At 68.8% G+C, this 57,671-nt stretch carries 44 protein-coding genes and 2 pseudogenes (2 of these 46 running past the window's edge); 22 read left to right on the top strand and 24 right to left on the bottom strand.

All coding sequences use genetic code 11. The features are described 5' to 3' along the window. Together MRB47_RS02895 and MRB47_RS02890 are read right to left on the bottom strand one after the other, a co-directional pair. Positions 1 to 732 carry the 5' portion of a M20 aminoacylase family protein gene (locus MRB47_RS02895; RefSeq protein ID WP_012655485.1) on the bottom strand. Its footprint begins 474 nt before the window's first position, so only the first 732 of its 1,206 coding nucleotides appear in the window; its start codon is at positions 730 to 732; its stop codon lies beyond the left edge, outside the window. 115 nt (positions 733 to 847) lie between these two features. Beyond that, positions 848 to 1,996, bottom strand: coding sequence for an ABC transporter substrate-binding protein (locus tag MRB47_RS02890; RefSeq protein ID WP_011803912.1), 1,149 nt, complete (start codon positions 1,994 to 1,996; stop codon positions 848 to 850). Between the two features lie 121 nt (positions 1,997 to 2,117). Between MRB47_RS02890 and MRB47_RS02885 the strand changes: the two genes are divergently transcribed. Continuing rightward, complete coding sequence (locus MRB47_RS02885) at positions 2,118 to 4,184, top strand: molybdopterin-dependent oxidoreductase (protein WP_252101853.1); 2,067 nt, start codon at positions 2,118 to 2,120, stop codon at positions 4,182 to 4,184. Positions 4,185 to 4,248: 64 nt separating this feature from the next. Here the strand turns inward: MRB47_RS02885 and MRB47_RS02880 are convergent, their stop codons facing one another. Next, positions 4,249 to 5,217, bottom strand: coding sequence for a Bug family tripartite tricarboxylate transporter substrate binding protein (locus MRB47_RS02880; RefSeq protein WP_252101852.1), 969 nt, complete (start codon positions 5,215 to 5,217; stop codon positions 4,249 to 4,251). 76 nt (positions 5,218 to 5,293) lie between these two features. Then, a complete protein-coding gene (locus tag MRB47_RS02875) occupies positions 5,294 to 6,277 on the bottom strand; it encodes a fumarylacetoacetate hydrolase family protein (RefSeq protein WP_011803909.1) in 984 nt (327 codons plus the stop codon). 115 nt (positions 6,278 to 6,392) lie between these two features. On the opposite strand from MRB47_RS02875, the gene MRB47_RS02870 reads away from it, so the two are divergent. The 3 genes from MRB47_RS02870 to MRB47_RS02860 all read left to right on the top strand — a co-directional run bounded on the left by MRB47_RS02870 (position 6,393) and on the right by MRB47_RS02860 (position 8,882). Further along, positions 6,393 to 7,181, top strand: a complete 789-nt coding sequence (locus tag MRB47_RS02870; protein ID WP_252101851.1) for an IclR family transcriptional regulator — start codon at positions 6,393 to 6,395, stop codon at positions 7,179 to 7,181. Positions 7,182 to 7,185: 4 nt separating this feature from the next. Beyond that, positions 7,186 to 8,415, top strand: a complete 1,230-nt coding sequence (locus MRB47_RS02865) for a DUF3108 domain-containing protein (RefSeq protein WP_252101850.1) — start codon at positions 7,186 to 7,188, stop codon at positions 8,413 to 8,415. Between the two features lie 176 nt (positions 8,416 to 8,591). Then, positions 8,592 to 8,882 carry a DUF3567 domain-containing protein gene (locus tag MRB47_RS02860; protein ID WP_252101849.1) on the top strand — a complete coding sequence of 97 codons (291 nt, stop codon included), beginning with the start codon at positions 8,592 to 8,594 and terminating at the stop codon, positions 8,880 to 8,882. 219 nt (positions 8,883 to 9,101) lie between these two features. Here the strand turns inward: MRB47_RS02860 and MRB47_RS02855 are convergent, their stop codons facing one another. From MRB47_RS02855 to MRB47_RS02785, 15 genes are all read right to left on the bottom strand, one after another. Then, a complete protein-coding gene (locus tag MRB47_RS02855) occupies positions 9,102 to 9,647 on the bottom strand; it encodes a hemerythrin domain-containing protein (RefSeq protein WP_252101848.1) in 546 nt (181 codons plus the stop codon). Between the two features lie 4 nt (positions 9,648 to 9,651). Then, entirely contained in the window at positions 9,652 to 10,077 is a 426-nt protein-coding gene (locus MRB47_RS02850) for a hypothetical protein (protein WP_011803904.1), read from the bottom strand. Further along, positions 10,078 to 10,740 carry a nitroreductase family protein gene (locus MRB47_RS02845; protein ID WP_088887762.1) on the bottom strand — a complete coding sequence of 221 codons (663 nt, stop codon included), beginning with the start codon at positions 10,738 to 10,740 and terminating at the stop codon, positions 10,078 to 10,080. It lies immediately after the preceding gene. Between the two features lie 5 nt (positions 10,741 to 10,745). Then, on the bottom strand, positions 10,746 to 12,080 hold the full coding sequence (locus MRB47_RS02840) for an NnrS family protein (protein ID WP_252101847.1): 1,335 nt from the start codon (positions 12,078 to 12,080) through the stop codon (positions 10,746 to 10,748). A gap of 36 nt (positions 12,081 to 12,116) precedes the next feature. Next, on the bottom strand, positions 12,117 to 12,794 hold the full coding sequence (locus MRB47_RS02835) for a carbonic anhydrase (RefSeq protein WP_011803901.1): 678 nt from the start codon (positions 12,792 to 12,794) through the stop codon (positions 12,117 to 12,119). Between the two features lie 21 nt (positions 12,795 to 12,815). After that, positions 12,816 to 13,652, bottom strand: a complete 837-nt coding sequence (locus MRB47_RS02830) for a peptidylprolyl isomerase (protein ID WP_172205677.1) — start codon at positions 13,650 to 13,652, stop codon at positions 12,816 to 12,818. A 91-nt stretch (positions 13,653 to 13,743) separates the two neighbouring features. Further along, entirely contained in the window at positions 13,744 to 14,478 is a 735-nt protein-coding gene (gene narI / locus MRB47_RS02825) for a respiratory nitrate reductase subunit gamma (protein ID WP_012655473.1), read from the bottom strand. Next, positions 14,475 to 15,173 (bottom strand): nitrate reductase molybdenum cofactor assembly chaperone, encoded by a 699-nt coding sequence (gene narJ, locus MRB47_RS02820; RefSeq protein ID WP_011803898.1) that lies wholly within the window; start codon positions 15,171 to 15,173, stop codon positions 14,475 to 14,477. Before narJ ends, narI begins: the two co-directional genes overlap by 4 nt. Before the next feature lie 19 nt (positions 15,174 to 15,192). After that, the gene (gene narH / locus MRB47_RS02815; protein WP_012655471.1) at positions 15,193 to 16,716 is read right to left on the bottom strand and encodes a nitrate reductase subunit beta; all 1,524 of its coding nucleotides are present in this window, start codon (positions 16,714 to 16,716) and stop codon (positions 15,193 to 15,195) included. 18 nt (positions 16,717 to 16,734) lie between these two features. After that, a complete protein-coding gene (locus tag MRB47_RS02810) occupies positions 16,735 to 20,523 on the bottom strand; it encodes a nitrate reductase subunit alpha (RefSeq protein WP_012655470.1) in 3,789 nt (1,262 codons plus the stop codon). A 36-nt stretch (positions 20,524 to 20,559) separates the two neighbouring features. After that, positions 20,560 to 22,005, bottom strand: a complete 1,446-nt coding sequence (locus tag MRB47_RS02805; RefSeq protein WP_252101846.1) for a NarK family nitrate/nitrite MFS transporter — start codon at positions 22,003 to 22,005, stop codon at positions 20,560 to 20,562. 19 nt (positions 22,006 to 22,024) lie between these two features. Continuing rightward, positions 22,025 to 23,332: an MFS transporter gene (locus MRB47_RS02800; RefSeq protein WP_252101845.1), complete on the bottom strand. Its 1,308-nt coding sequence runs from the start codon at positions 23,330 to 23,332 to the stop codon at positions 22,025 to 22,027. 145 nt (positions 23,333 to 23,477) lie between these two features. Beyond that, a complete protein-coding gene (locus tag MRB47_RS02795) occupies positions 23,478 to 24,149 on the bottom strand; it encodes a response regulator (RefSeq protein WP_252101844.1) in 672 nt (223 codons plus the stop codon). Further along, positions 24,146 to 26,062: a type IV pili methyl-accepting chemotaxis transducer N-terminal domain-containing protein gene (locus MRB47_RS02790; protein WP_252101843.1), complete on the bottom strand. Its 1,917-nt coding sequence runs from the start codon at positions 26,060 to 26,062 to the stop codon at positions 24,146 to 24,148. The genes MRB47_RS02795 and MRB47_RS02790 overlap by 4 nt, the downstream gene beginning before the upstream one ends. Before the next feature lie 170 nt (positions 26,063 to 26,232). Then, positions 26,233 to 28,674: an adenosylcobalamin-dependent ribonucleoside-diphosphate reductase gene (locus MRB47_RS02785; RefSeq protein ID WP_252101842.1), complete on the bottom strand. Its 2,442-nt coding sequence runs from the start codon at positions 28,672 to 28,674 to the stop codon at positions 26,233 to 26,235. A gap of 289 nt (positions 28,675 to 28,963) precedes the next feature. Between MRB47_RS02785 and MRB47_RS02780 the strand changes: the two genes are divergently transcribed. Continuing rightward, on the top strand, positions 28,964 to 29,818 hold the full coding sequence (locus MRB47_RS02780; RefSeq protein WP_252101841.1) for a ChaN family lipoprotein: 855 nt from the start codon (positions 28,964 to 28,966) through the stop codon (positions 29,816 to 29,818). Between the two features lie 27 nt (positions 29,819 to 29,845). On the opposite strand, the gene MRB47_RS02775 is transcribed toward MRB47_RS02780, so the two are convergent. After that, positions 29,846 to 32,218, bottom strand: a complete 2,373-nt coding sequence (locus MRB47_RS02775) for a putative bifunctional diguanylate cyclase/phosphodiesterase (protein WP_411275726.1) — start codon at positions 32,216 to 32,218, stop codon at positions 29,846 to 29,848. Here MRB47_RS02775 and purU point away from each other — a divergent pair, their 5' ends adjacent. From purU to MRB47_RS02755, 4 genes are all read left to right on the top strand, one after another. Next, positions 32,219 to 33,067: a formyltetrahydrofolate deformylase gene (purU, locus tag MRB47_RS02770; protein WP_011803889.1), complete on the top strand. Its 849-nt coding sequence runs from the start codon at positions 32,219 to 32,221 to the stop codon at positions 33,065 to 33,067. Positions 33,068 to 33,092: 25 nt separating this feature from the next. Next, positions 33,093 to 34,013: a LysR substrate-binding domain-containing protein gene (locus MRB47_RS02765; protein WP_012655462.1), complete on the top strand. Its 921-nt coding sequence runs from the start codon at positions 33,093 to 33,095 to the stop codon at positions 34,011 to 34,013. Positions 34,014 to 34,188: 175 nt separating this feature from the next. Next, the gene (locus tag MRB47_RS02760) at positions 34,189 to 35,673 is read left to right on the top strand and encodes an FAD-linked oxidase C-terminal domain-containing protein (protein ID WP_234305534.1); all 1,485 of its coding nucleotides are present in this window, start codon (positions 34,189 to 34,191) and stop codon (positions 35,671 to 35,673) included. Between the two features lie 92 nt (positions 35,674 to 35,765). Beyond that, on the top strand, positions 35,766 to 36,221 hold the full coding sequence (locus MRB47_RS02755) for a hypothetical protein (protein ID WP_012655460.1): 456 nt from the start codon (positions 35,766 to 35,768) through the stop codon (positions 36,219 to 36,221). Positions 36,222 to 36,280: 59 nt separating this feature from the next. Here MRB47_RS02755 and MRB47_RS02750 read toward each other — a convergent pair whose 3' ends face one another. Together MRB47_RS02750 and MRB47_RS02745 are read right to left on the bottom strand one after the other, a co-directional pair. After that, a complete protein-coding gene (locus MRB47_RS02750) occupies positions 36,281 to 37,627 on the bottom strand; it encodes a DUF445 domain-containing protein (protein WP_411275725.1) in 1,347 nt (448 codons plus the stop codon). Positions 37,628 to 37,706: 79 nt separating this feature from the next. After that, positions 37,707 to 38,846 carry an aminotransferase class V-fold PLP-dependent enzyme gene (locus MRB47_RS02745; RefSeq protein WP_252101839.1) on the bottom strand — a complete coding sequence of 380 codons (1,140 nt, stop codon included), beginning with the start codon at positions 38,844 to 38,846 and terminating at the stop codon, positions 37,707 to 37,709. A gap of 97 nt (positions 38,847 to 38,943) precedes the next feature. Here MRB47_RS02745 and MRB47_RS02740 point away from each other — a divergent pair, with 97 nt between their 5' ends. The 11 genes and pseudogenes from MRB47_RS02740 to MRB47_RS02690 form a co-directional block, all read left to right on the top strand. After that, positions 38,944 to 41,010, top strand: coding sequence for a hypothetical protein (locus MRB47_RS02740; protein WP_252101838.1), 2,067 nt, complete (start codon positions 38,944 to 38,946; stop codon positions 41,008 to 41,010). Between the two features lie 41 nt (positions 41,011 to 41,051). After that, complete coding sequence (locus MRB47_RS02735; protein WP_252100595.1) at positions 41,052 to 42,959, top strand: hypothetical protein; 1,908 nt, start codon at positions 41,052 to 41,054, stop codon at positions 42,957 to 42,959. A gap of 575 nt (positions 42,960 to 43,534) precedes the next feature. Beyond that, positions 43,535 to 44,107 carry a response regulator transcription factor gene (locus MRB47_RS02730; RefSeq protein WP_411275745.1) on the top strand — a complete coding sequence of 191 codons (573 nt, stop codon included), beginning with the start codon at positions 43,535 to 43,537 and terminating at the stop codon, positions 44,105 to 44,107. A 137-nt stretch (positions 44,108 to 44,244) separates the two neighbouring features. Then, a complete protein-coding gene (locus MRB47_RS02725; protein WP_411275724.1) occupies positions 44,245 to 47,742 on the top strand; it encodes an indolepyruvate ferredoxin oxidoreductase family protein in 3,498 nt (1,165 codons plus the stop codon). Between the two features lie 134 nt (positions 47,743 to 47,876). After that, positions 47,877 to 49,106 (top strand): ABC transporter substrate-binding protein, encoded by a 1,230-nt coding sequence (locus MRB47_RS02720; protein WP_252101835.1) that lies wholly within the window; start codon positions 47,877 to 47,879, stop codon positions 49,104 to 49,106. A 13-nt stretch (positions 49,107 to 49,119) separates the two neighbouring features. Further along, the gene (locus MRB47_RS02715) at positions 49,120 to 49,974 is read left to right on the top strand and encodes a branched-chain amino acid ABC transporter permease (RefSeq protein WP_252101834.1); all 855 of its coding nucleotides are present in this window, start codon (positions 49,120 to 49,122) and stop codon (positions 49,972 to 49,974) included. 10 nt (positions 49,975 to 49,984) lie between these two features. Beyond that, the gene (locus MRB47_RS02710) at positions 49,985 to 50,911 is read left to right on the top strand and encodes a branched-chain amino acid ABC transporter permease (protein WP_252101833.1); all 927 of its coding nucleotides are present in this window, start codon (positions 49,985 to 49,987) and stop codon (positions 50,909 to 50,911) included. Beyond that, positions 50,908 to 51,654, top strand: a complete 747-nt coding sequence (locus MRB47_RS02705; RefSeq protein ID WP_252101832.1) for an ABC transporter ATP-binding protein — start codon at positions 50,908 to 50,910, stop codon at positions 51,652 to 51,654. The genes MRB47_RS02710 and MRB47_RS02705 overlap by 4 nt, the downstream gene beginning before the upstream one ends. Further along, the gene (locus MRB47_RS02700; protein ID WP_235103467.1) at positions 51,641 to 52,348 is read left to right on the top strand and encodes an ABC transporter ATP-binding protein; all 708 of its coding nucleotides are present in this window, start codon (positions 51,641 to 51,643) and stop codon (positions 52,346 to 52,348) included. Before MRB47_RS02705 ends, MRB47_RS02700 begins: the two co-directional genes overlap by 14 nt. Continuing rightward, positions 52,349 to 53,734 carry an FAD-binding oxidoreductase gene (locus MRB47_RS02695; protein WP_252101831.1) on the top strand — a complete coding sequence of 462 codons (1,386 nt, stop codon included), beginning with the start codon at positions 52,349 to 52,351 and terminating at the stop codon, positions 53,732 to 53,734. 32 nt (positions 53,735 to 53,766) lie between these two features. Then, positions 53,767 to 54,339 (top strand): annotated as a pseudogene (locus tag MRB47_RS02690) (type IV pili methyl-accepting chemotaxis transducer N-terminal domain-containing protein); the annotation flags it as partial. Here the strand turns inward: MRB47_RS02690 and MRB47_RS02685 are convergent. Both MRB47_RS02685 and MRB47_RS02680 read right to left on the bottom strand, forming a co-directional pair. Further along, positions 54,335 to 55,330 (bottom strand): annotated as a pseudogene (locus tag MRB47_RS02685) (aminotransferase class V-fold PLP-dependent enzyme); the annotation flags it as partial. The pseudogenes MRB47_RS02690 and MRB47_RS02685 sit on opposite strands and share 5 nt — an antisense overlap. A 38-nt stretch (positions 55,331 to 55,368) precedes the next feature. After that, complete coding sequence (locus MRB47_RS02680) at positions 55,369 to 56,085, bottom strand: YggS family pyridoxal phosphate-dependent enzyme (protein WP_252101829.1); 717 nt, start codon at positions 56,083 to 56,085, stop codon at positions 55,369 to 55,371. 39 nt (positions 56,086 to 56,124) lie between these two features. Here MRB47_RS02680 and MRB47_RS02675 point away from each other — a divergent pair, with 39 nt between their 5' ends. Both MRB47_RS02675 and MRB47_RS02670 read left to right on the top strand, forming a co-directional pair. Next, positions 56,125 to 57,168, top strand: a complete 1,044-nt coding sequence (locus MRB47_RS02675; RefSeq protein WP_011803881.1) for a type IV pilus twitching motility protein PilT — start codon at positions 56,125 to 56,127, stop codon at positions 57,166 to 57,168. A gap of 76 nt (positions 57,169 to 57,244) precedes the next feature. Next, positions 57,245 to 57,671, top strand: the 5' portion of a protein-coding gene (locus tag MRB47_RS02670; protein ID WP_047350275.1) for a Crp/Fnr family transcriptional regulator. 203 nt of this gene lie beyond the right edge of the window; only the first 427 of its 630 coding nucleotides appear in the window; it begins with the start codon at positions 57,245 to 57,247; the stop codon falls past the right edge of the window.

The raw sequence follows: 57,671 nt of genomic DNA, 5'->3' as shown, positions 1-57,671 counted from the left end.
GCCGGCGTGGATCATCGTCACCGAGATCACGCCCGCCTCGATGGGCTTCTTGTTGCGGCTGATGATGTTCTGGAACGCCTGCACCATCTGGCAGGCCACGGGCACGGGGTCAATGCCCATGTGCGGCATGGCGCCGTGGCTGCCCTTGCCGCGGATGGTGATCTTGAACTCATTGCTTGACGCCATCACCGGGCCGGGGCTCACGGCAAAGCTGCCGGCCGGCATACCCGGCCAGTTGTGCATGCCGAACACCGCCTGCATGGGGAACCGCTCAAACAGGCCGTCCTTGATCATCTCGCGTGCGCCGCCGCCACCCTCTTCCGCCGGCTGGAAGATCAAATACACGGTGCCGTCGAAGTCGCGGTGCTTGGAGAAATACTGCGCCGCCGCCAACAGCATGGCCGTGTGGCCGTCGTGGCCGCAGGCGTGCATCCGGCCCTGGTGCTTGCTCGCATGGGCGAAGGTGTTGAACTCCTGCATGGGCAGGGCGTCGATGTCTGCGCGCAGGCCCACGGCGCGGCCGCAGGCACCGCCGTCACGGCCGTGCACGATGCCCACCACACCGGTGGTGCCCAGCCCGCGGTGGATGGGGATGCCCCATTCGGTGAGCTTGGCCGCGATCACGTCGGCCGTGCGCACCTCCTGAAAGCACAGTTCGGGATGGGCATGGATGTCGCGCCGCACCTCGGCGATGGCGGCCGCTTCGCGGGCGATGGAGTCGATGATGTTCATGGGGATCGGGCCTGTCGTCCTGGGAATGCCACAGTCTAGCCGTGCTCCCCGATCCGCGCCGAAGCGGGCCCGAAGCCCCTGCGACCCGCCGATGGCGCCGGCGGGCGCGGGGCGCTCAGGTGCGCACGCGGCCGTCGCCGGTGAGCATGGACATCTCCACGAAGCGCGAGCCCTCATGGTCGGACGGGCTGAAGTTGACCGTAAAACCGCCCACCGAACCGCGCAGGGATTCCAGCCCCGCCACCAGGCTCTCGCGCGTGAGCTTGCCGCTGGCGTGCGCCTGCGCGTTGCGCAGCCCCTCGATGAAGACGCGCGCGGCCAGGTAGCCCTCCATGCTGGAGTAGTTGGCCTGCACGTTGCCACCCTTCTTGATGGCCTCTTGGAATTCACGCGTGATCTGGCGCGACTGTTGGTAGGGCGAAGGCACCACCTGCGACACCACCACGCCCGCGCCGTTGGCGCCCAGCGCATCCGCCAGGGCCTGCGTGCCCACGAAGGACACGTTGTAGAACTTGCCGCCGTACCCCGCCTTGCGCGCGGCCAGCACGAACGCCGCACTGGCGGCATAGGCACCGATCTGCACGATGGCCACGGGCTGCGCCGCCACCAGCGGCGCCACGGCAGCCGTCACGTTGGCGGAGTTGCGCGCCACCGTGCCGGTCGCCACGGGCGCCAGCTTGCGCGTGGCCAGTGCACGGGTCACGGCGTCCAGGCCAGCCTTGCCGTAGGCGTCGTCCTGGTAGAAGACGCCGATACGGTCCAGCCCCAGGTTGGTGAGCTGGCGCACGATGAGCTCGGCCTCGTCCGCGTAGGAGGCGCGCACGTGGAAGGCCAGGCGGTTGAACGGCTGGCGCAGGGATTCCGCGCCCGTGACGGGCGCGAAGAATGGCACCTTGGCCTGCGTGAACAGTGGTTGCGCGGCCAGGCTGGTGGGCGTGCCCACGTAGCCAAAGAGGGCCAGCACGTCCTCATTGATCAAGCGGCGCGTGTTCTCGGCGCAGCGGTCGGGCTCGTAGCCGTCGTCCAGCGAGCGCAGCTCGATGGTGCGCCGCCCGATGCCGCCCTGGGCATTGACCTGGTCGAACGCCAGCTTGGCACCCGCCTGGAACTGCAGGCCCAATTGGCTGGCAGGCCCGGTCAGGGCCGCGGATTGGCCCAGCACAATGCGCGTGTCGCTCTGCGCGCGCGTCAGGGATGCGCCGGTCAGCAGGGCCGCGCCCATCCCTGCCGAGAATTGCCGGCGGCTCAACCGCGTTGAATGCATAGAAAACCCTCAGAGTAAACCATTATTGAAATAAATAAGACACTGCGTTAAACGGAGTGCCCGGCGCGGAGTTTACCGAAGCCCGTTTTCCCCGGTCCACCCCTCACCAAAGTCCCCACACATGCTCCCGACTCCCGTCCACGACGCTTCGGCCACCCACCAGGTGCGCGGCGCCTGCCCCCACGACTGCCCCGACACCTGCGCCCTGATCACCACCGTGGAGAACGGCCGCGCCGTGCGCGTACAGGGCAACCCGGCGCATGCGCAGACCGGCGGCGTGCTGTGCGCCAAGGTGTCGAAGTACGCCGAGCGCACCCACCATGCCGAGCGCATCCTCACGCCACTCAAACGCACGGGCCCCAAGGGCAGCGGGCAGTTCACCCCGGTGAGCTGGGACGAAGCGCTGGGGGACATCGCGGCGCGCCTGGCGCACATCGCCGCGCGCGACCCCCAGGCCATCCAGCCTTACAGCTACGCGGGCACCATGGGGCTGGTGCAGGGCGAGAGCATGGACCGGCGCTTCTTCCACCGCCTGGGCGCGTCGCTGCTGGCGCGCACCATTTGCGCCACGGCCGGCGGCGAAGGCCTGGTGCACACGCTGGGTGCCAAGGTGGGAATGAAGGTGGAGTTCTTCGCCGAGGCCCAGCTCATCCTGATCTGGGGCAGCAACTCCATCGGCAGCAACCTGCATTTCTGGCGCATCGCGCAGCAGGCCAAACGCGACGGCGCGCGCCTGGTCTGCATCGACCCGCGCAAGAGCGAGACGGCCGAGAAATGCCATGAGCACCTGCAGCTGCGCCCGGGGACCGACGCCGCGCTGGCCCTGGCGCTGATGCACGAACTGATCGTGCACGACTGGCTGGACCACGACTACCTCGCCCGGCACACGCTGGGCTGGGAGCAACTGCGCGAGCGCGCCCTGCAGTGGCCGCCCGAGCGCGCGGCCGAGGTCTGCGGCCTGCCCGTGGAGCAGATCCGCCGGCTGGCGCACGACTACGGCACCACGCGGCCCGCCGCCATCCGCCTGAACTACGGCGTGCAGCGCGCGCACGGCGGCGCCAACGCGGTGCGCGCCATCGCCAGCCTGCCAGCACTCACGGGCGCCTGGCGCCACCGCGCGGGCGGCGTGCTGCTGTCCAGCTCCGGCAGCTTCCCCGTGGACCGGGCCGCGCTGCAGCGCCCCGACCTGCTGGCGGGCCGCAGCCCGCGCACCATCAACATGGTGACCATCGGCGACGACCTGCTGCGCGACGCATCGCCCAGCTTCGGGCCGAGGATCGAGGCACTGGTGGTCTACAACAGCAACCCCGTGGCCGTCGCGCCCGACTCCCGCCAAGTGGTGCGCGGCTTTGCGCGCGAGGACCTGTTCACCGTGGTGCTGGAGCACTTCCAGACCGACACGGCCGACTACGCCGACTACATCCTGCCCGCGACCACGCAGCTGGAGCACTGGGACGTGCACCTGGCCTACGGCCACACCGACGTGCTGCTCAACCGGCCCGCGATTGCGCCCCAGGGCCAGGCGCGCAGCAATGCGCAGATCTTCCGCGACCTGGCCGCGCGCATGGGATTCACCGAACCCTGCTTTGCCGACAGCGACGAGGCACTGTGCCGCCAGGCCTATGGCGACCAGGTGGACTTCGATCTGCTGCTGGAACAGGGCTTCGCGCCCCTGTCCGTGCCCGATGCGCCGTTCGCCGACGGCGGCTTTCCCACGCCCTCGGGCCAATGCGAGTTTTACAGCCAGCGGCTGGCCGACCAGGGGCTGGATCCGCTGCCGGGCTACGTGCCCAACCACGAGGGCGCGGGCACCTCGGCCGACTACCCGCTGGCCATGATCTCGCCGCCGGCGCGCAACTTCCTCAACTCCACCTTCGTGAACCTGCAGAGCCTGCGCGACATCGAAGGCCGCCCGCTGCTGGAGATCCACCCCGAAGATGCCGCGGCGCGCGGCATTGCCGACGGCGCCCTGGTGCGCGTATTCAACGACCGCGGCAGCTACGCCTGCCACGCCGCGCTCAACGGGCGCGCCCGTCCCGGCGTGGTGAACGGCCTGGGCGTGTGGTGGCGCAAGCTGGGCCACAACGGCACCAACGTGAACGAACTGACCAGCCAGGCCCTGACCGACCTGGGCGCGGGGCCCACGTTCTACGACTGCCGGGTACAGGTGGAGCGGCTGGCCTCTTAACTATCAAAAAGTGAGCTGATAGCGCTTGACTGTAAAGCGCTACAGCCACTTTTGGCACCAAACCTCAATCCAGCTTCACGCCCGTGGCGGCAATGACCGGCCCCCAGCGCCGCGCCTCGGCGCGGGCCAGCGCGTGGAACTGCTCGGGCGTGCCGGCCAGCGGTTCCATGCCAAAGGCCCGCATGCGCTCCACCACCTCGGGCGCGGCCAACGCCTGGTTCAGCGCGGCATTCAGCCGTGCGGTGATGGCCGTCGGCAGCCCGGCCGGGCCCAGCAGGCCCTGAAACGCATAGACCTCGGCATCGGCCACGCCCACCTCTGCCAGCGTGGGCACGTGCGGCAGCGCGGCCGCACGCCGGGCGGCGCCGATGGCCAGCGCCCGCACCTTGCCCGACTGGATCACCGGCAGGCCGGCCGCAAGGTCCAGGAACATGCAGGGCACCTGGCCACCCATCACGTCCTGCACCGCCGGGGCCGCGCCGCGGTAGGGAATGTGCGTAAGGAACGTCTGCGTGCGGTGCTTGAACAACTCCATCGCCAGGTGGTGCGGCGAGCCGTTGCCGGGCGAGGCGTAGTTCACCTGGCCGGGGTGGGCCTTCACATAGGCCAGGAAGTCCTGGAAGGTCTGCGCCGCGAACGCCGGATTCACCACCAGCACCAGAGGAAAGCGCGACAGCCCGCCGATGTACGTGAAGTCCTTGTCCGGGTGGAAGGGCAGCCGGCGGTACAGGTGCTCGTTGTAGGCCAGCAGCGCGTTGTCCGCCGACATGACGGTGTAGCCGTCCGGCTTGGCGGTGGCGACGATCTGGCTGCCGATGTTGGTGGACGCGCCAGGCCGGTTGTCCACCACGATCTGCTGGCCCAGCCCGCCGCGCATGGCCTCGGCCACGGTGCGCGCCAGCACATCGGTGCCGCCGCCCGCCGGGTAGGGCACCACCCAGCGGATGGGTTGGCTGGGATAGCCCGTGTCGGCGCGTGTCCACGGCGCCGCCGCCGTGGCGGCACAGGCCGCCAGGAAGGTTCTGCGTTCCATCGGTTGTCTCCTTGCTCTTTTATGAATAGCTGCTCGCGCTTGATGGACGAGCGCTACGGCCCAAAACGACCTCAAACTACTGCGGCGCGGCAATGGTCTGGTCAATGGCGCCGAACAGGCTCTGGCCGGCCTTGTTCTTCATCTCGATGCGGATGGTGTCGCCATAGCGCATGAACTCGGTGCTGGGCTGGCCGTCCTGGATGGTCTCGATGCAGCGCTTTTCGGCAATGCAGCTGTAGCCCTTGGCCCAGTCTTTGTTGCTCACCGTGCCGCTGCCCACGATGGAGCCGGCGCGCACGTTGCGTGTCTTGGCGATGTGCGCGATGAGCTGGCCGAAGTGGAAGGTCATCTCCGGCCCCGCGTCGCACATGCCCACCTTGCGGCCGTTCCAGGTGGACTGCAGCGTGAGGTGCACGCGCCCGCCCTGCCAGGCGTCGCCCAGCTCGTCCAGCGTCACCGCCACGGGGCTGAAGGCCGTCGCCGGCTTGGACTGGAAGAAACCGAAGCCCTTGGCCAGCTCGGCCGGGATCAGATTGCGCAGGCTGACGTCGTTGGCCAGCATCACCAGGCGGATGCCGTCCAGGGCCTGCTCCGGGCTGGCGCCCATCTTCACGTCGCCGGTGACGACGGCGATCTCCGCCTCAAAGTCGATGCCCATGGCCTCGCTGGGCACCACCACGTCGTCGCAGGGGCCGATGAAGTCGTCGCTGCCGCCCTGGTACATGAGCGGATCGGTGTAGAAGCTGGCGGGCACCTCGGCATTGCGCGCCTTGCGCACCAGCTCCACGTGGTTGATGTAGGCCGAGCCGTCCGCCCACTGGTAGGCGCGCGGCAGCGGCGCCATGCACTGCTGCGGATCGAAGGGGAACGGATGGCGCGCGCGGCCGGCATTGAGCTGGTCGTACAGGTCCTGCAACTGGGGCGCCATGAAGTTCCAGTCGTCCAGCACCTGCTGCAGGCGGCTGGCAATGCCGGTCGCATAATGGGCCGTGCCCAGATCGCGCGACACCACGACAAGCTGGCCGTCGCGCGATCCGTCTTTGTAGGTAGCAAGTTTCATGGGCCTGGGTCTCCGGGTGAATGCATCGCCTGCGCCGCGCGAGCCCTCTCGCCTGGCACAAATTACGATCCAGTGAATTGATTTAACTAAACAAAACTCCAAAATTCTAGTGCAGATGGACAAGGAACGCGTCGGCATTCAGTCGGTGGAGGTCGGGTTCGCGCTGCTGGACGCGCTGTCGCGCGCCCGCGGGCCGCTGATGCTCAAGGACCTGGCGCAGGAGGCCGGCATGAGCGCGGCCAAGGCCCACCGCTACCTGGTGAGCTTTCAGCGCCTGGGCCTGGTGGTGCAGGACGCCCGCAACGCCCGTTACGACCTGGGCCCTGCGGCACTCAAGTTAGGGCTTGCTTCGCTGGCACACCTCGATGCCATGCGGCTGGCGCGCGAGCGCATGGCGCCACTCATGGATGCGCTGGGCCACACGCTGGCGCTGGCCGTCTGGGGCAACCATGGACCGACCATCGTGCACTGGGAGGAGGCACCACGCGCGCTCACGGCCAACCTGCGCCTGGGCGACGTGATGCCGCTGCTCAGCTCCGCCACGGGCCGCTGCTTTGCGGCCTACCTGCCACGCGAGAAGACCGCCGCGCTGTTGGCCGAGGAACTCGCGCTCGCCACCCGCCAGGGCCGCGCCGACCTGCCGCACGACGAGGCCGGCGTGCAGGCACTGCTGCGCGAGGTGCGCGAGCGCCGCTGCGCGCGGGTGCTGGACACGCTGCTGCCGGGCATCCACGCTTTCTGCGCCCCCGTGTTCGACGCCGGCGGCCACCTGGCCCTGGCCATCACCACGCTGGGCCCCGCCGCCACGTTCGATGCCGCCTGGGGCGGTGCGATAGAGGCCCCGCTGCGCGCCGCGGCCGAGCAGCTCTCGCGCGACCTGGGTCACGCCGCCACACCCGGCTGAACGCATGCCGCGCCGCGCCCTGCTGCTGCTGACCGCCGTGGTACTGGCCCTGCACTGGCTGGTGCTGGTCGGGTTGCCGCGGGGCGGCACGGACCAGGGCGCGCCGCAGCGGCTGGCCTTCCATACGCGGATGGTGGAGCCCCCGCCTCCACCGCCGCCTCCCCCGGAACCCCAGGCCGCGCCAGTGCCGCCGCCGGCCCCCAAGCCGCGCCCCCGTCCCGTGCGCAAGCCACCGCCGCCGCCGCCCGTGGAGGCACCGCCTCCCACGCGGCACGCCGAGCCCGCACCTGTCATGGAAGCGCCCGCGCAAACCGCACCCTCTCCCGCGGAGCCCCCTGCCGAGGTGCCGGCCGATTCCTCCACCCCAACCCCCGAAGTGCCGGCGGACGCCGCGGCGCCCCAGGCATCCTCCGCCCCCCTCTCCCCGGCCAGCGATCCGGCCATGCCCGCAATGGCCGAAGCCTCCAGCGCGTCCGCGCCAGCCGCCGCCGCATCGCAGCCGGCGCAGGAGGCGCCCGCGTTGACCGCGGGCGTGGAAATCCTGCCCCCGGGCGCCGCGGGTGCCGTGGCCGGCACCGAACCGCCCCCGGTACGCCTGCCGCCCTCGGCGCGGCTGGCGTTCGACGTGACGGGCGAGGTGAAGAAGTTCCGCTACAACGCCAGCGCCGAACTGCTGTGGCGCCAGGACGGTACGCAGTACGAGGCGCGCCAGCAGATCAAGGCCTTCCTGCTGGGCGCGCGCTCGCAAAGCAGCGTGGGCCAAATCACGCCGCAAGGACTGCGCCCCACGCGCTTCGGCGACAAGTCGCGCAGCGAGCGCGCAGCGCATTTCGACTTCGAGCGCGGCGAGGTGATCTTCAGCGCCAACGCCCCGCGCGCGGCCATCGGCAGCGGCGCCCAGGACCGGCTGAGCGTGTTCATCCAGCTGGGCGCCCTGCTGGCCGCCGCTCCCGAACGCTATCCCCCCGGCACCCAGATCACGCTGACCACCGTGGGTGCGCGCAGCGCCGAGCGCTGGACCTTCACCGTGGAAGGGCCGCAAACGCTGGAGCTGCCCGCCGGCCGCACGCCCGCGCTCAAGCTCCAGCGCCTGCCCCGTCCCGATCAGCGCTACGACCAGAAGGCCGAACTCTGGCTGGGCACGGACATGGGCTATCTGCCGGTGCGCATCCGCCTCACGCAGGCCAACGGCGACTTCGCCGAGCTGTCCCTGAGCCATCACGACACGCCCTGATGCCGGCATTTGCCGCGGGCGGCGTGCGCGTCCCGGCGTGGGACAAGGCCGCGATCGCGCACGAAGGCCGCCACGGCCCCTTTTCCATGGAATACTGGTCCCAGCGGCGGGGCGCAGGGACTTGAACTCTGCCGATCCGCTGCAATCTGACAGGCATACCGATAGGGGGACACGCCATGAATATGCTCTACGACTCCGACTCCTTTGTGGTGGTCCACATGCTGGCAGACGCAACCCCCGACAGCGCCAGCGAAGCCGCCACGCCCACCGTTCCACAACTGGTGCGCCACGGCTTCGAGATCGTGGACAAGCGCTCCGGCAAGGAGGTGTACCTGGATGGCTCCTGGGCCGAGATGTTCCAGCAGCAGATCCTGGCCTGGCAGCGCAACACGCCCACCCAGGAAGAGGTGGAGGACACGCTGGATGGCTACGTCGGGCTCGCGCAGAACCCGGTGATCGTGCACTGACGCGGCACCAGAGTTTCGGGGGCCAGGCCCCCGTTGCGGTCCGCCCCCGGCGGGTCGCCGCCCCGTGAGGGGCACAGCGCGCCGTGGCCTTGGCCACGGCGCCTTCTTTTTGGGGGCCGCGCGCTGACGAACAGCGGCGCGCAGCCGCCCGTCCGAACCAGATGAAAATGGCTCTAGCGCTTATCCATCAAGCGGTAGCAGCTCATATTTTAATAGCGATCAACGCACGCCGCGGCGACGCGCCATCTCCTGCCCCATGGACTGCTGTGCGGGGTCGTCCAGCAGCGCGCGCGCGGCGGGATAGATGCGGTCGTCTTCATGGCGCAGGTGATCGTCGTAGCACTGCGCAAACCGGTCCAAGGCCGTCTCGTGGTGCGGCGTGAACGCCTGCACGGCCCCGTCGGCCAGCGCCTGCAACCCCACGCGCGCCGCAGCCCAGCGTTCGGCCATCAGCACATGGTCCCGCTGCAGCTGGCGCACCAGGTCCGTCAGCGCGGCGTCGCCACCGGCCAGCAGGGGCGGGAAGACGTGGAGTTCCTCGTCCTCGTGGTGCAGCGGGGCGGCGATGTCGAAATAGCGCAGCACGTCGCGCGCCGCCTGGCGGGCGGAGTCATCGCAGGCGTGCGCTTTGAGGTAGTCGCGCAGGCGCTGCAGCAGGTCCAGCGAGCGGCGAACGCGGTCATGGCAGGCGCCCAGCATCTCGAACGGCTCGTCAAAGCCCGCGCCTGGCGTGTGCAGACCGGGCAGGGACACACGGCTGGCCATGGCGTCAGCCCAGCCGCACGGGCTGGCCGTCGCGGTTGAAGGGCAGATAGGCGCTGAAAGCGCCCGTTTTCACGGCCTCCACCATGCGGCGCAGCACCTTGTCGGCGTCGTCGTCGGACGGCGCCTGCGCCGCCGTGCCCGACAGCGCCGCGGTGAACACCAGGCGCCAGGGCTGGCCCGGCTGCTCGAACTGCTGCGACTCGCGCACCAGCGCGTCGAACGACTCCAGCTCCTCGGGCAGCTTGTCCACGCACATCAGCGGCACCAGCACCCCGCCCTCGCCCTGCGCGAAGCGCTCGCGCTGCTCCGGCGTGGCCTCGTCGGGCAGCTCTGTGCCAGCAAACACGAACAGCAGGCGCTGGCGCTCGCGGTGGCTGCGCGCGGCGCGCAGCAGGTCGTCAAAACTGTTGATCTCGGTTTTCACTTGCATTCATTCCCCTTGTTGCGGCCAAGGCTGCACGCCCCGGCCGGGCACCAGCGTGCCCACATACTGCGCCGGCACGGGCCGCGCGCGCACGGGCTTGCGCGACACGACCGTTCCCACGCTCACGAAACACAGCGCGCGCTCGCCTTCGCTCAGCGCGAACAGCCCGCGCAGCGCCTGCGACTGCAGCGCCTTGCCGCTGGTGAGCGCCGAGCCAAAACCCAGCGCGGTCGCCATGAGCAGCAGGTTCTGCACCGCGCAACCCGCGGACACCAGCCGCTCACTGGGTGCGATCTCGGGATCGCCCCCGCATTCGTCCACCACCACCAGCAGCAGCACGGGCGCGCGCAGGGCCTTCTCGCGCGCCTGCTCCTGCTGCTCGGGCGTGGCCTGCGCGTCGCGCTCGCGCAGCGCATCGGCAAACGCCTGGCCCAGCGCCGCGCGGGCCGCGTCGGGCACCAAGACAAAACGCCAGGGCAGCAGACAGCCATGGTCCGGCGCATGCGCGGCCGCGGCCAATATGGCCTGCAGCTGCGCGGCGTCCGGCCCCGGCGCGCCCAGCCGCTTGGGCAGGATGGTCTGGCGCGCCTGCAGCAGCGCGGCGGCCAGTTCCGCCGTGGCGGCTGCATTGTTCAAGGCCTGTGGAGGCACCGGTCTCTCCTGTTCCATGGCATTCACCCCGGCCGGCCATCGGCGCGCAGCCGGCCATACCAGCCGATGAGGCGCAGGCCCCACACCGCCATGATGCCAGCCCACAGCAGGGCCGCGACGGCCAACAGCACGGGCGACCAGGGCAATGGCGCGCTGGCCGCCAGCCGCACCACGGTCGCCAGTTGCAGCACCCAGAACAGCGTCCAGACCAGGCGGTCCGCCACCAGCGCGCGGCCGCCATGGCCGCAGGACACGCGCGTGACCATGGCGAGCATGAGCGAGCCCAGGCACCCCATGGTGAGCGCATGCAGCGCGCCCAGTTCCCCGGCAGCGCTGCCGTAGAGACCCTGCACCCCGTGCGCCAGGCCATGGCCCACGAAAGCCAGCCCCAGCCAGATGAAGCCGATGTGCAGCATGGCCAGCAGGCGCTGCGCCAAGCTCTGCAGCAGGCCCCAGCGGTAGGCCAGCCACAGCAGCACGGCCCCCACCGACAACTCCAGCGCGCCACGCACCAGCAGCCCGCCCGTGTCGAGCGCGGGCGCCCAGCCAAGCCACGGCAGCCAGACGGCGAGCGCCTCGGCCACCACCGCGGCAAGCATCAGCCACAGAACCCAGAAAGGGCGCCAGGCCTGCACCATGGGCAGCACAGCCGAGGTGAAGAAAGGAATCATGCGGTGGGCCACCACCACGAAGACCGCGGCCACGAACCCCCACAGCCCGGTCAGCACCCAGGCACGCGCCAGGTCGCCACGGCCGCCGGCCAGGCTCAGCCCCAGCGCCGCGATGCACACGCAGCCCACCAGGCAGGCCGCGGCAATGGCGCGCGCATGCAAACGGTCCTGCAGCGTGCTGCACTGGACCAGGCGGATGAAAAGCACCGTCATCCACGCCAACCCCAGGAACGCGACAGCGCAGCCGGCGAGCGCAACCAACAGCCCGCAGGAACCGCCGGCGAGCCACACCAGCCAGCCGCCGGCCTGCAGCAGCAGGGACGGCATGACGCGGGAAACCGGCCAGGGCTCGACATGCAGCCACTTGGGTCCCGCGGTGAAAAGAAAGCCGGCGAAAAACAGCGGCATGAAGCCAAACGTCATCACCGCCGCGTGCACCAGCGACGGCGCCACACCGTATGGCAATGCCAGCGCCCCGCTCACGCGGTCGATCTGCACCAGAGCCCACCACAGGCCCGAGGCCATGAGCAGCAGCATCGCCAGGAAGAACCCCAGCCGGTGTGGCGCCAGCATGAGGTAGCGCGGCAGCCAGCGCCGGTCCAGCCGCGCCAGCGCCTCGGCCGAGGGCCGGCCCGGCGCGGCGGGCTCGCTGCGCAGGGGCACGGTGCGGCGCCGCACTTCAGTCATGGGCGTGGGCCTCGCCCAGTGTGGCCAGCGTGCACCTCAGTCCACCAGCACTTGCCCATCATGTTCCACATACGGCGCATACGGGCCCGTGCCGCTGCTCTTGGCCTTGGACGCCGCCACGAAGCCGCCTGTGGCCACGTCGAACACGTGGACCTCGCCCTCCTCGATCACGTAGTGCCAGCCATGCAGCGCAATGCTGCCGTCCTCGACGCGGCGGCGCACCATGGGGTACTCCATGAGGCGTTCCAGTTGCAGCACCACGGCGCGCTGCTCGGTGCGGCGCAGGGCTTCGGGGCCGGGCTGCACGGGCAGCGCGGCCTCACGGCCCAGGTCCAGCCAGCGCTGCAGGTTGCGCGCCTCGGGCGAGACCTCGCCATACAGGGCCTTGATGGCGCCGCAGTGGCTGTGGCCGCACACGACGATACGGCTCACATGCAGTTCGAGCACCGCGAACTCGATGGCGGCGGCCGTGCCGTGGTGGCCGTAGGAGCCGTCGTAGGGCGGCACGAAGGCCCCCACGTTGCGCACCAGGAACAGCTCGCCCGGTCCTGCCCCCGTCAGCAGGTAGGGCAGCAGACGGGAATCCGAGCACCCGATGAACAGGGTCGTCGGGTGTTGCCCCTCGTCCACGAGCGTCTGGAATTGCTCGCGGTATTGGGGGAAGGCATCCAGATGGAAGCGGCGCAGCCGTTGCAGCAGCTCGTCGTCAGGCATGGGTGTCTCCCCTGCCTGGCGCTACTGCACCAGCGGCGTATCGGCCGCATCGAGGTGCACGCCCTCGACCTCGGCCTCGCCCGCCAGCAACTGCAGGTACTGGCGCAATGCGTTGACCCAGGCCTGCTGGCGCAGCATGAGCGCCACGCTGGCGCGCACCTGCTCGAAGGGCAGCTCCTGGCCCGGCTGGCGCTCGCAGACCTCGACCACGTGCAGGCCGAAGCGGCTGTGCACCAGGCGCGAGAGCACGCCCACTTCCTGCGTGCCGAACACCTCGCGCGCGAACTCGGGCGCGCAGTCCTCGGCCGACAGCCAGCCCAGATCGCCGCCCTCCTGCCCGCTGGGACAGTTGGACCACTGTCCCGCCGCGGCGGCAAAGCGCGCGCCGTCATCGTCAGCGCAACGCAGGTCCAGCAACACGCCTTCGGCGCGCTGGCGCAGCAGCTTCACATCCACCCCCGGGGTGACCGCGAACAGCACGTGGCGCATCCGCACGCGCTCGCCCTGCCCGCCCAGAGTCGGGTGGGCGGCGTGGTAGCGGCGGCAGGCCTCCTCGGAGGGCTCGGGCACTTGCAGGGCCTGGTCGAGCAGGCGCTCGATGGCCTGCGATGCCTCGGCGCTGGTGGCGCCGTCCAGGCCCGGCGCGTCGTCTTGCGACAACAGCCCCTCGCGCTGCGCCTGCTGGCGCAGCAGCTCGGTGCAGGCGCGCTGGCGCAGTGCATCGGGCGGCAGGATCTCGCCGTCGGCGTGCAAAGGCACGCCATTGATGCGGGCCACCGGGGCGGCGTCTTCCTGTGGGAGGTTGTCGGTGCTGCCGGCGCAGCCGCAGCCGCCCGATCCGCAGGTGGTGTTGCTCATGGGGTTCTCCTGGAGGCTGGGAGGCCGAAAGCCGATTTCAAGCGAAATTGGCCTCCAGCCCGCTACCAGCAATCGCTGGCAGCTATTTACTTCATAGCGCGTTGCGATTACCCGGCTGGTTGTGGCCTGCGGGCAGGTTCATGCGGCGGGCGCGCACCAGTTGGTACGGGCGCGTGATGTAGGCCAGTGTGCCAAACCCGCTCCACACGTGCACCAGGCGGGTGAACGGGAAGATCAGGAACACGGTCATGCCCAGGAACATGTGCGCCTTGAACACCCAGCCGGCATTGGCCAACAGTTCCACGGCACCGCCGCGGAAGGTGACGATGCGTTGCGCCCATTCGGCCAGCAGCATCATCATCGAGCCGTCCAGGTGCTGCGCCGACAGCGGAATGGTCGCCAGGCCCAGGGCCAACTGCACCCACAGCACCCACAGCAGCAGGATGTCGCTGGTCTTGGAGGTGGCGCGGATACGCGCATCCGTCAGGCGGCGGTGCAGCAGCAGCGTCACGCCGATGAAGCCCAGGGTGCCGGCGACGCCGCCCACGACCATGGCCATGATCTGCTTGGCGCCTGCGCTCATGAAGGGCTCGTACAGCGCGTGCGGCGTGAGCATGCCCACGAAGTGGCCGAAGAACAGGACCAGCACGCCCACGTGGAACAGGTTGCTGCCCCAGCGCAGGCTGCCGCGGCGCAGCAGCTGCGAGGAGTCGCTCTTCCATGTGTACTGGTCGCGGTCGAAGCGCGCCCAGCTGCCGATGAAGAAAACGGCCAGACAGATGTAGGGGTACAGGCCGAACAAGAGGTTGTCGATCCAGGCGGTCATACCGAGGCTCCTTGGGACGAGTTGGCGCGTGCGTTGCGCACGAAATGCAGGGGTTGGGGCTGGTCCGGGCGGTTCTGGCCGCGGGTGGCGCAGCCGTCGAATGCCTCGGGCTCGGCCCAGGCGTCGTCCAGGCCCGGCTCGGGCGCGATGGCGACGGCCTGCACGCGCTGGCCGGCGACTTCGAGCACCGCCGCGATCACGCAGGCGTAGGGGTTGCCCTTGCTGGTCAGCGCGGTGAACAGCGCATTGAGGATGTGCGCCATCTCGCCGAGGAATTCGCGCGCCACGGCCGGCGGCTGGGTGGAGGCGAACTCCAGCACCACCGCCAGATGGTCGGGCAGCTCCTGCGCATCGAACTGCAGGCCGGCCTTCTCGTAGGTCTGCATCAGGTCGATGAGCGCGGGGCCGCGCTCGCGCGAGTCGCCGTGCACGTGCTCGAACAGGTGCAGCGAGGTCTGCCGGCCGCGGTCGAAGGTGTCGACGTAGCGCGCCTCGGCCTCGTAGGGCTCCATGGCACACAGCTGGCGGCACAGGGCTTCGATCTCCTGCATGCGCGCCTCGGGCAGGGCGCGCTCCAGCCGCAACGCGTCCAGCAGTGCCGGCGCGTTCGCACGGAGCGCGGCATCGGGATAGCCCAGCAGGTGCGCCAGCGCACGCAGCGTCAGGCGCAGGGATTCAGGCGTTTTCTGGAACATGGCAATTCTTCCTTTCGCCTCAGACCGTGGCCTTGATGGGGATGGTGCGTCGCTTCTTGCCACCGAACATGCTCACGTCCGTGGAGCCGTCGGAGCAGCCATTGCCGAACGAGAAGCCGCAGCCGCCGCGCAGGTCGAATGCGTTCTCGGCGTACTCGCGGTGCGCCGAGGGGATGACGAAGCGGTCTTCGTAATTGGCGATCGCCATGACCTGGTACATGTCTTCCACTTCATGCACCGTGAGCCCCACCTGTTGCAGCACGGCCAGGTTCTGCTGGCGGTCCACATGCATACCGCGCTGGTAGGCGCGCATGGCCAGCATGCGCTCCAGCGCCCGCACCACGGGGCCGGTGTCGCCGGCGGTGAGCAGGTTGGCCAGGTACTGCACGGGGATGCGCAGCTGCGACACGTCGGGAATCTCGCCATTCACGCCCAGGTGGCCGGCGTTGGCCGCCGAGGTGATGGGCGACAGCGGCGGCACGTACCACACCATGGGCAGTGTGCGGTACTCGGGGTGCAGCGGCAGTGCGATCTTCCAGTCCACGGCCATCTTGTAGACGGGGCTGTTCTTGGCGGCTTCCAGCCAGGCGTCGGAGATGCCGTCGGCTTTGGCCTGGCGGATCACGTCCGGGTCGTTGGGGTCCAGGAAGATGTCCAGCTGCGCCTCGTACAGGTCGCGGTCGCGCTCCACGCTGGCGGCTTCCTGGATGCGGTCTGCGTCGTACAGCAGCACGCCCAGGTAGCGGATGCGGCCCACGCAGGTCTCGGAGCACACCGTGGGCTGGCCCGCCTCGATGCGCGGGTAGCAGAAGATGCACTTCTCGGCCTTGCCGGTCTGCCAGTTGTAGTAGATCTTCTTGTAGGGGCAGCCCGAGACGCACATGCGCCAGCCGCGGCACTTGTCCTGGTCGATCAGCACGATGCCGTCTTCCTCGCGCTTGTAGATCGAGCCCGAGGGGCACGATGCCACGCACGCCGGGTTCAGGCAGTGCTCGCACAGGCGCGGCAGGTACATCATGAAGGTGTTCTCGAACTGGCCGTACATGTCCTTCTGGACCTGCTCGAAGTTCACGTCGGCGCTGCGCTTGGAGAACTCGCCGCCCAGGATTTCCTCCCAGTTCGGGCCCCATTCGATCTTTTCCATGCGCTGGCCCGTGATCAGGCTGCGCGGGCGCGCCGTGGGCGCGGCCTTCATCTCGGGCGCCGACTGCAGGTGGTCGTAGTCGAAGGTGAAGGGCTCGTAGTAGTCGTCGATCTGCGGCAGGTTGGGGTTGGCGAAGATGCGCATCAGCAGCTTCCACTTGCCGCCCTGGCGGGGGGCGATGGAGCCGTCCGGGTTGCGCACCCAGCCGCCGTTCCACTTGTCCTGGTTTTCCCATTCCTTGGGGTAGCCGATGCCGGGTTTGGTCTCGACGTTGTTGAACCAGGCGTATTCCACGCCGGGACGGCTAGTCCAGACGTTCTTGCAGGTGACGGAACAGGTGTGGCAACCAATGCACTTGTCCAGGTTCAGCACCATGCCGATTTGTGCGCGAATTTTCATCGTGTCTCTCCTTATCGCTCAGGCGTGGGCGGCGCTGGTGGATGCCTCGTCGTCCATCCAGTCGACGCGGCGCATCTTGCGCACCAGCACGAACTCGTCGCGGTTGGTGCCGATGGTCCCGTAATAATTGAAGCCGTAGCTGTACTGCGCGTACCCGCCGATCATGTGCGTGGGCTTCAGCACCACGCGCGTGACGGAGTTGTGGATGCCGCCGCGCGTGCCCGTGATCTCCGAGCCGGGGGTGTTGATGATCTTTTCCTGCGCGTGGTACATGAGCACCATGCCCGGGTTCACGCGCTGGCTGACCACCGCACGGGCCGCAATGGCGCCGTTGGCGTTGAACAGCTCCACCCAGTCGTTGTCCACGATGCCGCCGCGCTTGGCGTCGTCCTCGCTGAGCCAGATCACCGGGCCGCCGCGGTTGAGCGTGAGCATGTGCAGGTTGTCGCTGTACGTGCTGTGGATGCCCCACTTCTGGTGCGGCGTGATGAAGTTCAGCGCGATCTCGGGATTGCCGTTGGGCATCTTGCCCTCGACCTCGTGCAGTGCCTTCAGGTGCACCGGCGGACGGTAGCTCACGAAGCCCTCGCCAAAGTCGCGCATCCAGGGGTGGTCCTGGTAGAACTGCTGGCGACCGGTGAGGGTGCGCCATGGGATCAGCTCATGCACGTTGGTGTAGCCGGCGTTGTAGCTGACCTTCTCGCTCTCCAGCCCGCTCCAGGTGGGCGAGCTGATGATCTTGCGCGGCTGCGCCTGGATGTCGCGGAAACGGATCTTCTCGTCCTCGCGGTGCAGCGCCAGGTGCACGTGTTCGCGCCCGGTCTGCTTGCCCAGGGCCTCCCAGGCCTTGCAGGCCACGTGGCCGTTGGTCTCGGGGGCGAGCATCATCACCACTTCGGTGGCGTCAATATCGCTCACGATGCGCGGACGGCCCTGCGTGACGCCTTCCTCGCGCACGCGGCCGTTGAGGTCGCCCAGCTGCGCCACTTCGGTCTCGGTGTTCCAGGCAATGCCTTTGCCGCCGTTGCCGACCTTGTCCATCAGCGGGCCCAGGGCCGTGAAGCGCTTGTAGGTGTTGGGGTAGTCGCGCTCGACCACCGTCACCTGCGGAGCGGTCACGCCGGGGATCAGGTCGCACTCGCCGCGCTTCCAGTCCTTCACGCCGTAGGGCTGTGCCAGCTCGGCCGGGGTGTCGTGCATGATCGGCGTGAGTACGACTTCCTTTTCCACGCCCAGGTGGCCCACGCAGACTTCGCTGAAGGCCTTGGCGAAGCCCTTGTAGATCTCCCAGTCGCTGCGCGACTGCCACGCCGGGTCGACGGCTGCCGACAGCGGGTGGATAAAGGGGTGCATGTCGCTGGTGTTGAGATCGTTCTTCTCGTACCACGTGGCCGTGGGCAGCACGATGTCCGAATACAGGCAAGTCGTGCTCATGCGGAAGTCCAACGTCACCAACAGGTCCAGCTTGCCTTCGGGCGCCTGGGCATGCCACTTCACCTCGGTGGGCTTGGCCTCGTCCTTGCCCAGGTCCTTGCCCTGTACGCCGTTGGTGGTGCCCAGCAGGTGCTTGAGGAAGTACTCATGCCCCTTGCCCGACGAGCCCAGGATGTTGGAACGCCACACGAACATGTTGCGCGGCCAGTTCATCGGGTTGTCGGGGTCCTCGCAGCTCAGCGTGAGCGAGCCGTTCTTGAGCGACTGCACCACGTAGTCCTTGGCGTCCATCCCCTTGGCGGCGGCATCCCGCACCACTTGCAGCGGGTTGGTCTGCAGCTGCGGCGCGCTGGGCAGCCAGCCCATGCGCTCGGAGCGCACGTTGAAATCGATCATCGAACCCTGGTAGGCCTTGGCGTCTGCCAGGGGCGAAAGCACTTCCTCCACGCCCAGTTTCTCGTAGCGCCACTGATCGGTGTGGGCGTAGAAGAAGCTGGTGGAGTTCTGCTGGCGCGGCGGGCGGATCCAGTCCAGCGCGAAGGCCAGCGCGGTCCAGCCCGTCTGCGGGCGCAGCTTTTCCTGGCCCACGTAGTGCGACCAGCCGCCGCCGCTCTGGCCGATACAGCCGCACATCATCAGCATGTTGATGATGCCGCGGTAGTTCATGTCGCAGTGGTACCAGTGGTTCATGGCCGCGCCGATGATCACCATGGACTTGCCGTGGGTCTTGTCGGCGTTGTCGGCAAACTGGCGCGCGATGGCGATCACCTGGTCGCGCGGCACGCCGGTAATGCTCTCCTGCCACGCCGGGGTATAGGGGGCGTTGGCGTCGTAGCCTCCGTCCTTCTCCTCGCCCTGCAGGCCGCGCAGGATGCCGTAGTTGGCCACCTGCAGGTCGAACACCGTGGCCACGGCCACGCGGCCCTGCACGCCCTCGCCCTGCAGGTCGAGGTGGGTGATGGGCACGCGGCGCACGATCACGTCGCCGCCCTGGTCGTTGGCCTCGAAGTTGGGTGTCTCGATGCCGCCGAAGTACGGGAAGGCGACATCGGTCACCTGGTGCTCTTGCGCCCCGTCTTCCAGCACCGACAGCTTGAGCTGCACGTCGTTGCCCGTGCGCGCCTCCTTGGACTCCAGATTCCACAGGCCCTGGTCGTCACGGCCGTCCTTGCCCCAGCGGAAGCCGATGGAGCCATTGGGCAGCGCCACCTTGCCGTCGGTGCCGTAGGCCACGGTCTTCCAGTCGGGGTGGTTGGTCTGGCCCAGCTTGTCGCCGAAGTCGCTGGCGCGCACATAGCGGTCGGGGACCATCACCGTGCGGCCATCCGGTAGCGTCTTCTCCTTGAGCACCACCAGCAGCGGCAGGTCGGTGTAGCGGCGCGCGTAGTCGTCGAAATACGCCGAGCGCTTGTCGAAGTAGAACTCCTTGAGGATCACGTGGCCCATGGCCATGGCCACGGCGGCATCGGTGCCCTGCTTGGGGTGCAGCCACAGGTCGGCCAGCTTGGCCACCTCGGAGTAATCGGGCGTCACGGCCACGACCTTGGCGCCCTTGTAACGCACTTCGGTGAAGAAGTGCGCATCGGGTGTGCGCGTCTGGGGCACGTTGGAGCCCCAGGCGATGATGAAGTTGGAGTTGTACCAGTCGGCCGACTCGGGCACGTCGGTCTGCTCGCCCCACACCTGCGGGCTGGACGGCGGCAGGTCACAGTACCAGTCATAGAAGCTCATCGGCACGCCGCCGATCAGGTTCAGGTAGCGGCTGCCGGCAGCGTACGAGATCATCGACATGGCCGGGATCGGCGAGAAGCCGATGATGCGGTCCGGCCCGTGCTTCTTGATGGTGTAGACGTTCGCCGCAGCGATCATCTGGTTGACCTCGTCCCAGGTGCTGCGCACGAAGCCGCCCAGGCCGCGCTGCTTCTGCCATTCGCGGCGCGCGCTGTCGTTCTCGACGATGGCGGCCCAAGCGTCCACGGGGCTCTTGGCGATGGCCAGTGCGGCACGCCAGTGCTTGAGCAGGCGTCCACGCACCATGGGGTATTTCACGCGATTGGCGCTGTACAGGTACCAGCTGTAGCTGGCGCCGCGTGCGCAGCCGCGCGGCTCATGGTTGGGCAGATCGGGACGCGTGCGCGGGTAGTCGGTCTGCTGTGTTTCCCACGTGACGATGCCGCCCTTGACGTAGATCTTCCACGAGCAACTGCCCGTGCAGTTCACACCGTGGGTGGAGCGCACGATCTTGTCGTGCGCCCAGCGGTCGCGATAGGCGTCTTCCCATGTACGGTCTTCGCCGTTGGTCTGGCCGTGGCCCTGCGAGAAGGTTTCGCGCGGCTGCGCAAAGTACGAGAGACGGTCTAGGAAATGGCTCATCGTGGGACTCCTTGGAAATCGTTGTAGTGGCGTGGCTCAGCAGGGCATCTCTGCATGCTTGCGAGAGTAGTACCACCAAGTGATGATGATGCAGAAAACATAGAAAACGGCAAACATCCACAGCGCGAATTCGGGACCGCCCGTCGCGGCAATGGAGCTGCCATAGCTCTTGGGAATGAAAAAGCCCCCGTAGGCGCCCAGCGCTCCGGCGAAGCCCACCGCGGCCGCGCCTTCGGTGTTGCCATCCTTGATGGCCTGGGCGCGCGATGCTTCGTCATCGGTGCGCAACTCGCGCAGCTTCTGGGTCAGAAATATCACGGGGATCATGCGGAAGGTGGAGCCGTTGCCGATGCCGGTGGTGAAGAAGAGCACCAGGAACATCAGGAAGAAGCCCGTGAAGCTGCCTTCAGCCGGGCCAAAGGGCAGCGCAAAACCGCCCGAGCCCTTGGGCAGGAAAAACAGAACACCCACCACGGCCAGCGCCATGACGAGGAAGTTCCAGACCGTGACCCGGGCACCGCCCACCTTGTCGGCCAGCCAGCCGCCGAGCGGACGCACCACGGCGCCCACCAGCGGACCCAGCCAGGCGTAGGCCAGGGGGTTGACTTCAGGGAAGAGCGCCTTGATCAGCAGCGGAAAGCCTGCGGCAAAACCGATGAACGAACCGAAGGTGCCCAGGTACAGCACGCACATGATCCAGTTGTGCTTGCGTTTGAAGATGGCCGCCTGCGCGGCGAAGCTGGCACGCGCATCGGCAATGTCGTTCATGCCGAACCACGCCGCCACCGCGGCCAGTGCGATCCAGGGCACCCAGATGAAGGCGGCGTTCTGCGCCCACACCATCTGCTCCTGGCCATTCTTCACGATGGTCTGGGGCTCCCCGCCAAAGATACCGAAGATGCCTGCCGTAATGACCAGTGGGCTCAGGAACTGCACCACCGACACCCCCAGGTTGCCCAGGCCGGCGTTCACACCCAGCGCGGAACCCTTGCGCTCCTTCGGGAAGAAGAAGCTGATGTTGGCCATGCTGGAGCTGAAGTTACCGCCGCCCAGGCCGCACAGCAGCGCCAACAAAAGCATGGTGGGGTAGCTGGTGGTGTTGTCCTGCACCGCATAGCCGATGCCGATGGCGGGGATCAGCAGCGACGCGGTGGACAGCGCAGTCCAGCGGCGGCCGCCGAAGATGGGCACCATGAAGGAATAGAAGATACGAAGCGTGGCGCCGGACAGCGCCGGGGCGGCAGCCAGCCAGAACAGCTGGTTGGTCGAATACTTGAAACCCAGCGCCGGCAAGTTCACGGCGACCACACTCCAAACCTGCCAGATGGCGAAGGCCAGGAACAGTGCGGGCACCGAGATCCAGAGATTGATCTTGGCGACAGCCTCGCCCTCTCGCGCCCAGAAGGACTTGTCCTCGGGGGTCCAGAGCGTGAGCACCCGGCCTTTGCGGCCGCTGCCTTGCGAAACGGTGTTGGTGGACATGTGGGATCTCCGATGGGGATCAGTGGGCAGCCGGGGCGGCGTTGTGAGACTTCATCACGTCGGTGCGGCGCACCTCGGTGAAATACATCCAGATCAACGAAACCCATACCACGCCGTACATCAGCATGAAGGCACTGGAGCGGATGCCCGTCCAGTCCATGAGCATGCCGAACAGGATGGGCAGGATGAAGCCGCCCATGCCGCCCGCCAGGCCCACGATGCCGCTGATGGCGCCGATGTTCTTGGGGTAGTCGTCGCTGATGTACTTGAACACGCTGGCCTTGCCGAAAGCCCAGGCGATGCCCAGGACGAACATCAGCGCGGTGAACATGTATACGTTCAAGCCGACGTGCAGGGTGATGGGTCCGTTGACGGTCTGGATGGTGAAGTCGGTCTGCGGGTAGGACAGCAGGAACAGGCAGATCCAGCTCACCCACATCACCCACCAGGTCACGGAGTGCGCACCGAACTTGTCGGACAGCACGCCACCGATGGCGCGCAGCACGCCGCCCGGCAGCGAGAAGCAGGCTGCCAGCAGCGCCGCCACACGGATGTCAAGGCCGTACTCACCGACGTAGTACTGCACCATCCACAGGGAAAGCGCCACATAGCCACCGAACACGATGCTGTAGTACTGGCAGTACTTGAGCACCTTGGGGTCCTTCAGTGCCTTGAGCTGTTCGCCAAAGGACACGTTGCTGGGTACCAGGTGTGCCGGGTCGCTGTGGCTGAACAGCCAGAACAGCACCAGCGTACCGAGCATGATGGCGGCATACACATGCGGCACGGCGGCCCACCCGAAGGCCACCAGGATCACGGGCGCCACGAACTTGTTCACGGCCGCGCCCGAGTTGCCCGCGCCATACACGCCCATGGCCGTGCCCTGGCGATGCTTGGGGAACCACCGGGCCACATAGGGCGTGCCAACCGAGAACGAACCGCCAGCCAAACCGACGAACAGGCCGATCACGAGGAAATGCCAGTATTCGGTGGCGTAACCCATCATCCAGATGGCGGGAACGGTGGCGGCCATGAGCAACGCCATCACGATGCGGCCGCCGTAGCGGTCGGTCCAGATACCCAGCGGCACGCGCACCAGCGAGCCCGTGAGCACGGGCATGGCCGTGAGCAGGCCGAACTGGGTGGAGCTCAGGTTCAGCATCTTCTTGATCGGGATCCCGATGACGCCGAACATCATCCAGACCATGAAACAGACGGTGAAGGCGAGCGTGCTCACGATGAGCACTGACCAGGCTTTGCGGGTGTGGCGTGGATCTTCGCCGACGGTTGAGGCGCTCGGCGCGGCGCGCTGGGGCAGTTGAGCCATTGCAGATGTCCTCTCTTGGGTACGGTGCAATGGTCCCGCAACTGGCCGTGCCTGCACATCCTTCGCTGGGACATCGCGGGCGGTGCAAAAGGACGAGGGCGGCCTATGCCACCCTACTCCCAAAGAACTATGCCAAGCTCCGGGGTTATTCCGTGAGGCGGTGGCGGTCCGAGGCGTAGACCGCCGCCTGTACGCGCGAGGACAGTCCCAGCTTGCGCAGAATGTGCTGCACATGGATCTTCACCGTGGTCTCAGCAATGTCGAGCGCACGTGCAATTTCCTTGTTGCTGAGGCCGCGCGCAATCTCGCGCAACACGTCTTCTTCGCGCGGCGAGAGCACCGACGCGGGCTCTGCCTCGTCGGGCAGGAGTTCGGGCGTGGGCGCCCCCTGGGACTGGAACGCCGCTACCAGCTTGCCCATCATTTCGGGGCTGACCACCGGCTCGCCGCGGGCGGCCCGCCGTATCGCCTGCGCAAGCAGGTCACCGTCAATGGTCTTGAGCAGATACCCCTGCGCGCCGTTGCGCAAGGCGGCCGCCAGGTCCTGTCCATCCTCGCTCACCGTGAGCATCAACACGCGGCTGCCCTGCGACGCCTCGCGCAGTCCGGCGATGGCATCCACGCCGCGCACACCGGGCAGGTGGTTGTCCAACAGAATCACGTCGGGGCGCAGCGTAGGCAGCAGACGCAGTGCCTCCGCGGCGTCCCCGGCCTCGCCCACCACGCGCAGGTCCGGCTGCTGGGACAGCAGCGCCACCAGTCCGCGGCGCAGCAAGGTGTGGTCATCGATCAGGAAAAGCGTGGTGGGAGCATTCATGCGGCGGCGGAAGAAACAAGGGAGAGGGGCAACGCAGGCTCCTCGCGGGTAGTTGGTGGCAGCTCCAGGACAACGCAGGTGCCACCGCCGCCGGGGCGCGAAACCAGCTCCAGATGCGCACCGATGCGCTGCGCGCGTTCACGCATGATGCCCAGGCCCACATGCAGCGAATCGGGTGGCACGCTGTCCGGGTCGAACCCGCGGCCATCGTCTTGCACCTCGAAGCGCCAGCGGGGGTGGCGCTGCACCCGCAGCTCCACGCGGTGTGCATCGGCGTGCTTGCGCACGTTGGACAGGGCCTCCTGCAGGATGTGCAGCACCTGGATCTGCACGTCCTGCGCCAGCGGCAGGCCGTGCCCCGCCATGCTCAGCGCCGTGGTCGCGCCGGTCTGGTGTTCGAACTTCGAGAGCGTGGCGCGCAGCGCCGCTTCGATGTCCTCGTCCTGCGTGCGCGTGCGAAAGTGCACCAGCAGCTCACGCACGTCGGCATAGCATTCGCGCACACCGGTATCCAGCTCCGCCATGCTGCGGTCACGCGCCTCGGTGTTGTCCTTCGCCACCGCGTCGCGCAGCAGTTGGGTCTGAATCTTGAGAAAGGCCAGCGACTGCGCGATGGAGTCGTGCAATTCGCGCGCGATGAGGCTGCGCTCCTGCGCCACCGCTGCCTCGCGCTCCAGCGCCGAGGCGCGCAGGCTTTCCATGGAAGTGGCCAAATGGTGCGCCATGGTGGACAGCAGCTCGCGCATCTCCGCCGACAGCTCCAGCGGACTGCGAAACAGCAGCGTCACCTCGCCCAACAGGCGCTGGTGCATCTGCACCGGGATACTCACCACCGTCTCGAAGCCGGCCTCCCGGCAATGCGGCAACTGCAGCCCCCCGACAGGCATGATCGGAATCACACGCATGCGCGCCTGGCCCTGCGCCTGTCCGCATTCGCAGGCGCCGGTGACCACGCAGTGCTCGTGTTCCGCCAGCGACTGGGGCAGCCCGTCGGAGGCCAGCAGCACGTAGCGCTCGTTGGCTTCGTCCGACCAGCGCACGGCCGCCGCGTCGCACCCCGCCACGCGGCGGATCTGCTGCACGAAACCCTGGGTCAACTCTTCCAGGCTCCCCGCCTCCGCCGCAAGGGCGCTCACCGCATACAACGCCGCCAGGCGCTGGTTGCGCACTTCGATGGTGGCGGTCTTTTCGCGTACCTTGCGCTCCAGGTCCTCGTGCGAGGTCTGCAGCGCATGGGCCATGAGGTTGAAACCCGCCGTCAGCTGGCCGAACTCGTCGTCGGCTTCCACCTCCAGGCGCGTGCCCAGGTCGCCCTTGCGCAGCCGCGCCAGGGCCTGTTGCAGCCGCGTGACGGGGTTGAGTACGAGCAGGTAGCTCAGCGCCATGAAGGCCACAGCCGAGCCGATGGCCAACGCCACCATGAACAGGTGGAACAGATGCAGCACCGCCGTGAGGCGCACGATCTGGATCTCGATGGCCTCGACAAAGCTGTCCAGGTCCAGCACGAAGGCATCGGCACGCGCCACGGCCTCGGCGCTGCTTTCATAGTGCGCGGCAGCTTTCCAGTCGTTTTCGATGAGCAGCCACTGCCGCCGGATGTGTTCGTAGCGCTCGCGCGTGTCATCGCTCCAGGGCACGAACAGCGGCCGGGCGGGGTCACCCGTGCGCAGCAACTCCAGCCCTTCGTTGAAGCGCGTTTCCAGCCGCGCGAATTCCTGGGGCGACTCGTTCTGCTGGGCCAGCACCATGCGCAGCATGTTCATGCGCAGGCGGCCCGCCTCGTTCACCGCAGCGGCGCCCCCTTCCAACTTCCAGGTCACCCACAGCGTGAAGCCGATGGATGCCAGCGCCACCAGCAGGAACACCGTGCCCATGGCCAGCAGCTTGGTGGACAGCGTGGACTTGTTGCGCATGGCGGCAGTGTAGGCACACGCCTTTGAAATGTCTTGATGGAAGTCAAGTTTGCTCAAGCCTACGGCCGCGGCATACAAGCGAAAACATGCTTTAGCGCCCTCCCATCAAGCGCGGATAGCTATCATACTGATAGTAAACGCCCTGGCGTTGCCAGGGCATTCCGGTCTGCTCAGCCGCAGCTGCCCAGGGCGCCGCACTGGGTGCAGTAGTCGCAGCCATCCTTGCGGATCACGGCGTGGGCACCGCACTCGTTGCACTTCTTGCCGGCCATGGCCGGGGGCATGCCGGTCGCGGGCGCTGCGGTGGGCTCGTCCAGCGGCAGCACCTGCTGCTGCGGCATGGCGCGCTGGGCCAGGATGTTCTGCACGGCATACGCGATGGCGCCCACCTCGGAGTCGTGCCACAGCGGCACGTGGGTGCCGTCGGCCTTCTGGTGCGTGCCCAGGCGCACGGGGCCGCGGTCCCAGGCCACCTTGCGCATGTCGGACAGCGCGCGCTCCAGGAAGCCACCGCGCGCGGCCAGCGACAGCAGGCGCATGCTGGAGGTGATCCACTGCTGCGATTCGCCGCTCTGCCCCACGGGCATGAAGAACTCGATGGCGCGGTCCACCGTGCCGCCGCGTCCGTCAGGCACCGGCAGGAAGGAGACGATCAGGTACAGCGTCTTGTGGCCTTCCTGCGTCCAGTACTCCAGCTTCTCCGCCACGGCCGACAGGCCGCCCGTGGGACGGCTCTCGATCATGGTGCGCATGGGGTCCACCACCACCGGGGCGGGCGCGGCCTCGGGTGCGGCGGCGGGGGCCGGCGCTGCGGCGGGCGTGACTTCCAGCACGGCGCCCAGGATGCTGTTGGGCCGGTAGGTGGCCAGGCCCTTCAGGCCCGAGTGCCAGGCCTGCATGTACAGGCCCTTGAAATCGGCGTAGGGGTAGTCCTCGGGCACGTTCACGGTCTTGGAGATCGCCGTGTCCACGAAGGGCTGCACGGCCTCCATCATGGCCACGTGGTCGGCGGCCGCCATGTCCATGGCGCTCACGAAGTACGCAGGCAGATGGTTCACGTCGCCGCCCAGCGTCTTGTACAGACGCCAGGCGTAGTCCTCCACCACGTACTCGCTCTTGCTGCCGTCGGCCTCGCGCTTGCGGCGCGTGTAGCTCCAGGAGAACGGCGGCTCGATGCCGTTGGAGGCGTTGTCGGCAAAGGCCAGACTCACCGTGCCCGTGGGCGCGATGGACAGCAGGTGGCTGTTGCGGATGCCGTGCTTGCGGATGGCCTTCTGGATGTCCGCGGGCAGGCGGCTGGCGAAGGTGCCCTTGGCCAGGTAGCCATCGGCATCGAACTTGGGGAATGCGCCCTTTTCCTTCGCCAGTTCCACCGACGCGCGGTAGGCCGCGTTGCGCATGCGCTCGGCGATCTGTACCGCCATGTCGCGCCCTTCCTGGCGGTCGTAGCGCTTGCACAGCATGGCGAGGGTGTTGCCCATGCCGGTGAAGCCCACGCCGATGCGGCGCTTGGCGGCCGACTCGGCCTGCTGCTGCGGCAGAGGCCAGAAGGTCACGTCCAGCACGTTGTCCAGCGCGCGCACCTGGGTGGCCACGGCCTGCTCGAAGGCATCGAAGTCGAACGACGCCTCGCCATGCAGGCCGAACGGGTTGCGCACGAAGCGTGTGAGGATGATCGGACCCAGGTCGCAGCAGCCGTAGGGCGGCAGCGGCTGCTCGCCACACGGGTTGGTCGCCTGGATGGTCTCGGTGTAGTGCAGGTTGTTGTCGGTGTTGATCTGGTCCAGGAACAGGATGCCGGGCTCAGCGAAGTCGTAAGCCGACTTCATGATCGTGTCCCACAATTCGCGCGCGCGCACCGTGCGGTACACCCACTGGCCGTCGGCGCGCTGGTGTGCGCCCTGGGCCTGCAGCTCCGCACCGGGCGCGGCGCCATGCACCAGCTCCCAATCACGGTCCTGCTCCACCGCTTCCATGAAGGCATCGGGCACGCCCACGGACACATTGAAATTGTTCCAGCGGCCCGGCGTACGCTTGGCGGTGATGAAGTCCAGCACGTCCGGGTGGTCGATGCGCAGCACGCCCATCTGCGCGCCGCGGCGCGCGCCCGCACTCTCCACCGTGGAGCAGGACTGGTCGAAGACGTTGATGTAACTGCAGGGGCCCGAGGCCATGGAGGCCGTGCCCTTCACCAGCGCGCCGCGCGGGCGGATGCGCGAGAAGTCGTAGCCCACGCCGCCGCCGCGGCGCATGGTCTCGGCGGCCTCGCGCAGGGCCTCGTAGATGCCGGGGTAGCCCGCGTCGTCCACGCCCTGGATGCAGTCGCCCACGGGCTGCACGAAGCAGTTGATGAGGGTGGCCTGGATGTCGGTGCCGGCAGCGCTCATGATGCGCCCCGCCCCGATGGCGCCGGCACGCAGGTTGTCCAGGAAGCGCGCCTCCAGGGCCTGGCGCATGTCCTCGCGCTCGACCGAGGCCAACGCCCGCGCCACGCGGCGGAACAGATCCTCGACATCGCTCTCGCCGTCTTTGAAGTATTTCTCCTTCAGCACATCCATGCTGATGGGTTGTGTAGACAGGGCGGGGGCAAGGTCGGTGATTTCACGCTGCATGGAGGGGCTCCGAAAGGATCTAACTGACGTGCACGCCGCGACCCAAGCGCGGCGGCAATTCTCGATTTTCACACCGCGCGGGACGCTTCGCCGCGAACCTTACATGAAGACCCTGCGAAGTCGTTGTCGCCTCGGCGGTCACGCGGCCGTGCAGCCTAGTTGCGCTCTCCGTTTCCTGTAGCACGCCAGCCGCCCGTGGCGCGGCCCGCCGCAAATTACGGCCCAAAGCGCTCCTCATGCAAGTCACATTTACGCCCGGTTGCAATGCCGCCACGTCCTACCATTGGGCATGCCAACCCTACCGCTGTACCGCTTTCTGCTCGCCACGCTGACTCTGGCATTCGCCGCCGGCTGTACCACACTTCTGGAGCAGTCGGCACCAACCACCGCGGGCAACGCCGCCTGGGACGCCCAACTGGAGCGCTGGCCGCCCGTGGACGCCCTGCTGCTGGGCGAGCAGCATGACGCCGCCGCCCACCAACAGTGGCAGCGGCACACGGTCCAGTGGCTCGCCGCGCGCCAGCGCCTTGCGGCCCTGGTGTTGGAGATGGCGCCCGAAGGCGCGGGCACCGATGGCCTGCCGCCGGACGCGGACGCTGCCCAGGTGCGCGCCGCGCTGCAATGGGATGAACAGGCCTGGCCCTGGGACCGCTATGCGCCGGTGGTGATGGCTGCCGTGGCCGCGGGCGTGCCGGTGCGCGGCGGTAACCTGCCGCGCAGCCAGATGCCGCAAGCCATGCGCGACGCGGCGCTGGACACGCACCTGCCTCCCGCAGCGCTGGCGCGCCAGCGCACCGCGATCGAGGAGGGCCACTGCGGCCTGGTGCCGGCGCAGCGGCTGATGCCCATGGTGCGCATCCAGTTGGCGCGGGACGCCCGCATGGCGCGCGCCGTGCAGGCCGCCCACCGCCCCGGCCGCACGGTACTGCTGGTGGCGGGCTTCGGCCACGTGCAGCGCAGCCTGGGCGTGCCCACGTGGCTGCCGAGTGATTTCACGTCAAAAGTGGCAATAGCTCAAGCGGGACAAGCGCGAGCAGCTATTGAAAGCGAAGCGGATTATGTCCACCGCACACCGGCGCTGACGCCCCACGACCCGTGCGCGGAGCTGCGCGAGCGCTGGTCCGGCCCACCGTCCGCGCCGTAGCGGACGCCGGCCCCAGCCCGCGCTCGCTCAGCCCGCCATGCCGTTGTGCGCCTGCAGCAGCCGGGCGAACTCCTCCGCCGGCAAGGGGCGGCTGCACAGGTAGCCCTGGTAGGCGTCGCAGCCGCGCTCGCGCAGGAACGCCAGCTGCTGCGGCGTCTCCACCCCCTCGGCCAGCACCGACAGCCCCAGGCTGTGCCCCATGGCAACGATGGCGGCGCTGATGGCCATGTCGTCGGCGCTGCGGGGAATGTCGCGGATGAAGCCCTGGTCGATCTTGAGCACGTCGATGGGAAAGCGCTTGAGGTGCGCCAGGGACGAATAGCCGGTGCCGAAGTCGTCCACCGCCATGCGCACGCCCAGCTGCTGCAGCCGCTGCAGCACGGCGCGGATCTCGTCGGGCCGCTCGGCCAGCACCGACTCGGTCAGTTCCAGCTCCAGGCAGCGGGCCGGGAAGCCGCTGGCCTTGAGCGCCTCGGCGGCGCAGGCGGCCACGTCGGTCAACTGGAACTGGCGCGGCGAGAGGTTGATGGCCAGGCGGATCTCCGGCAGGCCGTCGGCGCGCCAGCGCTGGCCCTGCTCGCAGGCGGCGCGCATCACCCACTGGCCCAGCGGGCCGATCACGCCCGAGGTCTCGGCCACGGGGATGAAGCGCGCGGGCGAGATCATGCCCTCCTGCGGGTCCAGCCAGCGCACCAGCGCCTCGGCCCCCGTGATCCGGCCGGTGGCGATGCATACCTGCGGCTGGTAGTACAGCCGCAGGTGCCCCTGCGCCAGGGCCACGCGCAGCCGCGCCTCGATCTCCAGGCGCTCGCGCGCGGCCTGGATCAGCGATTCGTCAAAGAAGCAATACGCGCCGCGCCCGCGGGCCTTGGCGCAGTACACCGAGGAATGCGCGCCCTGCAGCAGCGCCTCGGTGGTCCGCGCATGCGCGGGGAACATGCAGATGCCCACGCTCACGCCCACCACCACCTCGATGCCGTCGGGCGTGCACCAGGGCGTGCTGGCCGCGGCGATCAGGTGCCGCGCCACGGCTGCCGCGCCGTCCGCATGGCGCAGGTGGCGGGCCAGCACGGCGATCTCGTCGCCGGCCAGCCGTCCCAGCAGATCGCCCGGGCGCAGGCTCTGCTCGACCTGGCGGGTGATGTGCCTGAGCACCTCGTCGCCCACGGCGTGGCCGTAGCTGTCGTTCACGTCCTTGAAGCGGTCCAGGTTCAGGAGCAGCAGGGCCATCTGCTCGCCGCTGTCCTGTGCCTGGCGCACGGCGCTGTCGAGCTGCTCGCCGAACCAGGCGCGGTTGGGCAGGCCGGTCAGCGGGTCGCAATGCGCCAGGAACTCCAGGCGCTGGTGCTGGGCCTTTTCCTCGGAGATGTCGGTGAACATGCACACGTAGTGCGTCACCGCGCCGTCCGCGCCGCGCACGGCCGAGAGCGACATGCGCTCCGGGAACACCTCGCCGTTCTTGCGCCGGTTCCAGATCTCTCCCTGCCAATGGCCCGTCTGGCGCATGGTGTCCCACATGGCCTCGTAGAACGCCGGTCCGTGCCGCCCCGACTTGAACACGCGCGGGTTCTGGCCCAGCAACTCTTCCTCGGTATAGCCCATGAGCCGCGTGACGGCCGGGTTGACCGAGAGGATGCGGCCGTCGGCATCGGTGACCACCACGCCTTCGATGGTGTTGTCCACCACCGTGGCCGCCAGGCGCCAGCGCTGTTCGCTGAGCGCCTGCGCGTCGCGCGCGGCATGCACTTCACGCAGGGACTGCAGTACGCACACCAGGTGGTCGGGCTCGCTCTCCAGGGCCAGCACATGGCTCACGGTGCACAACACGGGCAGCTGCGATCCATCGCGCTGGTTGCGGCACCAGCGCTCGCCCTGGTAATGGTCGATCTCGCCGGCGCGCAGCCGCTGCAGTTGCCGCTGCGCCCAATCGCTGTCGTGCGGGCGCACCAGCGTTCGGAAGTCGACCTGCGGCAGCGGCTCGTGCGGCGCCACGCCCAGCCATTCACGCAGGCGTTCATTGGCCCACACCAGGCGGCCGTCCATGCTCAGCCGCGCCATGCCGGCGGGCGCGTGGCGCAGCACCTGCTCCACCCTGCGCGCCAGGGTGCGCCGGCTCCCGCCCCGGCGCCAGCGCAGCAGGAGCCAGCCCAGCAGTGCGCCCGCCAGCACGGCGTCCAGCCCGCTCTTGTACTGCAGCAGGGTCTGCAGCGCCTGCGGCTCCAGGGGCAGGTACTGCAAGGCGGCCGCCCCCGCCCAGGCCCACGCCGCACCCATGGCAACAACGGCCAGCGCCAACATCCAGCGGCCCTGCAGGGGCCTCCACGAGGGCCTGCGGCCCGCGCCTTTACTCAGCAATCCACACTCCTGAAGGGGCCTCGCGTGCTGCGACAATCGCAGCATATGACCCATTCCTACATCCTGACACTGTCCTGCCCCGACCGGCTCGGGCTGGTGCACGCCGTCTCCGGCTTCCTGCTGGACCACGGCGGCAACATCGAGGAAGCCGCTCAGTACAACGACCAGGGCACCGGCCTTTTCTTCATGCGCGTGCAATTCGCATGCGAGTCCACCGACGAAGCCACCCTCAAGGCCGAACTGGCCACCTTTGCCGAAGAGCACAGCATGCGCTGGAGCCTGCATGCCACCAGCGCGGCCATGAAGACCGTGCTGATGGTCAGCAAGGAAGGCCACTGCCTCAACGACCTGCTGTTTCGCTACAAGAGCGGTCTGCTGCCCATCGACATCCGCGCCATCATCAGCAACCACCGCGACTTCTACCAACTCGCGGCCAGCTACAACATCCCTTTCCACCACATCCCCGTCACCGCCGCCACCAAGGCGCAGGCCGAGGCCAAGCAGTACGAGATCATCCAGGCCGAGGGGGCCGAACTGGTGGTGCTGGCGCGCTACATGCAAGTGCTGTCCAACGACCTGTGCACCAAGCTGTCGGGCCGCGCGATCAACATCCACCACAGCTTCCTGCCCAGCTTCAAGGGCGCCAAGCCCTATTACCAGGCGCATGACCGCGGGGTGAAGCTGATTGGCGCTACCGCCCACTACGTGACGGCCGACCTCGACGAGGGGCCGATTATCGAACAAGATGTTACAAGAGCGGATCACACGGATACTGTGGAAGATCTCACCGCCCGCGGGCGGGACACCGAAAGCCAGGTGTTGGCGCGCGCCGTGAAATGGCACAGCGAGCACCGCGTGCTGCTCAACGGCCACAAGACCGTCGTCTTCCGCTGAACCCGCCCTGCCCCCACACGCCGCCATGGCCACGCAATCCCTTTCCATCGCGGCCAAGGCGGCCCTGGACGCCGCCAGCCTGCGGCGCATCCCGCCCATCCAGTGCCTGCTGACCTTCGAGGCGCTGGCGCGCCTGCGCAGCGTGACGCAGACGGCCGATGAGCTGTGCGTCACCCCCAGCGCCGTAAGCCACCGCGTCAAGCAGCTGGAGCAGATCCTGGGCACGCGGCTGTTCGGGCGGGCCGACTTTTCCCTGACCACCGACGGCAGCGCCTATCTGGCCCATGTGCGCGAGGGGCTCACCGCGCTGCAGCGCTTCCCAGGCACGGCAGTGGCCCCGGGCAAGCGCCGGCTGAAGATCGCGGTCACCCCCACCTTCGCGCGCGCCTTGCTCATCCCGCGGCTGCGCCAGTTCACCGAGACCTACCCCGAGATCGACCTGGCCCTGCAGGTCTCCATCCCGCTGCTGGACGTGGTGGCGGAGGACGCGGACCTCGTCGTGCGCTACGGCCCCGGCCACTACGCCGACATGGAGCATGTGGAGATCGCACGCGACGTGCTCACGCCCCTGGCCTCGCCCGGCTTCGTGCGCGAGCACGGCCCCTTCGAGCGCCCCGAGGACCTGGAAGGCCTGCCCCTGCTGCGCAGCCCGCTGGAGCCCTGGCGCAGTTGGTTCGCGGCCGTGGGCCTGGCCTGGGCCGAACCCAACGAAGGCTCGCAATTCAACGACGTGGGCCTGATGTGCGACGCCGCCGCGGCGGGCATGGGCGTGGCCCCGGTACGGCTCAAGCTCGCCGCGCCCTGGCTGGACCAGGGCACGCTGGTACGCCTGTTCGACACCGACGCCCCCAGCCCCTACGCGCACTACCTGTGCTGGCGCACCGGCACCATGGACCGCTGGGAATGCGCGGCCTTCGCGGACTGGCTGCGCCGCACGCTGGGGTAACCCCGCAAGCGGCGCGGCCGTGCGCAAGCCAGTTTCTACAAGCCAAATCAGGCTCTAGCGCTTATCCATCAAGCGCCAGTAGCTATTAATAACGCAGCAATTGGCGCAACACGGCTCACGCCCGCCTGCAAGAAAACTCACGCCGCGCGCGCACGCCATGGCCTACAGTCACGCCATGCCCAGCCCCACATCCACCGAACGCGCCCAGCGCCAGGCCGAGGTCGTGCAGGCCCTGTCGGCCTGCGTGCCACAGCATGCGCTGCTCTGGCAGCCCGAGGACACCACGCCTTACGAATGCGACGGCCTCACGGCCTACCGCCAGCGCCCGCTGGTCGTGTGCCTGCCCGAAACGGAAGGCGAAGTGCAGGCCGTGCTGAAGACCTGCCACCGCCTGGGCGTGCCCGTGGTGGCGCGCGGCGCTGGGACGGGCCTGTCGGGCGGCGCCATGCCGCATGCCATGGGCGTGACGCTGTCGCTGGCCAAGTTCAACCGCATCCTGGACCTGGACCCGGTCGCCCGCACGGCGCGCGTGCAGTGCGGCGTGCGCAACCTGGCCATCAGCGAGGCCGCCGCGCCCTACAACCTGTATTACGCCCCTGACCCCAGCAGCCAGATCGCCTGCACCATCGGCGGCAACGTGGCCGAGAACTCCGGCGGCGTGCACTGCCTGAAGTACGGCCTGACGGTGCACAACGTGCTGCGCGTGCGCGGCTACACCATGGAGGGCGAGCCCATCACCTTCGGAGCCGAGGCGCTGGACGCGCCCGGCTACGACCTGCTGGCCGCCGTGATCGGCAGCGAGGGCATGCTGGCCGTGGCATTGGAGGTCACCGTCAAGCTGGTGCCCAAGCCGCAGCTGGCGCGCTGCATCATGGCCAGCTTTGACGACGTGCGCAAAGCCGGTGACGCCGTGGCCGCGGTGATCGCCGCCGGCATCATCCCCGCCGGCCTGGAAATGATGGACAAGCCCATGACCGCCGCCGTGGAGGACTTCGTCAAGGCCGGCTACGACCTGACGGCCGAGGCCATCCTGCTGTGCGAGTCCGACGGCACTCCCGAGGAGGTGGAGGAAGAGATCGCGCGCATGAGCGAGGTGCTGCGCGGCTCGGGCGCCACGGCCATCTCGGTCAGCACCAGCGAGGAAGAGCGCATGCGCTTTTGGAGCGGGCGCAAGAACGCCTTCCCCGCCAGCGGCCGCATCAGTCCCGACTACATGTGCATGGACTCCACCATCCCGAGGAAGCGCCTGGCGGACATCCTGCTCGCCATCCAGGAGATGGAGAAGAAGTACCAGCTGCGCTGCTGCAACGTGTTCCACGCGGGCGACGGCAACCTGCACCCGCTGATCCTGTTCGATGCCAACGACCCCGACCAGCTGCACCGCTGCGAGCTGTTCGGCGCCGACATTCTGGAAACCAGCGTGGCCATGGGCGGCACCGTGACGGGCGAGCACGGCGTGGGGGTGGAAAAGCTCAACTCCATGTGCGCGCAGTTCACCGTGGAGGAGAACGCGCAGATGTTCGCGCTCAAGGAGGCGTTCGACCCGCAGGGCCTGCTCAACCCCGGCAAGGTGATCCCGACGCTGAACCGCTGCGCGGAGTACGGCAAGATGCTGGTGCGCAACGGCAAGATGAGCCACGCCAACCTGCCGCGCTTCTGACGGCCACCACGCGCGCTCGCGCCCTGGGCTGACAGCGCGGCGCGCAACCAGGTGCCAGCATGGCGCTTTTACCCCTGACAAGGAGGTGCGCCATGCCCGTGTTGTCCCCGTTCCCGTTTCGACTTCCGCGCCGTCTCGCGCCACTGGGTCTGTGTGCCCTGCTGGCCAGCGGCGCCAGCGCCGTGCAGGCGCAGGCCGACAGCGCGCCCCGCCCGGCCGTGCTGCCGCCCGTGCAGACGGCCGGCGCGCTGCACTACCAGTGCGGCGGCATCGGCACCGACGAATCCACCGCCATGCGCGCAGCCATGAAGGACTACCCCCTGTCGCTGCTGTTCGCGCGAGCGGATGGCGCCTACGAGGCCAACGTCGACGTGCGCATCACCCCGCAAGGCGGGGGCGACGCGATGCAACTGCGCGCCGGCGGTCCCGTGTGCCTGCTGCAACTGCCTGCGGGCAGCTACCGTGTGGAGGTACAGGGCGCCGGCCAGAACCACAGCCGCACCGTGCAGGTGGGCCGGGCGCCGCAAACGCTGGATTTTCGGTTCTAAGCAAAATCGGGTCTTAGCGCTTATCCAGTAAGCGCTAGCAGCTACCAATTAGATAGCACTCACAGCCCAGCCACCGCCGCCCACAACGCGCCCGCATGCGAGACGGCGAACAGCAGCAGCCCGATGCAGCCGCCCACCACGGTGCCGTTGATGCGGATGTACTGCAGGTCGCTGCCGATGTGCAGTTCCACCAGCCGCGCCATCTCCTGCGCGTCCCAGCGCTGCACCGTGGCGCGGATGTGTTCGGCCACCGACTGCGCCACATCGGGCGCAAAGGTGGCGGCCCACAGTTCCAGGCGCACGTTCAGGCGCACGCGCAGCGCCGCATCACCCGCGAGCGACAGCCCCAGCCACTGCCCCATGTCGGCCACGCGCGCGGACAATGCCGAGTCTTCGTTCATCAGATCGTCGCGCAGCTTCTGGCGCAGGTCGCTCCACAGATCGCGCACATAGCGGCCCAGCACCTCGTCGTTCTGCAGGTAGCCGCGCACCTCGTCGCCGCGGCGCGCCCAATCGGGGTCGGTCTGCAGGCGGGCGATGAGGCGCTGCACGGCGCCGTCCAGCGCCTCGCGCAGCTCGTGCTGCGGGTCCTCGGCCACCGCCTTGAGCAGGGTGTCCACGGCGTGCGTGATGGCCGAGGCGCCCTTGCCCGAGAGCCAATCGGTGGGCAGCACCTTCTGCTTGAGCGGATGCTCACGCTTGATCCACTGCAGCAGCGTGTCGGCCACGAAGGCGCGCGTGTCCTCCGATCGCACCATGCCGCCCAGGCGCTCCAGCAGGTCGTCCAGCAGCGCCTGGTGCCGGCCCTGGTAGGTGAGTGCGCCCAGCGCCGACGCCATGGAGCGCGACAGGTCGATCTTGCCCACCAGCGTGCGCGCGGCCTGGCTCAGGAAGGCCTGGATCTTCGCGTCCTCCACCGTATCCAGCGCGGTCAGCGCCAGCCTGGCCACCTGCCTGCCCAGCAGGCGCGCGTTGGCCGGTGCCGTGAGCCACTGCGCCAGCATGTTGGCCGGATCGTGGCGGCGGATCATGGTCACGAGCGAAGGCGCGTCCAGGAATTTGTCGCGTACGAACACCGCCAGGTTGCCGCCGATGCGGTCCTTGTTGCGCGCAATGATATCGGTGTGGCGCTGCACCAGCGGCAGCGGGATGCGCCGAAACAGCGCCGACACCGCAAACCAGTCGGCCAGGGCGCCCACCATGGCGGCCTCCGCCACGGCGCGCACGCAGGCCACGCCCAGACTGGGTGGAAAGAAATAGGTCAGCGCAAAGACGGCGACCACTGCCAGCAGCAGGCCGGTGGCCTGGCGCTTGGCCCGGGACAGCTGGGAGGCGCGGCCCGCGAGCGCAGCCGGCTCGGCCGAAGCCGCGGCCTGCGCACCAGGCTCCAGGGGGGACGCATGCATGCGGGAAAGCATAGCCGCGCACCGCGGCCCACGCCACCCCGCGGTTGTAGGAGATGGACGCTTTTGCGCCGCCGGCCAGTCAGCGCGCCGGCGCGACCTGGTCCAGCGCCGCGGCCAGGTGGCCCACCGTGCGGTCCACGTTGTGCCACTTCTCCAGGCCGAACAGGCCCAGGCGGAAGGTCTGGAAGTCCGCGCCCTCGCCGCATTGCAGCGGCACGCCCGAGGCGGTCTGCAGCCCCGCCTCGGCGAACTTCTTGCCGCTCTGGATGCCGGGGTCGGTGGTGTAGCTCACCACCACGCCCGGTGCCTCGTAGCCCGCAGCCGCCACGCTGGGAAAGCCCCGCGCCTGCAGCAGCGCGCGCACCTTGGCGCCGAGTGCGATCTGCTCGTCGCGCACCTTGGCAAAGCCGTAGTCGCGCGTTTCCAGCATCACGTCGCGCAGGCGCACCAGTGCGTCGGTGGGCATGGTGGTGTGGTAGGCGTGCTGGCCTTTTTCGTAGCCTTCGGCGATCTGCATCCACTTCTTCAGGTCGCACGCGAAGCTGCTGCTCGTCGTGCCGTCGATAGCCTGGCGCGCGCGTTCGCTGAGCATCACCATGGCGCAGCAGGGCGAGCCGCTCCAGCCCTTTTGCGGGGCGGAGATCAGCACGTCCACGCCGGTGGCCTGCATGTCCACCCACATGGCGCCGGAGGCGATGCAGTCGAGCACGAACAGCGCGCCCACCTCGTGCGCAGCGGCGCTCACGGTGCGGATGTAGTCGTCAGAGAGGATGATGCCGCTGGCCGTTTCCACGTGCGGCGCGAACACCACCTTGGGCCGCTCGGCGCGGATGGCGGCGGCCACCTCCTCGGCCGGGCACGGCGCCCAGGGGGCTTGTGGGCCGTCGCCTTGCTTGCGCGCCTTGCAGACCACGGCGCCACCGCCCAGGCCGGTGTCGGCGTCGAAAATCTGGCTCCAGCGGAAGCTGAACCAGCCGTTGCGCACGATCAGCACCTTCTGCTTGTTGGCGAACTGGCGCGCCACGGCCTCCATGCCGAAGGTGCCGCTGCCCGGCACCAGCACGGCGGTGTGGGCGTGGTACACCTCCTTGAGCGTGGCCAGGATGTCCTGCATCACGCCGGTGAAGCGCTTGGACATGTGGTTGAGCGCGCGGTCGGTGTAGACCACCGAGAATTCAAGCAGGCCATCGGGATCGATATCGGGCAAGAGTCCAGGCATGGGGGTATTTCCGTCGGTCAATGGGATCGGGGCATTGTGGCACGCCCCTTCCAGGGCGCGGCGGGTGGCGTTGGCTACACTCGTGCGCGATACCACCATGCCTTCCGCCCCAAGATCTTCCGCCGGCGTGGCGCTGGAAGGGAAGCTCCACCCCCCCAGGCTGGCGCCCGGCAGCATCCCGCGCCACAAGCTGCTGGCCCTGCTGGAGCAGGCGCCGCACTGGCGCGTGCTGCTGCTGCGCGCTCCGGCGGGCTACGGCAAGACCACGCTCATGGGCCAGCTGTTCGCGCAACTGGCGTGCCAGCCCGGCACCTCGTGCCACTGGCTGACGCTGGACCCGCGCGACGACGACCCGCTGCACCTGCTCACGCACCTGCAGGCCGCCATGGACCGCCATGGGGAGGGGCCGGCCGACGCACCCGTGCCCGACCTGGGCCTGTGGCTCAACACGGTGGCGCGCCGCGGTGGCGGCGCGGTGCTGTTCCTGGACGAATTCGAGTCGGTGCGCGGGCAGGCCACGGTGCAGCTCATCCACCAGCTGCTGCGCTTCGCGCCAGCCAACCTGCGCGTGGTCGTGAGCACACGCCCGCACGCGCGGCTCGCGCTGCACCGCCTCAAGGCCAGCGGCTGGCTGCTGGAGTGGGACGCGCGCCAGTTGCGCTTCGACGACGAGGAAACCCGCGCCCTGCTGCGCCACGGCGACGCCGCGCGCGCGCCCGCCGCCTGGCTGGAGCTGCTGGCCCAGCGCTGCGAGGGCTGGCCCGCCGCGCTGCGCCTGGGCACGCTAGCGCTGCACCACGGCGAGGCGCCGCCGCGCTTCCTCGACACGCTGCACGACGGCGGCTCCGACCTCGCCAGCTACCTGGCCAGCGAAATCCTGGAGCAGCAGCCGCCCGCGCACCGTGACTTCCTGCTCGACACCAGCATCCTGCGCTACCTGCTGCCGCCGCTGTGCGACGCGCTGTGCGAGCGCGGCGGCAGCGCGGCGCTGCTGGAGGACATGGGCCGCCACCTGCAGTTCCTCACCCCGCTGGGCCCGAGCCAGGGCGGCGCCTGGCGCTGCCACTCGCTGCTGCAGGACTTCCTGCGCAAGCGCCTGGACGCGCTGCACCCCGGCCGCGCCGCGCTGCTGCACCGCAAGGCCGCCGCCTGGCTGGAGGCCGAGGGCCTGCTGATCGAGGCCATCGGCCACGCGCTGGACAGCGGCGACGCGGCCTTCGCCGCCGCGATGGTGGCGCGCGCCGCCCGGCCGCTGGTGCGCAACGGCCACCTGGCCACGCTGCAGCACTGGATCGCGCGCCTACCCGCGCACATCGCCGACTGCCATCCCGGCATCGTCTGGGCCGCCGGGCGCGCCCACACCTACTTCCACCAGTTGGAGGAGGCGCGCGCGCGCCTGCGCCAGTTGCTGGCGCTGTCCACGCAGCAGGACTTCGACCGCCTCACCTGGGAGGACTACCTGGCGCTGGAGGCGCTGCTCGTGGCCGCCGAGGACGACGTGGCGCAGACCATGCAGGTGACGCAGCGCAATCTGCCCCAGGCCCACGGCGACTATGCGCGCGGCATCATGCTCAACGTGCGCGCGCACGGCGAGATCGCGCAGCACCATTTCGACGCCGCGCTGGCGCTGCTCGACCAGGCCGACCTGCACAACCGCAAGGCCTCCAACCTGTTCGGCCTGTCGGCCGCGCTGGGGCTGCGCGCCGCCATCTGGAGCTCGCGCGGCGCGCTGCAGCGCGCCCTGGCCTGCTACAGCGGCATGGGCACCGACGGCCAGCACGCGCAGCATGCCGCGCTGGGCTCGGGCCTGCGCTGCGAGCTGCTGTACGAGACCGACCAGCTCGACGCCCTGCAGGCCCTGCTGGCGCTGCACGCGCCGCACGCCGACGACTACCTGGCCACCGACCTGGTCATCGGCGCCTACCTGGCGGCGGCGCGGCTGCAGTTCGCGCGCGGCGACGGCGGCGGCGCGCAGGCCATCCTCGACGAGGCGCTGGCGCGCTCGCTGCAGCGGCGCTTTCACCGCCTGGAATTCGCCTGCCTCTGGGAGAAGGTGCGCCTGGCCACGCTGGCGGGCCAGCTCGCGCAGGCGCGCGCGCTGGTGCCCGCCGCCCTGCCTGGGGAGGCTAGCCGTTCTGTTAAAGTGTTGCTAAGAAAGCTGTAATGGCTCAAAATTCCGCCCTAGTCAACGACTAGGGCGTTTCTTTGTCCAAGGAAAAATCTCATCCAACTTCAGTAAAGCCGACTAAGTGGCCGCCTAGATTTCCGCCGGCCGCGGCGGGTATTCAAGTCAATCACTGCAAGAACCCCAAGTGCGGTAACTTCGGCGTACCGCCCAAGCTTGCGGTTGCCCGAGGCGGGGCCGGTACTCCAGCTTCTTCCGTTGGCCCAGGCGACTACACCGTGGTCGCTACCGGTAAGGACCAGCCGGCACTGAAGTGCCGCCTGTGCGAGGAAATCACCCCTATGCAGAGCAACTTGGCGATTGCCGAGGAGCTTATGCGCATGTCGGAGTACCTTGAACCAGTACTCCCGCAGTGTCCGAACGAGGCCTGCTCTCTATCGGAGGGGGCGCCATCCCTTGAGAATGTGACTCGCTTCGGCACCAACGCCCACGGAACTCCCCGGTTCAAGTGTGTCGGCTGCAAGAAGGCGTTCTCCTTCGGCGGCCGGTCAACCAAGCGCCAACGTCGCAGTCACTCCAATCGCGATATCTTGGTGCATCTGATGAACGCCATGCCGCTGCGGCGCATCATCAAGGTCCTCGATATCTCCCCCAGCCAGCTATACGACCGCATCGACTTCCTCTATGAGCAGGCCCAGATGTTCGCCGGCGAGCGTGAGCGAACCCTCATGGGACGCGACGACCTAGGCTCAAGATATCTGTCGGTTGACCGGCAAAAGCTGGTGGTGAACTGGCACTCTAAGAAGGTGCGAAAGAACACACTTTTGCTGTCCATTGCAACGGCCGACCAGGCTACGGGCTATGTGTTCGGGGTCAACGTCAACTTTGACCCTGCGCTGGACTCTGCTGACGTAGAGAAGGACATGGTTCGCTTTGGCGACCATGCACTTGCCAGAGCGTTTCGCCGCTACGCGAGAGTCTGGCTACCGGCTGATTGGAATGCTGCGGCTGAGAGGGCGGCGCCTCGCGGAGGTACCTCCCGAAAGCCTATGGAATCGGTCATCGAAGAGACGTACGACGCAGCCTTAGGTCGCCCCGATATAGAAGATGGTGAAGGCCCCGCGAACTCATCCCGTGCCCCCGTAAAGGGCATGCTGCTGCATGAGCAAGTGGTGATGTACGCCCACATCCAGCTTGTCACTCGACTGCTCTGCCGTGCCAAGAAGATTCGCTTCTTCACAGACCAGGAGTCGGGCATACGTGCGGCCATTCTGACGGCCGTGCCGAAAAGGGTTCTGGACCGGACGGCTGACGCTTTCTATGTCAAGGTGCTCAAAGATATGTCAGTGGACATGAAGCGCGCGCTGGTTGGTGCAACCAAGCGGCGTCTGGCGCGCTTAGCGGAGAAATACGGGGTAACCCCTGAGGCTGCAGAACTTCTGGCTGCCGAGGAAGAACTGGCGCGCATGGTTGCCATCGGCAAGTGGGGGGACCGCTGGTTCCGCCATCCCATATCGGAGATGCGTGAGCCTGAGAAATCCGTTTGCTGGCTGACCGATATCGACCCGGTCGAAACCGAACCGGACAAGCGTCGGCTCCAGCTTAGCCACCAGGCGCTACTGCACCTGAAAGCCACCCTTACCGCTGTCGACCGCTTCTTTATGCAGGTCCGGCGAGGCCTCACGCTGGCAGAACGCGCGGTGGCCAGCGCCAACACCGACCGACGTCTCTGGTTCGGGAAGAGCGCCTACAACCCCGAAGTCCTGGTGAAGGTGCTCGGCATCTTCCGGACGTACTTCAACTACTGCGAGGTTGGCCGGGACGGGAAAACGCCGGCAATGCGGCTGGGGCTGGCGCGCGGACCCATAGCGCCCGAAGACATCATCTATTTCACTCCCGAACCGCCCGAAAGACGCCGCGCGCCTGCCGCTCGGTCGCTCAAGCCCTCCGGCCCCGTGGCTCACGCAAGCGAGTCACTTGCCGCGTAGGACCCGTAGTTCGAGGTGAGCTTGGTCCGCAGTCAGGGAGCTCACTCGCACTTGGTAGACAGAGAGGGGGGCTCCCGATTCAGGCCCCGAGGACTCTTCCCATTCGGCTACACCCCCTTCACCCTCGCCGCTCACCGAGGAAAGGTACGGGCTCCGCCCTGTGCAGGCCAGCACTACTGCCGGGGCTAGGGTCATCCGCGGCAGAATACCGGTTGGTTTGACCCAATTTGTTACTTCAGCGCCTCTGATAAGGACACGACAAGGCTGGCTGCCATTGTCTCGCCAAGCCTCAACGCTCAGAGAGACAGTCCGATTGCCGTATGCCACGGGAGTGCTGCCCCTGAAGTCCGGAGCGGGCTCGTCGTTGCAGGCAGTGAGGAAGCTGGCGGCACACACGAGCGCGACGCCTAGGGAAAGGGGCTTGAAATTCAGCATGTCCCTTATAGCGACCAAAGAAACGAAGCCCCTCGTGCCGAAGCAGAGGGGCTTGAATCAAGGGCTTAGCAACACCTTAACGGAACGGCTAGCCTGGGGAGGGTGGCTTTCACTTCGCCACCGACACCGAGGCTTGCGACATCGCCTGGCTCCGGCTGCAGGTGCGCGACGGCCAGGCGCGCCAGGCGCTGCCCGCCATCGCGCAGCACGAGCGCCAGGCGCACGCCACGCAGCGCGGCTGGCGTGCGCTGAAGCTGTCGGTCCTGCGCGCCTGCGCGCTCGACGCGCTGGGCGACGCCCCGGCCGCGCATGCGGCGCTGGCCGCCGCGCTGGCCGAGGGCAGCCGCCACGGCTTCGTGCGCAGCTTCGCCGACGAAGGCGCGCCCGTGCTCGGCCCCATCGCTGCCTGGCTCGCGCCGGGCGCCGCGCTCCCGGCCGGCGTGCCGCGCGAGTACGCGCAGCAGGTGCTGGCGGCCGGGGCGCTGCCGCCCGCCGCACCGGCCGCCGTGGACGCGGACGAGGGCTTCAGCGCGCGCGAACGCGCACTGCTGCAGGCACTGGCCCAGGGCCAGCAGAACCGGGAGATCGCCAGCCGCCAGGGGCTGGCGGAAAACACGGTCAAGTGGTACCTCAAGCGGCTGTACCTCAAGCTCGACGCACGCAACCGCGCCCAGGCCATCGCCCAGGCGCGGCGTCTGCGCCTCATCGACTGACGCCTGGGCGACTGCTTGGCGTAGCGACAAACCCTAGCTCCACCCGAACAGGTGGTGACGCGCCGCGCCGCCGTTTCCTAGACTGCCCCGCACAACAACGACGGAGACACCGCCCCCCGGGGCGGCTGGCAGACACGATGACCACAGCCTTGGCAACCCGCCCCGCGGCGGATGTGACACTGGACGAAAAATACGAGCTCGCGAGTGGCTGGACTTTCATGTCCGGCACGCAGGCGCTGGTGCGCCTGCCGCTGCAGCAGCGCCTGTGCGACGTGGCCGCCGGGCGCAACACGGCGGGCTTCATCAGCGGCTACCGCGGCTCGCCGCTGGGCCGCTACGACATGGAGCTGTGGCGCAACGCCGAGCGGCTGAAGGCGCACCACATCCACTTCCAGCCCGGCGTGAACGAAGATTTGGCGGCCACCGCCGTGTGGGGCTCGCAGTACGTGGGCATCTTCCCCGGCGCGCGCTACGACGGCGTGTTCAGCATCTGGTACGGCAAGACGCCCGGCGTGGACCGCAGCGCCGACGTGCTGCGCCACGCCAACGCCGCGGGCACCGCGCCCTGGGGCGGCGCGCTGGCGCTGTGCGGCGACGACCACGCGGCCAAGTCCTCCACGCAGGCCGCGCAGTCGGACCAGATCCTGATCGCCACCGGCATCCCCGTGCTCTACCCGGCCAACGTGCAGGACATCCTCGACTTCGGCCTGCACGGCATCGCCATGAGCCGCCATGCCGGCTGCTGGGTCGGGCTCAAGCTGGTGACCGACGTGGTCGAGTCCTCGGGCAGCGTGCAGGTGGGCGTGGGCCGCCCGCATACCACCGCGCCCGCGCCGCTGCCCACGCAGCCGGCCGACGGGCTGAACATCCGCCGCTTCGACGGGCCACTGCCGCAGGAGTCGCGCCTGTACGAGCACAAGCTGCACGCCGCGCTGGAGTACGCGCGCGCCAACGGGCTCAACCGCGTGGCGCTCGACAGCGCCGCGCCGCGCCTGGGCATCGTCGCGGCGGGCAAGAGTTACGCCGACGTGCGCCAGGCGCTGCTGGAGCTGGGGCTGGACGAAGCCGCCGCCAGCGCCCACGGCATCCGGCTGCTGAAGGTCGGCATGGTCTGGCCGCTCGATCCGCACGCCATCGAGGACTTCGCCCAGGGCCTGGAGACGCTGCTGGTGGTGGAGGAAAAGCGCAACGTGCTGGAGGACCAGGTCAAGGCCATCCTGTTCGACGCGCCGGGCCTGCGCGGCGTGCGCGTGGCCGGCAAGTACCACGGGGCCAACGGGTGGGCGCGCGAGCGCGGCGCGCCGGGCCTGCCGTCGACGGGCGAGCTGGCGCCGCCGGCCATCGCCGCGCTGGTCGCGCGGCTGCTCGGCCTGCCGGGCTGCGAGGGCGCCGCCCCGGCCGCCGTTCCCAAGGGCGGGCCGGTGCGCCTGCCCAACTTCTGCTCGGGCTGCCCGCACAACACCTCCACCCAGTTGCCCGAGGGCAGCCGCGCGCTGGCGGGCATCGGCTGCCACGCCATCGCCTCGCTGCAGCGTCCGCAGACCACCGGCACCATTTCGCACATGGGCGGCGAGGGCGTGATGTGGGTCGGCCAAGCGCCGTTCACCGACGAGCCGCACGTCTTCGCCAACCTGGGCGACGGCACCTACTTCCACTCGGGCTTCCTGGCCATCCGCCAGGCCGTCGCGGCCAAGGTGCGCATCACCTACAAGCTGCTGGTCAACGGTTTCGTCTCCATGACCGGCGGCCAGCCGGTGGACGGCGAGCTGTCGGTGCCGCAGATGGCCGCCGAGCTGCTGGCCGAGGGCGTAGGCCGCATCGTAGTGGTGGCCGACGACCCGGGCCGCTACGACGGCGTGGCGCTGCCCCCGGGCGTGGCCGTGGAGCACCGGCGCGCGCTGGAGCGCGTGCAGCGCGAACTGCGCGAGTTCACCGGCGTGTCGGTGCTGATCTACGACCAGGTGTGCGCCACCGAGCGCCGCCGCCTGCGCAAGCGCGGCAAGGTCCCCGACCCGGACCAGCGCAGCTTCATCAACAGCGCCGTGTGCGAGGGCTGCGGCGACTGCAGCGCCAAATCCAACTGCATGTCCATCGAGCCGCTGCCCACCGAGCTGGGGCGCAAGCGGCGCATCAACCAGTCGTCGTGCAACAAGGATTTTTCCTGCGTCGAGGGCTTCTGCCCCAGCTTCGTCACCGTGCACGGCGCCACGCCCCGGCGCGGCAAGGCGCGCGCGCTGCCCGAGTCGGACCTGGCGCTGCCCGAGGCCGCCTTGCCCGCGCTCGACGGCGCGCGGCCCTACGGCGTGCTGGTCACCGGCATCGGCGGCACGGGCGTGGTGACGGTGGGCGCCATCCTGGGCATGGCAGCACACCTGGACGGCAAGGCCGCCAGCACGCTCGACGTGACGGGCCTGGCGCAGAAGTACGGCGCCGTGATGTCGCACATCCGCATCGCCGCCGACGCGGCGCAACTGCAGTCCACGCGGCTGGCGGCGGGCGAGGCCGACCTGCTGGTGGGCTGCGACCTGGTGGTCAGCGCCGGGGACGAGGCGCTGTCCAAGTTCCGCGCCGGGCGCACCCGCGCCGTGGTGGACACCAGCGTGGCGCCCACCAGTGAATTCACGCGCAACCCCGACTGGCAGCTCGACGCGCAGGCGCTGCAGCAGCGCATTGCCGCCGCCGCGGGCGGCGACGCGCAGCTCGCCCTGGTCGAGGCCACGCGCCTGGCCGTGGCGCTGATGGGCGACACCATCGCCGCCAACCTGTTCCTGCTGGGCTTTGCCTGGCAGCGCGGCTGGCTGCCGGTGGCGCGCGCGGCCATCGAGCGGGCCATCGCGCTCAACGGCGTGAGCGTGGACTTCAACCTCAAGAGCTTCCTGTGGGGCCGCCGCGCCGCGCACGACGGCGCCGCCGTGCAGGCGCTGGCCGCGCCCGCCGGCACGCAGAAGGTGGTGCAGTTCCAGCCGCGCTTGGCGCGCCTGGCCGACGTGCTGGCCGACCGTGGCGCGCGCCTGGCTGCGTTCCAGAACCCCGCCTACGCCGAGCGCCACGCCCGCCTGGTGCAGCGCGTGGCGGCGGCCGAGCAGGCCGCCGGCGGCGGCGAGCGCCTGGCCACCGCCGTGGCGCGCCACTACTTCAAGCTGCTGGCGTACAAGGACGAATTCGAGGTGGCGCGCCTGTACAGCACGCCCGAATTCCGCGCCGAGCTGGCGCAGGCCTTCGAGGACGGCTACCGGCTGCACTTCCACCTCGGCGCCTGGCCCTTCGCAGGCAAGGACCCGGTGACGGGCCTGCCGCGCAAGCGCGGACTCGGGCCCTGGGCCTGGCACGCGCTGCGCCTGCTGGCACGCCTGCGCGGCCTGCGCGGCACGGTGCTGGACCCGTTCCGCCACAACGCCGAACGGCGCCTGGCGCTGCGCCTGATCGCCGACTACGAGCAGGACGTGGAGCGCCTGCTCGCCGGCCTCACGCCCGAGCGCCTGGCGCTGGCCATCGAGACGGCGCAGTGGCCCGAGCAGGTGCGCGGCTTCGGCCACGTGCGCGAGGCCAGCGTGCAGAAGACCGGCGCGCTGCGCGCCGCGCTGGCGCAGCGCTGGGCGCAGGCCGAAGCGCCCCAGCAGGCGCGCGCGGCCTAAGCTATTAAAAAAAGAGCTGCTTGCGATTGCTGCAAGCCATTTCAGTGGCTGTTTCATATTGGAAACAGCTATGGACAAGCGCGAGCAGCTATCAATTCAGTAGTCCATTCACCACCGACACCAAGGAGCGAGACATGACGCACATTCCCCACTTCACCCGCCGCGCCGCGGTCCTGGCCGCCGCGCTGGCCGCCGCGCTGGGCGCCGCGCCCGCCCGCGCGCAGGGCGAGCCGCCGATCAGGATCGGCATTAGCACGGCGGTGCAACTGCAGATCGGGCGCGACACGCGCGACGGCGCGCAGCTCGCCATCGACGAGATCAACGCCAAGGGCGGCCTGCTCGGGCGCAAGCTGGCGATGGTGGTGGCCGACGAGACCGAGGACCCGGAGAAGGGCATCAGCGCCATCAAGAAGCTGACGGCCGACGAGAAGGTGGACGCCATCGTCGGCGGCTACACCTCGGGCGTGGTGCTGGCGCAGCTGCCGCACATCGCGGCGGCCAAGACGGTGTACATCAACGTGGGCGCGGCCTCGCCCGCCATCAACGCCAAGGTCAAGCAGAACTACGAAGCCAACAAGTACATCTTCCGCATCGGCACGCTCAACTCGCTGCACCTGGCGGGCGGCCTGGTGAGCTACATGACCGACTACCTGCACGGCGAGCTGGGCATGAAGAAGTTCGCCATCGTCGGCGAGAGCGCCAAGTGGGTGCAGGACCTGATCCCCGTGCTCAAGCGGGGCGCCACGGCCAAGGGCCTGGACGTGGTGATGGCCGAGACCTTCGACACCGGCACCACCAACTTCTCGCCGCTGCTGTCCAAGGTGAAGAACAGCGGCGCCGAGTACATGGTGGTGATCCTGTCGCACGCCTCCAGCGACGTGCTGGCCAAGCAGTGGTACGACGCGCGCATTCCCGTGCCCTACGGCGGCATCGACGTGAAGGGGCAGGACACCGATTTCTTCGAGCGCGTGGGCGGCAAGGCCGTCACCGCCGTGGCGGGCAACTACATCGTGCGCGCGCCGCTGTCGCCGCGCACCCTGCCGTTCCTCGACGCCTTCAAGGCGCGCTACAAGCGCGAGACCGTGTACACCGGCGCGGGCGCCTACGACGCCGTGCACGCCTGGGCCGACGCGGTGGCGCGCGCCAATTCGGTTCAGGCCGATGCCGTCATCAAGGCGCTGGAGAAGGTGGACATGCCCATCACCACCGGCCGCCTGCAGCTCGACGACACGCACGACGTGAAGGCCGGCCCCGGCCTGGTGAACATGCTGTGGGTGCAGTGGCAGGAGGGCGGCAAGCGCGTCATCCTCTGGCCCAGGGAGGCGCGCACCGGCGACTTCGCCAAGCCGCAGTGGATGCAGTGAAGCAGGCCCGGGCATGACGGACATCCTGGTTCACGGCGCGGTCACCAGCGCCATCTACGCCATGCTGGCGGTGGGCTTCACGCTGGTGTTCGGCGTGGCGCGCATCCTCAACCTGGCGCACGGCGCGTTCTACATGCTCGGCGCCTACTTCACCTACCTGTTCGCCACGCTGCTCGGCCTGCCGCTGGCGCTGGCGGCGCTGGCCGCCATCGCCGCCACGGCGGGCCTGGGCTGGGCCGTGGAGCGCTGGCTGATCCGGCCGCAGCGCGACTCCAGCATGGCGGTGATGATGGTCACCATGGCCTTCCTGCTGGTGGCCGAGCAGGTGCTGCTGGTGACCTTCGGCTCCGAGGTCGTCAACGTGCCGGCCTTCGCCGACGCCAAGTTCAGCCTGGGCGGCGCCGACATCGGCGGCCAGCAACTGCTGACCCTGGCCACGGCCGTGGCGGCGCTGGCCGTGCTGTGGCTGCTGATCCAGCGCACGCGCGCCGGCGCGGCCATCCTGGCGCTGTCGCAGGACCCGCTGGCCGCGCAGTACATGGGCATTCCCATCGACCGCGTGTACGGCCGCGTGGTGGCGCTGTCGGCCGCGCTGGCGGCGCTGGCCGGGGTGATGGCCGGGCCCTTCCTGTCCACCTCGCCGCACATGGCCATGCCCGCGCTGACCAAGGCCTTCGCCATCGTCATCGTCGGCGGCCTGGGCTCGCTGCCGGGCAGCATCCTGGCGGCCATCCTGCTGGGCTACGCCGAAACGGCAGTGGCCTACCTGGTGTCCTCCTCGTGGACCGAGGTGGTGTCGCTCGTCGCCGTGCTGCTGACGCTGCTGCTGCGTCCCGCCGGCCTGCGCGGAAAACGCGCCGCTTTCTGAGACCATGCCCATGAAAATCACCCTTCGACAATCCCTGGCGCTGGCCGCCGCGCTGGCGCTGCTGGCCGCCGTGCCCTGGCTGGGCAGCGCCTACATGACGGGCGTGTTCACCGTCTGCCTGATCTACGCCATCTGGGCCATGGGCTGGGACTTCTTCTCGGGCCTGACCGGGCGCGAGAACTTCGGCTACCCGCTGTTCATCGGCATCGGCGCCTACGCCACCGGCTACCTCGACGCCAACCACGGCATCTCGCCCTGGCTCGGCCTCTTCGTGGCCATGGGCATGTCGGCGCTGCTGGGCCTGGTCATCGGCTTTCCCACGCTGCGCCTGAAGGGCCCGTACTTCGCGCTGGCCACGCTGGCGGCGGCGGCCATCGCGCAGCGCATGCTGCTGATCCTGTGGGACATCACGGGCGGCGAGGAAGGCATCCAGGGCCTGACGCCGCTGGTGCTGGACACGGTGCGGTACTACTACCTGGTGCTGGGCGTGGCGCTGGCCAGCGGCGCGGTGCTGGTCGGCCTGTCGCGCTCGCGCTGGGGGCTGCTGCTGCGCGCCATCCGTGGCGACGAGGCGAGCTGCCAGGCCGCGGGCATCAACGTCACGTTCTACAAGATCGCCGCGCTGGTCATCAGCGCGGTGTTCGCGGGCCTGGGCGGCGCGCTGTACGCCAGCTACCAGATGCAGGTCAGCCCGCAGATCGTCTCGGTGCTGATGCTGGTGGCCGTGGTCACCATGGTCTACGTGGGCGGCATCGGCTCGGTCTATGGCGCGGCGGGCGGCGCCATCGTGCTGTCGCTGCTGGGCGAGATGCTGCGCAGCGCGGGCGAGTACCGGCTGCTGGTCTATGCGCTGCTGCTCATCGTGGTGATCTTCTTCCTGCGCGGCGGCCTGGTCGCGCCGCTGTGGCGCAGGCTGGGCAAGGGGGCCACGCCATGACCGCGCTGCTCGACATCCAGGGCCTGACCAAGCGCTTCGGCGGGCTCACCGCGGTGCAGGACATGGCGTTCTGCGTGGCGCGCGGCGAGATCCTCGGCATCCTCGGCCCCAACGGCGCGGGCAAGACCACGCTGTTCAACCTGCTGACCGGCTTCATCCGGCCCGACGCGGGGCGCGTGGTCTTCAACGGCCAGGACCTGGCCGGGCGCACGCCCGCCCAGGTGGTGAACCAGGGCCTGGCGCGCACCTTCCAGTTGTGCCGCCCCTTCGTGGGCATGAGCGTGGTGGAAAACGCCATGGTGGCCTGCTACTCGCCGCGCGGCCGCGCCACCGGCGAGGCGCCGCGCGAGCGCGCGCTGCGCATGCTGGACGACGTGGGCCTGGCCCACAAGGCCGAGACCCCGGCCGAGCTGCTCTCCTACGGCGACCAGCGGCGCCTGGAGATCGCGCGCGCGCTGGCCACCGACCCGCTGCTGCTGCTGCTCGACGAGCCCTTCGCCGGGCTGGGCGCGAGCGAGATCGAGCCGCTGTCGGCGCTGATCCGCCGCCTGCACGCCGAGCGGGGCCTGAGCATCCTCATCATCGAACACAAGCTGCGCGAATTCATGCAGCTGGTGCAGCGCGTGGTCGCCATCGACTTTGGCGAGCTCATCGCCATCGGCGACGCGCAGGACATCGTGCGCCACCCCAAGGTGGTAGAGGCGTACATCGGAAAGACGGAGGCCGACCTTGCCACTGCTTGACATCCAGGGGCTCGCCGCCTCCTACGGCAAGGCGCTGGCCCTCGAATCCGTGGACCTGCACGTGCAGCCCGGCGAACTGGTGGGCGTGCTCGGCCCCAACGGCGCGGGCAAGACCACGCTGCTCAAGGCCATCTCGCGCAGCCTCGCGTCCAGCGGCACGCTCAACCTGGACGGCCAGCCGCTGCACGGCCACGCCGCGCACGCGGTGGTGGGCCTGGGCATCTGCCATTGCCCCGAGGGGCGGCGCCTGTTCACCGAACTGACGGTGCGCAAGAACCTGGAGCTGGGCGCGTACCTGAACCCCTCGCGCGACGGCGTGCAGGCCACCATGGAGACGGTGTTCGCGCTGTTCCCCATCCTGCGCGAGCGGCTGGAGCAAACCGTCTCCACGCTCTCGGGCGGGCAGCAGCAGTTCGTGGCCATCGGCCGCGCGCTCATGGGGCGCCCGCGCCTGCTGCTGCTCGACGAGCCCTCGGTGGGCATCGCGCACCGGCTGAAGATCGAGATCTTCGACGCCATCCGCGCCATCGCCGCCTCGGGCGTGGCCGTGCTCATGGCCGAGCAGGACGCGCAGAACACGCTGCGCGTGGCGCAGCGCGTGTACGTGCTGGAAAACGGCCGCATCGCGCGCCACGGCAGCAGCGCCGAGCTGGCGGGCGACGATTACATCCGCCGCATCTACCTGGGCATCTGAATGGACACCGATACCTTGCGCGCGCACCTGCGCGACCTTCTGGGCGAGGCCGGCGTCGTGGACGCCGCCGACGCGGCCCAGCGCCCCGCCGGCTTCATGCGCCAGGACACGGTGCAGTGCCGCCTGCTGGCGCGCCCGCGCAGCACCGACGAAGTGGCCGCCGTGCTACGGCTGTGCCATGCGCAGCGCATCCCCGTCGTGCCGCATGGCGGGCGCACGGGCCTGGTGCACGGGGCCGACGCCACGCCCGCGCAGCTCGTGCTGTCGCTCGAGCGCATGAACGCCATCGAGGCCATCGACCCGCGCCAGCGCGTGGCCGTGGCGCAGGCCGGCGTCACGCTGCAGGCGCTGCAGGAGGCGGTGCAGCCGCATGGCCTGGCCTTCCCGCTCGACCTGGGGGCGCGCGGCTCGGCCACGCTGGGCGGCAACGCAGCCACCAACGCGGGCGGCAACCGCGTCATCCGCCACGGCATGATGCGCGAGCGCGTGCTCGGCCTGGAGGCGGTGCTGGCCGACGGCACCGTGGTGTCCTCCCTCAACCGCATGCTCAAGAACAACGCGGGCTACGACCTCAAGCAGCTCTTCATCGGCTCCGAGGGCACGCTGGGCGTCATCACGCGGCTGGTGCTGCGCCTGGCCGAGCTGCCGGCGAGCCAGAACGTGGCACTGGTGGCGCTGCCCGATTTCGACGCCGTGGCCGCCCTGCTGGGCCACATGGACCGCGCGCTGGGCGGTGGCCTGTCGGCCTTCGAGGTGATGTGGCGGGCGTTTTACGAACTCGTGACCACGCCGCCCGCCGCCAGCGCGCCGCCGCTGGCGCACGGCCAGCCGTTCTACGCCCTGGTCGAGTCGCAGGGCGCGGACCAGGCGCTGGACGGCCCGCGCTTCGTCGCCGCGCTGGAAGCGGCCATGGCGCAGGGCTGGATCGTGGACGCGGCCGTCGCTAGCTCGGCGCGCGAATGCGCGGCGCTGTGGGCGCTGCGCGACGACGTGATGCAGACGGCGCGCCACGGCTGGCCCTTCACCTTCGACGTGTCGCTGCCCATCGCGGCCATGGAGGGCTACGTGGCCCAGGTGCAGGGCGCCCTGGCCGCGCGCTGGCCGGCGCACCACTGCTGGGTGTTCGGCCACCTGGGCGACGGCAACCTGCACGTGGTCGTCCACACCGGCGCGGACGGCGACCGCGAAGCGGTGGAGCAGATCGTCTACGCCCCGCTGGCGCCGCTGCAGGGCTCGGTCTCGGCCGAGCACGGCATCGGGCTGGAGAAGAAGCCCTACCTGCACCTGTCGCGCAGCGCGGCCGAGATCGCGCTGATGCGCACGCTCAAGCAGGCGCTCGATCCGCTGCAACTGCTCAACCCAGGCAAGGTGCTGCACGACTCTTGAAGGGGATTTGCCCCGGCTCCTACACTGGCGCCATGCGCAAGAAGCCCTCCCTTTCTACCAAGCTGCTGGCCCTGGGCGTGGGCTTCCTGCTCATCGCGCTGGCCTCGATCGGCCTGACGCTGTGGGTGACCTGGCAGCTCGAAGGCGGCGCCGCCGCCGTGAACGAGGCCGGGCGCCTGCGCATGAACATGCTGCGCATGGTGATCGCGCAGCAGAACGAGTCGCCCGAGCGCGTGGCCGCGCTGGAGCGCCAGTTCGACGACAGCCTGGAGCTGCTGCGCACCGGCGACCCGGCGCGCCCGCTGTTCGTGCCCCGGGCCGAGGAAACGCGCGAGCGCTTCGAGCGCGTGCGCGACGAGTGGCGCATCCTGCGCTCGCACTGGAACGAGGCCATGCCCGCGCAGGCCGTGGAGCGCGCCGACGCCTTCGTGCTGCACGTCAACGCCTTCGTCGAGTCCATCGAGACGCAGATTGCGCGCTGGACGGCGGTGCTGCACCTGTTTCAGCTGCTCATGGTGGCGCTGGCGATTGCCGCCGCCGTGACGTTCATGGCGGTGAGCTACCTGCTGGTGCTGCACCCGGTGGGGCGCTTGCAGCAGGCGCTGGATGCAGGCCCACGGCGGCGAACTTGCTGGCGTTCTGGATGCCGGGGTCCGTGGTGTAGCTCACCACCACGCCGGGCGCCTTCCAGCCCTCGGCCGCCACGCTGGGGAAGCCGCGCGATTCGAGCAGCGCGCGCACCTGGGCGCCCAGCGCAATCTGCTCCTGGCGCACTTTCTCGAAGCCGTAGGCGCGCGTTTCCTGCATCACGTCGCGCAGGCGCACCAGTGCGTCGGTGGGCATGGTGGTGTGGTAGGCGTGCTGGCCTTTTTCGTAGCCTTCGGCGATCTGCATCCACTTCTTCAGGTCGCACGCGAAGCTGCTGCTCGTCGTGCCGTCGATAGCCTGGCGCGCGCGTTCGCTGAGCATCACCATGGCGCAGCAGGGCGAGCCGCTCCAGCCCTTTTGCGGGGCGGAGATCAGCACGTCCACGCCGGTGGCCTGCATGTCCACCCACATGGCGCCGGAGGCGATGCAGTCGAGCACGAACAGCGCGCCCACCTCGTGCGCAGCGGCGCTCACGGTGCGGATGTAGTCGTCAGAGAGGATGATGCCGCTGGCCGTTTCCACGTGCGGCGCGAACACCACCTTGGGCCGCTCGGCGCGGATGGCGGCGGCCACCTCCTCGGCCGGGCACGGCGCCCAGGGGGCTTGTGGGCCGTCGCCTTGCTTGCGCGCCTTGCAGACCACGGCGCCACCGCCCAGGCCGGTGTCGGCGTCGAAAATCTGGCTCCAGCGGAAGCTGAACCAGCCGTTGCGCACGATGAGCACCTTCTCGCGGTTGGCGAACTGGCGTGCCACGGCCTCCATGCCGAAGGTGCCGCTGCCGGGCACGAGCACCGCCGTGTGCGCGCGGTAGACCTCCTTGAGCGTCGCCAGGATGTCCTGCATCACGCCCACGAAGCGGCGCGACATGTGGTTGAGCGCACGGTCGGTATAGACCACCGAGAATTCGAGCAGGCCATCGGGATCGACATCGGGCAGCAAACCGGGCATGAGGGAATCTCCGTCAAAACTAGATGACGGCCAGCTTATCAGGCCGGGTAGTGGCGCGCACCGAAGATGCCGCTGCCCACGCGCACCATGGTGCTGCCGGCGCGCACCGCGGCCTCCAGGTCGCCGGTCATGCCCAGCGACAGGGTATCGACCGCCTCGAACCCCGGGCCGCCCTGCGCGCGCAGGGTGTCGAACACCTGGCGCACGCGCAGCAGCACGGCCAGTTGCGCGGCCTCGTCGGGCGCCGGGTCGGGGATGCTCATGACGCCGCGCAGCGTGAGCCGCGGCAGCGCTGCCACCGCCTGGGCCAACGCCAACGCCTCCTCGGCCGGCACACCGGCCTTGGTGGCGCCACCATCCACGTTCACCTGGATACAGACCTGCAGCGCGGGCAGGTTGTCGGGACGTTGGTCGGACAGACGCTGCGCCGTCTTGGGGCGGTCCACCGTGTGCACCCAGTCGAAGTGCTGGGCCACCAGGCGGGTCTTGTTGCTCTGCACCGGGCCGATGCAGTGCCACTCCAGCGGCTGCGGCAGCCCGAGCGCCGCCACCAGAGCCATCTTTTCCACGGCTTCCTGAATGTAGTTTTCGCCAAACCGCCGCTGGCCCGCCAATGCCGCGTCACGCACGACCTCGGGGCCGAAGGTCTTGGAAACCGCCAGCAGCGCCACGGCATCGGGTGGCCTGCCGGCCGCCGCGCAGGCGCGCGCGATGCGCTCCCGCACATTCTGGAGGTTGCTGGCAATCGTCGTCATAATGTTCGCCCAAGCGTATCAAACGATAAGAGGGAATCCGTGGACATCACCCAATTGCTCGCCTTCAGCGTGAAGAACAAGGCGTCCGACCTGCACCTTTCCGCCGGCCTGCCGCCCATGATCCGGGTCCACGGGGACGTACGCCGCATCAACGTCGATGCACTGGACCACAAGACCGTCCACGCCATGGTGTACGACATCATGAGCGACGCCCAGCGCAAGACCTACGAAGAGTTCCTGGAAGTGGACTTTTCCTTCGAGATCGACGGCCTGGCGCGCTTTCGCGTCAACGCGTTCAACCAGAACCGCGGCGCGGCCGCGGTGTTCCGTACCATTCCGAGCAAGATCCTGACGCTGGAGCAGCTCAACGCGCCCAAGATCTTTGCGGACCTGGCGCTCAAGCCGCGCGGCCTGGTGCTGGTGACGGGCCCCACAGGCTCGGGCAAGTCCACCACCCTGGCGGCCATGGTCAACTACCTCAACGAAAGCGAGTACGGCCACATCCTCACGGTGGAAGACCCGATCGAGTTCGTGCACGAGTCCAAGAAGTGCCTGATCAACCAGCGTGAAGTCGGCCCGATGACGCTGTCGTTCGCGGCCGCGCTGAAGTCCGCCCTGCGCGAAGACCCGGACGCCATCCTGGTGGGCGAAATGCGCGACCTGGAAACCATCCGCCTGGCCATGACCGCCGCGGAAACGGGCCACTTGGTGTTCGGCACGTTGCACACGTCCAGCGCCGCCAAGACCATCGACCGGATCATCGACGTCTTCCCCGCCGAGGAAAAGGAAATGGTGCGCGCGATGTTGTCGGAGTCGCTGCAGGCGGTGATCTCGCAGACGCTGTGCAAGACCAAGGACGGTTCTGGCCGCGTGGCGGCGCACGAGATCATGCTGGGCACAAGCGCCATCCGCAACCTGATCCGCGAGGCCAAGGTGGCACAGATGTACTCCACCATCCAGACCAGCAACAGCGTGGGCATGCAGACGCTGGACCAGAACCTCTCTGACCTGGTGCGCCGCAACATCATCAGCCCGGCCGAGGCGCGCAGCAAGGCCAAGATTCCCGAGAACTTCCCCGGCTGACCCCCCTCCAAGGCGGGCCCGCACACTTTTTCACTACCAGGCTCGTTGGTACACGAGCCCGCATCGGAGCCCCATCATGAAAGGCATTCTCGGCCTGCTCAAGTCCAAAAACCGCAAGTCCGGCGAGGAGAGCACCGACTCTGTGTTCTTCACCACCGCATTTGCCGGCCAGGGCGTGGAGCAATCACAACTGGTCCCCTGGGAGGCGCGCGCCGTCGAAGTCGATGCCAAGCGCCTGCCCCAAAGCCGTGGCGGCAGGCTGCTGCAGTCGCTGTGGAGCAAGGACAAGTACATGGCGCACCTGGACCACGACGCCGTGGAACGCATGGAGCGCTTCTTCGAGTTCGCCTCCGTTGCGCCCAACCGCGACCTGATCCGCCAGGACGAATACGGCAACTTCATGGTCGTGCTGCTCACGGGCACCATCGCCGTGGACCGTGTCCAGCCCTGGGGAGAGCAACTGCGCCTGGCCGAGACGCGGCCCGGCGATATCCTGGGCGAGA

It is taken from the genome of Diaphorobacter sp. LI3 (assembly GCF_022807955.1).
GTDB lineage: Bacteria > Pseudomonadota > Gammaproteobacteria > Burkholderiales > Burkholderiaceae_C > Diaphorobacter > Diaphorobacter nitroreducens.
This window is presented reverse-complemented; position numbering and strand designations above follow the sequence as displayed.

What these genes read in the sequence shown, in the direction of transcription:
- MRB47_RS02890 (WP_011803912.1), bottom strand. Translation starts at nt 1,996, where the DNA reads ATGCATTCAACGCGGTTGAGCCGCCGGCAATTCTCGGCAGGGATGGGC.
- MRB47_RS02885 (WP_252101853.1), top strand. Translation starts at nt 2,118, where the DNA reads ATGCTCCCGACTCCCGTCCACGACGCTTCGGCCACCCACCAGGTGCGC.
- MRB47_RS02880 (WP_252101852.1), bottom strand. Translation starts at nt 5,217, where the DNA reads ATGGAACGCAGAACCTTCCTGGCGGCCTGTGCCGCCACGGCGGCGGCG.
- MRB47_RS02875 (WP_011803909.1), bottom strand. Translation starts at nt 6,277, where the DNA reads ATGAAACTTGCTACCTACAAAGACGGATCGCGCGACGGCCAGCTTGTC.
- MRB47_RS02870 (WP_252101851.1), top strand. Translation starts at nt 6,393, where the DNA reads ATGGACAAGGAACGCGTCGGCATTCAGTCGGTGGAGGTCGGGTTCGCG.
- MRB47_RS02865 (WP_252101850.1), top strand. Translation starts at nt 7,186, where the DNA reads ATGCCGCGCCGCGCCCTGCTGCTGCTGACCGCCGTGGTACTGGCCCTG.
- MRB47_RS02860 (WP_252101849.1), top strand. Translation starts at nt 8,592, where the DNA reads ATGAATATGCTCTACGACTCCGACTCCTTTGTGGTGGTCCACATGCTG.
- MRB47_RS02855 (WP_252101848.1), bottom strand. Translation starts at nt 9,647, where the DNA reads ATGGCCAGCCGTGTGTCCCTGCCCGGTCTGCACACGCCAGGCGCGGGC.
- MRB47_RS02850 (WP_011803904.1), bottom strand. Translation starts at nt 10,077, where the DNA reads ATGCAAGTGAAAACCGAGATCAACAGTTTTGACGACCTGCTGCGCGCC.
- MRB47_RS02845 (WP_088887762.1), bottom strand. Translation starts at nt 10,740, where the DNA reads ATGGAACAGGAGAGACCGGTGCCTCCACAGGCCTTGAACAATGCAGCC.
- MRB47_RS02840 (WP_252101847.1), bottom strand. Translation starts at nt 12,080, where the DNA reads ATGACTGAAGTGCGGCGCCGCACCGTGCCCCTGCGCAGCGAGCCCGCC.
- MRB47_RS02835 (WP_011803901.1), bottom strand. Translation starts at nt 12,794, where the DNA reads ATGCCTGACGACGAGCTGCTGCAACGGCTGCGCCGCTTCCATCTGGAT.
- MRB47_RS02830 (WP_172205677.1), bottom strand. Translation starts at nt 13,652, where the DNA reads ATGAGCAACACCACCTGCGGATCGGGCGGCTGCGGCTGCGCCGGCAGC.
- narI (WP_012655473.1), bottom strand. Translation starts at nt 14,478, where the DNA reads ATGACCGCCTGGATCGACAACCTCTTGTTCGGCCTGTACCCCTACATC.
- narJ (WP_011803898.1), bottom strand. Translation starts at nt 15,173, where the DNA reads ATGTTCCAGAAAACGCCTGAATCCCTGCGCCTGACGCTGCGTGCGCTG.
- narH (WP_012655471.1), bottom strand. Translation starts at nt 16,716, where the DNA reads ATGAAAATTCGCGCACAAATCGGCATGGTGCTGAACCTGGACAAGTGC.
- MRB47_RS02810 (WP_012655470.1), bottom strand. Translation starts at nt 20,523, where the DNA reads ATGAGCCATTTCCTAGACCGTCTCTCGTACTTTGCGCAGCCGCGCGAA.
- MRB47_RS02805 (WP_252101846.1), bottom strand. Translation starts at nt 22,005, where the DNA reads ATGTCCACCAACACCGTTTCGCAAGGCAGCGGCCGCAAAGGCCGGGTG.
- MRB47_RS02800 (WP_252101845.1), bottom strand. Translation starts at nt 23,332, where the DNA reads ATGGCTCAACTGCCCCAGCGCGCCGCGCCGAGCGCCTCAACCGTCGGC.
- MRB47_RS02795 (WP_252101844.1), bottom strand. Translation starts at nt 24,149, where the DNA reads ATGAATGCTCCCACCACGCTTTTCCTGATCGATGACCACACCTTGCTG.
- MRB47_RS02790 (WP_252101843.1), bottom strand. Translation starts at nt 26,062, where the DNA reads ATGCGCAACAAGTCCACGCTGTCCACCAAGCTGCTGGCCATGGGCACG.
- MRB47_RS02785 (WP_252101842.1), bottom strand. Translation starts at nt 28,674, where the DNA reads ATGCAGCGTGAAATCACCGACCTTGCCCCCGCCCTGTCTACACAACCC.
- MRB47_RS02780 (WP_252101841.1), top strand. Translation starts at nt 28,964, where the DNA reads ATGCCAACCCTACCGCTGTACCGCTTTCTGCTCGCCACGCTGACTCTG.
- MRB47_RS02775 (WP_411275726.1), bottom strand. Translation starts at nt 32,218, where the DNA reads ATGCTGCGATTGTCGCAGCACGCGAGGCCCCTTCAGGAGTGTGGATTG.
- purU (WP_011803889.1), top strand. Translation starts at nt 32,219, where the DNA reads ATGACCCATTCCTACATCCTGACACTGTCCTGCCCCGACCGGCTCGGG.
- MRB47_RS02765 (WP_012655462.1), top strand. Translation starts at nt 33,093, where the DNA reads ATGGCCACGCAATCCCTTTCCATCGCGGCCAAGGCGGCCCTGGACGCC.
- MRB47_RS02760 (WP_234305534.1), top strand. Translation starts at nt 34,189, where the DNA reads ATGCCCAGCCCCACATCCACCGAACGCGCCCAGCGCCAGGCCGAGGTC.
- MRB47_RS02755 (WP_012655460.1), top strand. Translation starts at nt 35,766, where the DNA reads ATGCCCGTGTTGTCCCCGTTCCCGTTTCGACTTCCGCGCCGTCTCGCG.
- MRB47_RS02750 (WP_411275725.1), bottom strand. Translation starts at nt 37,627, where the DNA reads ATGCATGCGTCCCCCCTGGAGCCTGGTGCGCAGGCCGCGGCTTCGGCC.
- MRB47_RS02745 (WP_252101839.1), bottom strand. Translation starts at nt 38,846, where the DNA reads ATGCCTGGACTCTTGCCCGATATCGATCCCGATGGCCTGCTTGAATTC.
- MRB47_RS02740 (WP_252101838.1), top strand. Translation starts at nt 38,944, where the DNA reads ATGCCTTCCGCCCCAAGATCTTCCGCCGGCGTGGCGCTGGAAGGGAAG.
- MRB47_RS02725 (WP_411275724.1), top strand. Translation starts at nt 44,245, where the DNA reads ATGACCACAGCCTTGGCAACCCGCCCCGCGGCGGATGTGACACTGGAC.
- MRB47_RS02720 (WP_252101835.1), top strand. Translation starts at nt 47,877, where the DNA reads ATGACGCACATTCCCCACTTCACCCGCCGCGCCGCGGTCCTGGCCGCC.
- MRB47_RS02715 (WP_252101834.1), top strand. Translation starts at nt 49,120, where the DNA reads ATGACGGACATCCTGGTTCACGGCGCGGTCACCAGCGCCATCTACGCC.
- MRB47_RS02710 (WP_252101833.1), top strand. Translation starts at nt 49,985, where the DNA reads ATGAAAATCACCCTTCGACAATCCCTGGCGCTGGCCGCCGCGCTGGCG.
- MRB47_RS02705 (WP_252101832.1), top strand. Translation starts at nt 50,908, where the DNA reads ATGACCGCGCTGCTCGACATCCAGGGCCTGACCAAGCGCTTCGGCGGG.
- MRB47_RS02695 (WP_252101831.1), top strand. Translation starts at nt 52,349, where the DNA reads ATGGACACCGATACCTTGCGCGCGCACCTGCGCGACCTTCTGGGCGAG.
- MRB47_RS02680 (WP_252101829.1), bottom strand. Translation starts at nt 56,085, where the DNA reads ATGACGACGATTGCCAGCAACCTCCAGAATGTGCGGGAGCGCATCGCG.